The sequence below is a fragment of the Streptomyces sp. NPDC028928 genome, assembly GCF_055564915.1.
In genome coordinates, this window is sequence record NZ_JBVHVI010000015.1 from 157359 (window position 1) to 212949 (window position 55591).

55 protein-coding genes and 1 pseudogene (2 of these 56 only partly in view) are annotated in these 55591 nt (G+C 71.8%); 25 read left to right on the forward strand and 31 right to left on the reverse strand.

Annotated features, from left to right (window positions below):
• Nucleotides 1-39, reverse strand: the 5' end (the start) of a protein-coding gene (locus tag ACZ4U1_RS32155; protein WP_467907771.1) for a GlxA family transcriptional regulator. It extends 921 nt beyond the left edge of the window; 39 of the gene's 960 nt are visible here — the first part of the coding sequence; it begins with the start codon at nt 37-39; its stop codon lies off the left edge, out of view.
• 156 nt (nt 40-195) lie between these two features.
• Between ACZ4U1_RS32155 and ACZ4U1_RS32160 the strand changes: the two genes are divergently transcribed.
• Nucleotides 196-786, forward strand: coding sequence for an isochorismatase family protein (locus ACZ4U1_RS32160; protein WP_467907686.1), 591 nt, complete (start codon nt 196-198; stop codon nt 784-786).
• Here ACZ4U1_RS32160 and ACZ4U1_RS32165 read toward each other — a convergent pair.
• On the reverse strand, nt 747-980 hold the full coding sequence (locus tag ACZ4U1_RS32165; RefSeq protein WP_467907687.1) for a hypothetical protein: 234 nt from the start codon (nt 978-980) through the stop codon (nt 747-749). The genes ACZ4U1_RS32160 and ACZ4U1_RS32165 overlap by 40 nt on opposite strands.
• Nucleotides 981-994: 14 nt before the next feature.
• Nucleotides 995-2392 (reverse strand): hypothetical protein, encoded by a 1398-nt coding sequence (locus ACZ4U1_RS32170; protein WP_467907688.1) that lies wholly within the window; start codon nt 2390-2392, stop codon nt 995-997.
• 183 nt (nt 2393-2575) lie between these two features.
• Here ACZ4U1_RS32170 and ACZ4U1_RS32175 point away from each other — a divergent pair, with 183 nt between their 5' ends.
• Nucleotides 2576-3538 carry a hypothetical protein gene (locus ACZ4U1_RS32175; protein ID WP_467907689.1) on the forward strand — a complete coding sequence of 321 codons (963 nt, stop codon included), beginning with the start codon at nt 2576-2578 and terminating at the stop codon, nt 3536-3538.
• Nucleotides 3539-5400: 1862 nt separating this feature from the next.
• Here ACZ4U1_RS32175 and ACZ4U1_RS32180 read toward each other — a convergent pair.
• Together ACZ4U1_RS32180 and ACZ4U1_RS32185 are read right to left on the reverse strand one after the other, a co-directional pair.
• Entirely contained in the window at nt 5401-5871 is a 471-nt protein-coding gene (locus ACZ4U1_RS32180; RefSeq protein WP_086696542.1) for an NUDIX domain-containing protein, read from the reverse strand.
• Between the two features lie 2 nt (nt 5872-5873).
• Nucleotides 5874-6617: an XRE family transcriptional regulator gene (locus ACZ4U1_RS32185; RefSeq protein ID WP_467907690.1), complete on the reverse strand. Its 744-nt coding sequence runs from the start codon at nt 6615-6617 to the stop codon at nt 5874-5876.
• A gap of 119 nt (nt 6618-6736) precedes the next feature.
• Between ACZ4U1_RS32185 and ACZ4U1_RS32190 the strand changes: the two genes are divergently transcribed.
• The 4 genes and pseudogenes from ACZ4U1_RS32190 to ACZ4U1_RS32205 all read left to right on the forward strand — a co-directional run.
• Nucleotides 6737-6907 carry a hypothetical protein gene (locus tag ACZ4U1_RS32190; RefSeq protein ID WP_467907780.1) on the forward strand — a complete coding sequence of 57 codons (171 nt, stop codon included), beginning with the start codon at nt 6737-6739 and terminating at the stop codon, nt 6905-6907.
• 149 nt (nt 6908-7056) lie between these two features.
• On the forward strand, nt 7057-7500 hold the full coding sequence (locus ACZ4U1_RS32195) for a glycine-rich domain-containing protein (RefSeq protein ID WP_467907691.1): 444 nt from the start codon (nt 7057-7059) through the stop codon (nt 7498-7500).
• 70 nt (nt 7501-7570) lie between these two features.
• Nucleotides 7571-8407, forward strand: coding sequence for a protein kinase domain-containing protein (locus ACZ4U1_RS32200; RefSeq protein ID WP_467907692.1), 837 nt, complete (start codon nt 7571-7573; stop codon nt 8405-8407).
• Nucleotides 8408-8456: 49 nt separating this feature from the next.
• Nucleotides 8457-8794 (forward strand): annotated as a pseudogene (locus tag ACZ4U1_RS32205) (hypothetical protein); the annotation flags it as partial.
• 117 nt (nt 8795-8911) lie between these two features.
• Here the strand turns inward: ACZ4U1_RS32205 and glnA are convergent.
• Nucleotides 8912-10321: a type I glutamate--ammonia ligase gene (gene glnA / locus ACZ4U1_RS32210; protein WP_356159996.1), complete on the reverse strand. Its 1410-nt coding sequence runs from the start codon at nt 10319-10321 to the stop codon at nt 8912-8914.
• Nucleotides 10322-10531: 210 nt separating this feature from the next.
• On the opposite strand from glnA, the gene ACZ4U1_RS32215 reads away from it, so the two are divergent.
• Complete coding sequence (locus ACZ4U1_RS32215; protein WP_467907693.1) at nt 10532-10999, forward strand: RDD family protein; 468 nt, start codon at nt 10532-10534, stop codon at nt 10997-10999.
• A gap of 58 nt (nt 11000-11057) precedes the next feature.
• Here ACZ4U1_RS32215 and ACZ4U1_RS32220 read toward each other — a convergent pair whose 3' ends face one another.
• Nucleotides 11058-12716 carry an FAD-dependent oxidoreductase gene (locus ACZ4U1_RS32220; protein ID WP_467907694.1) on the reverse strand — a complete coding sequence of 553 codons (1659 nt, stop codon included), beginning with the start codon at nt 12714-12716 and terminating at the stop codon, nt 11058-11060.
• A 190-nt stretch (nt 12717-12906) separates the two neighbouring features.
• On the opposite strand from ACZ4U1_RS32220, the gene ACZ4U1_RS32225 reads away from it, so the two are divergent.
• The 7 genes from ACZ4U1_RS32225 to ACZ4U1_RS32255 are packed head-to-tail and all read left to right on the forward strand — an operon-like array spanning nt 12907 to nt 18077.
• Entirely contained in the window at nt 12907-14004 is a 1098-nt protein-coding gene (locus ACZ4U1_RS32225) for a SchA/CurD-like domain-containing protein (RefSeq protein ID WP_467907696.1), read from the forward strand.
• A gap of 59 nt (nt 14005-14063) precedes the next feature.
• Nucleotides 14064-14459, forward strand: coding sequence for a cupin domain-containing protein (locus ACZ4U1_RS32230; RefSeq protein WP_467907772.1), 396 nt, complete (start codon nt 14064-14066; stop codon nt 14457-14459).
• On the forward strand, nt 14456-15715 hold the full coding sequence (locus ACZ4U1_RS32235; RefSeq protein ID WP_467907697.1) for a beta-ketoacyl-[acyl-carrier-protein] synthase family protein: 1260 nt from the start codon (nt 14456-14458) through the stop codon (nt 15713-15715). The genes ACZ4U1_RS32230 and ACZ4U1_RS32235 overlap by 4 nt, the downstream gene beginning before the upstream one ends.
• Nucleotides 15716-15722: 7 nt before the next feature.
• A complete protein-coding gene (locus ACZ4U1_RS32240) occupies nt 15723-16967 on the forward strand; it encodes a beta-ketoacyl synthase N-terminal-like domain-containing protein (protein WP_467907698.1) in 1245 nt (414 codons plus the stop codon).
• A 20-nt stretch (nt 16968-16987) separates the two neighbouring features.
• A complete protein-coding gene (locus ACZ4U1_RS32245; RefSeq protein ID WP_189307155.1) occupies nt 16988-17242 on the forward strand; it encodes an acyl carrier protein in 255 nt (84 codons plus the stop codon).
• Between the two features lies 1 nt (nt 17243).
• Complete coding sequence (locus ACZ4U1_RS32250; RefSeq protein ID WP_467907699.1) at nt 17244-17723, forward strand: SRPBCC family protein; 480 nt, start codon at nt 17244-17246, stop codon at nt 17721-17723.
• Between the two features lie 21 nt (nt 17724-17744).
• Nucleotides 17745-18077 (forward strand): TcmI family type II polyketide cyclase, encoded by a 333-nt coding sequence (locus tag ACZ4U1_RS32255; RefSeq protein WP_467907700.1) that lies wholly within the window; start codon nt 17745-17747, stop codon nt 18075-18077.
• A 60-nt stretch (nt 18078-18137) separates the two neighbouring features.
• On the opposite strand, the gene ACZ4U1_RS32260 is transcribed toward ACZ4U1_RS32255, so the two are convergent.
• From ACZ4U1_RS32260 to lipB, 6 genes are all read right to left on the reverse strand, one after another.
• Nucleotides 18138-19202 (reverse strand): methyltransferase, encoded by a 1065-nt coding sequence (locus tag ACZ4U1_RS32260; protein ID WP_467907701.1) that lies wholly within the window; start codon nt 19200-19202, stop codon nt 18138-18140.
• Between the two features lie 43 nt (nt 19203-19245).
• The gene (locus ACZ4U1_RS32265; protein WP_467907702.1) at nt 19246-20358 is read right to left on the reverse strand and encodes a right-handed parallel beta-helix repeat-containing protein; all 1113 of its coding nucleotides are present in this window, start codon (nt 20356-20358) and stop codon (nt 19246-19248) included.
• A 66-nt stretch (nt 20359-20424) separates the two neighbouring features.
• On the reverse strand, nt 20425-21126 hold the full coding sequence (locus tag ACZ4U1_RS32270) for a DUF4191 domain-containing protein (RefSeq protein ID WP_467907703.1): 702 nt from the start codon (nt 21124-21126) through the stop codon (nt 20425-20427).
• A gap of 80 nt (nt 21127-21206) precedes the next feature.
• Complete coding sequence (locus tag ACZ4U1_RS32275; protein WP_467907704.1) at nt 21207-21404, reverse strand: SCO2195 family GlnR-regulated protein; 198 nt, start codon at nt 21402-21404, stop codon at nt 21207-21209.
• A 229-nt stretch (nt 21405-21633) separates the two neighbouring features.
• A complete protein-coding gene (lipA, locus tag ACZ4U1_RS32280; RefSeq protein WP_467907705.1) occupies nt 21634-22599 on the reverse strand; it encodes a lipoyl synthase in 966 nt (321 codons plus the stop codon).
• A gap of 114 nt (nt 22600-22713) precedes the next feature.
• Complete coding sequence (lipB, locus tag ACZ4U1_RS32285; RefSeq protein ID WP_467907706.1) at nt 22714-23511, reverse strand: lipoyl(octanoyl) transferase LipB; 798 nt, start codon at nt 23509-23511, stop codon at nt 22714-22716.
• Between the two features lie 240 nt (nt 23512-23751).
• On the opposite strand from lipB, the gene ACZ4U1_RS32290 reads away from it, so the two are divergent.
• Nucleotides 23752-25209: a regulator gene (locus ACZ4U1_RS32290; RefSeq protein WP_467907707.1), complete on the forward strand. Its 1458-nt coding sequence runs from the start codon at nt 23752-23754 to the stop codon at nt 25207-25209.
• Between the two features lie 10 nt (nt 25210-25219).
• Here ACZ4U1_RS32290 and ACZ4U1_RS32295 read toward each other — a convergent pair whose 3' ends face one another.
• Together ACZ4U1_RS32295 and ACZ4U1_RS32300 are read right to left on the reverse strand one after the other, a co-directional pair.
• Entirely contained in the window at nt 25220-26584 is a 1365-nt protein-coding gene (locus tag ACZ4U1_RS32295) for an NAD(P)/FAD-dependent oxidoreductase (protein WP_467907708.1), read from the reverse strand.
• 168 nt (nt 26585-26752) lie between these two features.
• Entirely contained in the window at nt 26753-27649 is an 897-nt protein-coding gene (locus ACZ4U1_RS32300) for a TIGR01777 family oxidoreductase (protein WP_467907709.1), read from the reverse strand.
• A 74-nt stretch (nt 27650-27723) separates the two neighbouring features.
• Between ACZ4U1_RS32300 and ACZ4U1_RS32305 the strand changes: the two genes are divergently transcribed.
• A complete protein-coding gene (locus ACZ4U1_RS32305; protein ID WP_467907710.1) occupies nt 27724-28221 on the forward strand; it encodes a GNAT family N-acetyltransferase in 498 nt (165 codons plus the stop codon).
• 25 nt (nt 28222-28246) lie between these two features.
• On the opposite strand, the gene ACZ4U1_RS32310 is transcribed toward ACZ4U1_RS32305, so the two are convergent.
• On the reverse strand, nt 28247-29431 hold the full coding sequence (locus ACZ4U1_RS32310) for a MarP family serine protease (RefSeq protein ID WP_467907711.1): 1185 nt from the start codon (nt 29429-29431) through the stop codon (nt 28247-28249).
• 665 nt (nt 29432-30096) lie between these two features.
• On the opposite strand from ACZ4U1_RS32310, the gene ACZ4U1_RS32315 reads away from it, so the two are divergent.
• Nucleotides 30097-30285, forward strand: a complete 189-nt coding sequence (locus tag ACZ4U1_RS32315; RefSeq protein WP_467907712.1) for a hypothetical protein — start codon at nt 30097-30099, stop codon at nt 30283-30285.
• On the opposite strand, the gene ACZ4U1_RS32320 is transcribed toward ACZ4U1_RS32315, so the two are convergent.
• The 8 genes from ACZ4U1_RS32320 to ACZ4U1_RS32355 form a co-directional block, all read right to left on the reverse strand.
• Complete coding sequence (locus ACZ4U1_RS32320) at nt 30275-30793, reverse strand: DUF4240 domain-containing protein (protein WP_467907773.1); 519 nt, start codon at nt 30791-30793, stop codon at nt 30275-30277. The genes ACZ4U1_RS32315 and ACZ4U1_RS32320 overlap by 11 nt on opposite strands.
• 55 nt (nt 30794-30848) lie before the next feature.
• The gene (locus ACZ4U1_RS32325) at nt 30849-31835 is read right to left on the reverse strand and encodes a helix-turn-helix transcriptional regulator (protein ID WP_467907713.1); all 987 of its coding nucleotides are present in this window, start codon (nt 31833-31835) and stop codon (nt 30849-30851) included.
• A gap of 58 nt (nt 31836-31893) precedes the next feature.
• Nucleotides 31894-34596, reverse strand: coding sequence for a pyruvate dehydrogenase (acetyl-transferring), homodimeric type (gene aceE, locus ACZ4U1_RS32330; protein WP_467907714.1), 2703 nt, complete (start codon nt 34594-34596; stop codon nt 31894-31896).
• 279 nt (nt 34597-34875) lie between these two features.
• Nucleotides 34876-35499, reverse strand: a complete 624-nt coding sequence (locus tag ACZ4U1_RS32335; protein ID WP_189307191.1) for a GntR family transcriptional regulator — start codon at nt 35497-35499, stop codon at nt 34876-34878.
• 211 nt (nt 35500-35710) lie between these two features.
• Entirely contained in the window at nt 35711-37531 is a 1821-nt protein-coding gene (gene sucB / locus ACZ4U1_RS32340; RefSeq protein WP_467907715.1) for a 2-oxoglutarate dehydrogenase, E2 component, dihydrolipoamide succinyltransferase, read from the reverse strand.
• A 61-nt stretch (nt 37532-37592) separates the two neighbouring features.
• Nucleotides 37593-38981 (reverse strand): dihydrolipoyl dehydrogenase, encoded by a 1389-nt coding sequence (lpdA, locus tag ACZ4U1_RS32345; protein ID WP_467907716.1) that lies wholly within the window; start codon nt 38979-38981, stop codon nt 37593-37595.
• Nucleotides 38982-39252: 271 nt separating this feature from the next.
• Nucleotides 39253-40806, reverse strand: a complete 1554-nt coding sequence (locus ACZ4U1_RS32350; RefSeq protein WP_467907717.1) for a leucyl aminopeptidase — start codon at nt 40804-40806, stop codon at nt 39253-39255.
• A gap of 297 nt (nt 40807-41103) precedes the next feature.
• Nucleotides 41104-41865 carry an adenosylcobinamide-GDP ribazoletransferase gene (locus ACZ4U1_RS32355; RefSeq protein WP_467907718.1) on the reverse strand — a complete coding sequence of 254 codons (762 nt, stop codon included), beginning with the start codon at nt 41863-41865 and terminating at the stop codon, nt 41104-41106.
• Between the two features lie 60 nt (nt 41866-41925).
• On the opposite strand from ACZ4U1_RS32355, the gene ACZ4U1_RS32360 reads away from it, so the two are divergent.
• Nucleotides 41926-42690: a hypothetical protein gene (locus ACZ4U1_RS32360; RefSeq protein WP_467907719.1), complete on the forward strand. Its 765-nt coding sequence runs from the start codon at nt 41926-41928 to the stop codon at nt 42688-42690.
• A 319-nt stretch (nt 42691-43009) separates the two neighbouring features.
• Here ACZ4U1_RS32360 and ACZ4U1_RS32365 read toward each other — a convergent pair whose 3' ends face one another.
• The 3 genes from ACZ4U1_RS32365 to cobT form a co-directional block, all read right to left on the reverse strand.
• Nucleotides 43010-43789 (reverse strand): hypothetical protein, encoded by a 780-nt coding sequence (locus ACZ4U1_RS32365; RefSeq protein WP_467907720.1) that lies wholly within the window; start codon nt 43787-43789, stop codon nt 43010-43012.
• 24 nt (nt 43790-43813) lie between these two features.
• Entirely contained in the window at nt 43814-45610 is a 1797-nt protein-coding gene (locus ACZ4U1_RS32370; RefSeq protein ID WP_467907721.1) for a phosphatidylglycerol lysyltransferase domain-containing protein, read from the reverse strand.
• A gap of 86 nt (nt 45611-45696) precedes the next feature.
• A complete protein-coding gene (gene cobT, locus ACZ4U1_RS32375; RefSeq protein ID WP_467907722.1) occupies nt 45697-46800 on the reverse strand; it encodes a nicotinate-nucleotide--dimethylbenzimidazole phosphoribosyltransferase in 1104 nt (367 codons plus the stop codon).
• A gap of 133 nt (nt 46801-46933) precedes the next feature.
• Between cobT and ACZ4U1_RS32380 the strand changes: the two genes are divergently transcribed.
• Entirely contained in the window at nt 46934-47917 is a 984-nt protein-coding gene (locus tag ACZ4U1_RS32380) for a class I SAM-dependent methyltransferase (protein ID WP_467907723.1), read from the forward strand.
• 7 nt (nt 47918-47924) lie between these two features.
• Here the strand turns inward: ACZ4U1_RS32380 and ACZ4U1_RS32385 are convergent, their stop codons facing one another.
• A complete protein-coding gene (locus tag ACZ4U1_RS32385) occupies nt 47925-49127 on the reverse strand; it encodes a bifunctional adenosylcobinamide kinase/adenosylcobinamide-phosphate guanylyltransferase (RefSeq protein ID WP_467907724.1) in 1203 nt (400 codons plus the stop codon).
• Between the two features lie 80 nt (nt 49128-49207).
• On the opposite strand from ACZ4U1_RS32385, the gene ACZ4U1_RS32390 reads away from it, so the two are divergent.
• Nucleotides 49208-49417 carry a hypothetical protein gene (locus tag ACZ4U1_RS32390; RefSeq protein ID WP_030340902.1) on the forward strand — a complete coding sequence of 70 codons (210 nt, stop codon included), beginning with the start codon at nt 49208-49210 and terminating at the stop codon, nt 49415-49417.
• Between the two features lie 36 nt (nt 49418-49453).
• Here ACZ4U1_RS32390 and ACZ4U1_RS32395 read toward each other — a convergent pair whose 3' ends face one another.
• The 3 genes from ACZ4U1_RS32395 to ACZ4U1_RS32405 form a co-directional block, all read right to left on the reverse strand.
• Nucleotides 49454-50533, reverse strand: a complete 1080-nt coding sequence (locus ACZ4U1_RS32395; RefSeq protein WP_467907725.1) for a S1C family serine protease — start codon at nt 50531-50533, stop codon at nt 49454-49456.
• A gap of 56 nt (nt 50534-50589) precedes the next feature.
• Nucleotides 50590-51291 carry a class I SAM-dependent methyltransferase gene (locus ACZ4U1_RS32400; protein WP_467907774.1) on the reverse strand — a complete coding sequence of 234 codons (702 nt, stop codon included), beginning with the start codon at nt 51289-51291 and terminating at the stop codon, nt 50590-50592.
• A gap of 83 nt (nt 51292-51374) precedes the next feature.
• Nucleotides 51375-52001, reverse strand: a complete 627-nt coding sequence (locus ACZ4U1_RS32405) for a DUF3043 domain-containing protein (protein ID WP_467907726.1) — start codon at nt 51999-52001, stop codon at nt 51375-51377.
• 242 nt (nt 52002-52243) lie between these two features.
• Between ACZ4U1_RS32405 and ACZ4U1_RS32410 the strand changes: the two genes are divergently transcribed.
• The 5 genes from ACZ4U1_RS32410 to ACZ4U1_RS32430 all read left to right on the forward strand — a co-directional run.
• Nucleotides 52244-53008: a PspA/IM30 family protein gene (locus tag ACZ4U1_RS32410; protein ID WP_467907775.1), complete on the forward strand. Its 765-nt coding sequence runs from the start codon at nt 52244-52246 to the stop codon at nt 53006-53008.
• Nucleotides 53009-53041: 33 nt separating this feature from the next.
• Nucleotides 53042-53320, forward strand: coding sequence for a PspA-associated protein PspAA (gene pspAA / locus ACZ4U1_RS32415; RefSeq protein ID WP_467907727.1), 279 nt, complete (start codon nt 53042-53044; stop codon nt 53318-53320).
• A 91-nt stretch (nt 53321-53411) separates the two neighbouring features.
• Nucleotides 53412-54629: a sensor histidine kinase gene (locus ACZ4U1_RS32420; RefSeq protein ID WP_467907728.1), complete on the forward strand. Its 1218-nt coding sequence runs from the start codon at nt 53412-53414 to the stop codon at nt 54627-54629.
• Nucleotides 54626-55306 carry a response regulator gene (locus ACZ4U1_RS32425; protein ID WP_467907729.1) on the forward strand — a complete coding sequence of 227 codons (681 nt, stop codon included), beginning with the start codon at nt 54626-54628 and terminating at the stop codon, nt 55304-55306. Before ACZ4U1_RS32420 ends, ACZ4U1_RS32425 begins: the two co-directional genes overlap by 4 nt.
• A gap of 159 nt (nt 55307-55465) precedes the next feature.
• Nucleotides 55466-55591 carry the beginning of an efflux RND transporter permease subunit gene (locus ACZ4U1_RS32430; protein WP_467907730.1) on the forward strand. 2976 nt of this gene lie beyond the right edge of the window, so only the first 126 of its 3102 coding nucleotides appear in the window; its start codon is at nt 55466-55468; its stop codon lies beyond the right edge, outside the window.

Here is a 55591-nt window from a genome sequence, read left to right on the forward strand (position 1 = left end):
CCCGGTGACGTCCAGCAGGTCCACGCCCTCGAACAGCATGACGACGACGAGCCGCCGCACCCCACCCACGATCGCTTCCCCCGCCACTCGCCCGATGTCCGGATCTGCAAGTTACCTGACATTGCCGCCACCCGGTCCCGGCTCCTAGCGTGATCGACGTACCCACGACACCCACCCGGAACGAAAGGGCGTGCCATGCCCACGATGACCCTGCGCGCACTGAACGGCTTCGACCAGACCCCGGCCTCGCTCGCCGACTCCACGCTGATCCTGGTCGACTACCAGAACACCTACACGCGGGGCGTCATGGAGCTGGAAGGCTGGGAGGCCGCCCTCGACGCCGCGGCCGAGCTGCTGGCCAGGGCGCGGGCGGCGGGCGCGCGGGTCGTCCACGTCGTCAACGACGGCGGCGAGGGCACCCCGTACGACATCCGCGCCGAGATCGGCCGCATCCACCCCCGCGTGGCCCCGGCCGACGGCGAGCCCGTCGTCGTCAAGACCGCCCCCGACGCCTTCCACGGCACCGACCTCGCCGACCACGTGGACGCCGCCGGCCACAAGGACGTGGTGATCGCCGGCTTCATGACCCACATGTGCGTCCTGTTCACCGCGCAGGGCGCCTTCCTCCGCGGCAACCGCCCCACCGTCGTCTCCGCGGCCTCCGCCACCCGCCCCCTGCACACCCCCAACACCGAGGTGACCGCCTCCCAGCTCCACCACAGCGCCCTCGCCACCATCGAGGACCTCTACGGCGTGGTCGTACCGTCGGCTTCCTCGCTGGGCTGACCGCGACTCCCCGAAGCACCCGGAGGCTCCGCGGTACCGCCGTCCCCGGCACCGCCGTCCAGCTCCTGCCGTACCCGACGCCAGGCCCGGATGATCCGCGGCAGCCTGCCGAGTAGGTCGTCGATCTGCGCGAGCACCAGGGTGGCGCACCCGAATGCGGCGAGGACGGCCAGAGTGATGTCGTCCCATCCCACAGCGGGCCCCGCCTTCACAGGTCGAGCAGGGCGTGGCCGGCCATCCAGTCCAGGGCGGCCACGCCCAGCCGGTCCGGCGCTTCGAGCAGCGCGGCCTCCAGATTCGGTAGATCGCTCAGGGCAGCGGGCGCGTCCGACCTGTCCAACCCTGTGAGCCTGGCCATGGCGGAGGTGACGACCTCGGGCCAGCCCGGCATACCGAAGTGGGTCAAGTCCGTGAGCGCTGCCGAGGCGGCTCGGTGCAGAACTCCCATCCGCCAGCCCTGCTCGCGCATGACCTTCGCCGTGTACCAGACCCGGTTGTCGACGTTCCGCACGAACTCCTCCGTGGGCCCGCCACTGCTCCGCAGGACGAAGTTCGAACCGCCCGCCCAGGGCAGGTCGAGGTCCGAGGCGACAGCCTGGAATGCGAGCAGAGCCTCGGGCCCGTCCTCCCGGGCGGCGAGTAGGGCTCTGCGGGCCCTGCGGAACAGATCGACGCCCTGCGCGAAGACCTCTCCGTCACTCGGTCCTCCGTCGGCTTGGCGGATCTCGTCGAGCGGCCCGTCCCGCCAGGCCACGGAGAGGAGCCCGACCGCCGCCGCGCTGACCAGGACCTCGGTGTCATCCGGGTCGATGCCGGCATGCGTCAGTACGGCGACGAGGTCCTCGCCGTCCAGGGTGGTCGCCGGTCGCTCGGGCGCGACCGAGGCGAGAACGGCTCTGTTGTCCTCCGGGCGCTCGATCGTGAAGCCGTGCTCCTCCAGCTCCTCGAAGATCGCGTCCGGCCCGCGGTCGATGTGGTCGATGTCATGGCGCCCGGAGCAGTTCTCGGGGCATTCAAGCTCGTCGCAGAGCTCCGGCTCCGGCGAAGCGGCCTGATTGATGAGATGGTAGGCGAGCCGGCCGGCGACGGCCTCTCGTGCCGAGGTCATCTCCAGGCCGAGCCGGAAGCCCTCGTCCCGCACGGCGTCGTCATCGGAGGCGAGGGATTCCGGGGGCTCGGGGGTGCGCTCGGTTGCCCAGTCGTACGCCGACTCCAGCGCCACGTGCAGCCAGGCGATCCGTGTCGGGTCCACGGTCCCCTCGTCGGCGAGCCGGGTGACGGCCTCTGCCGCCTCGCGCACCCCGGCGACGGTGGCAAGGTACCGCTCGCGTTTCGCCTCCCACACTGCCGCCGCGTTTCTGACCTGCTCGGCGTCACGGACCAGCCGGGTGTCACGGGACCGGCGCGCCAGCGCCACCAGCCGGGTCAGACAGGGGCGGCACCCGAACAGGCCGGACGTTGGGGTTGGGCCGAGCGGCACGGGCCCCCGGTCCACACCGAAGGGCTTGTTGCACAGACAACAGTCCAGAGCGCCCACCTGACGAGACGTGGGCATGGGGGGCAGGGCGGCCCGGATCGTGGCATGGGCGTAGCCAGGGATGTGCATGCGTGCGCAACTCCTCGGACGAAGGCGCTCCTTCGGCGCCTTGTCCATGCTCACCTCGCCGGTCGGCCGCGAGTCAGGGTTTGACGGTCCAGGCAGTCAACTTGACGAAAGCTGACTCGGCTCTGGCCTGCGGCTTCTACGGTGTTGGCGGAACGTGACACCCCTGCGCAGGGAGGAATTCAGTTGGCCCCATCCGCCGCCTCACCCGAGCCCACCCGTCCGCATCAGGAGTTGGTCGAAGCGCTGCAGGAGCTGCATCGCGCGGCGGGCAAGCCGAGCTTCCGGAAGGTGAGCATGCGCATCCGCGACCGGGACGACCTCCTGTCGGGCGCCAGCCACGAGAGTGTCCGTGCTGCCCTCAAGGGCACACGCGTGTCGCGTTGGGAGACCGTCCACGACATCGTCGTGACCCTTGCCGGGCTGTGCAGCCCGCCCCGGGACGAGGAGTCCGAAACAGCCAGATTCCTGCCGCTCTGGCGCGCCACCGACGAAGGCGAGTCGGGTGCCCTGAAGTCATTCCAGGAGCTCTTCCACGGAGGCTGGGGAGGTGAGGACGGCAAGTGGAACGCTGAGCTGGTCATGGGCGCGCTGCTCAACCCCTTCAACGCCGTTGAGATCCATCCGTCGCTCGCGGTTCCACACGAGCCGATGGTGTCGGAGGACGACTGGGTCCGGCTGATGGTGATGCACATAGAGCAGCAGGGAGCTGAGCACGCGATGCGTCTCCTGCTGCACATGCTCAAGGGCGACTATGTCGGAGCCGAGGAGGGTTCGCCGTTCGGCTACCGGAATCCCGACCGTGAGGCCATGGAGGCGTACGCGGCCTTCCGATACGGCTGCCAGGAGATTCTCCGCCGCCTCGCCCGCGAACCCAATCTCCTCGCGGAGTCGATCCGTGCGATGCGTGCCGACGAGACGATGGACCGGGACGACCGGGCCGAGATGCTGGAGAACGAGGCGGACCTGAGCCTCATGCGTGAGGTGATGATCGTGACTCCGGACACCTGGGAAGAGGTCTCGGAGGAGGCGCATCACATGGTCTTCGGCTACCTGATCAAGCAGATCAGCCCGGTGGCCCCGATGGGCCTCCCTGACGCCGAGCGGTTCCGGATCGTCTGGCGCGTACCGGAGCCCCCGGCGGGATGACGAAACGCAGCGGGGGCCGCCACCCCCGCGGATGGCGGCCCCCAAGGGCGCTCGACGGCGTCGATCACACGTCGAAGGAGTGATGACCTGGCTCGGTCACCTCGGCGGAGGGAAGACACCGTTGCTCTGACCAGCTCAGACGTCGTCGTGGTCCGGCGTCATTGGTACACGGGCACTACCCACCCGTCCCGCATCGACCCCACAACGGGACCGCCCGGCGCACGGTCTTCTCCTCAGTGAGAGTCGCTGCGATCAAGAGGACCGCTAGTTCCACGCGTGTCTTCGTTAGACATGCTGTGGTTTGCGACCGATCGCTCTCGCTGGTTGCTCCATCGGCCCCTGAGGAGGGGCACTGATGCAGCGAGGACAGCAGCGGCTGTACTTACCGGTGCCGCAAGGTACGGGTAGATGCAGACTGCCGGGATTACTCCGAGCGCCAGCATGATGGGCACGTAGATCGTCAATCGGGTACGACAGCCCTGTGTTCGCACGGCCCGACCGCGTAAGGTCATGACAGCACCTTCTTCCGCGCATGCTTGGGGATGGGTGTGACGAGCGGCCTCCCGATGGCGCGGGGGGCCGCTCCCTGCTTGCTGCTAGTTCGATGCGAGTGCGTCCAGTCCTGTCGTCGCCGCATCCTCGGTATGGCCTCGGCGTCAACCATCCGATCACGAGCGTCGCACCCACGACCCGAGCAGGGAAGTGCGCCTTATTGCAGTGGCCAATCCCCGTAGGGTGCGCAGGGCGTCCGCCCCGTTTCCCGAGCAGGTCAGGAGGCAGACAGGGGGTGGTTGGGCCACGGGAGGCCCGGGTTTGGAAAGTTGGCCGAAAAGAGCCGTCCGATCGGTGCATAACAGGTCGCGCCACCCGCCTTACATCGCAGGTTGGAACCAGTGCCGCGTGTCTAGCCGACATCTCGTCATGATCCACTCATTTTGGCCGACAGGCATTCACTGGGCTCCCACTGACCCCAAAGAGTCAGCCTGTCGTGGGCAGTCGCATTGGACGCGCGGCGCAGCTGCCGTCATGCCCGGAGCCTGTGAAGTGCGCCGCTGCCGGACCCCTTAGAGCCGCGCTGCACGGCAAGGCCACTTCGGGTACCGCCCGGCGCGTCGGCATCTTCACACGACCAGCAGGCGGCAAAGCGGCAGCTTTACGCGGGCTCCGTCCACTGTCTGTGACCTGCGAATTCCACGACAGCCAGCGCTGCCGGGGGACGCCTGGGGAAACTGAGTCGATGGGTGGGCGACCGCGGCTTTACAAGTGCGACTTCATTCCGGCGTGGTCGCAGTACACCGCGCGCACGAGAGCCCTAAGTGGCTACCAGTTGTCGCCGCTGTTCGTGGGCGTTGATGTCAACGTTGGATGTCAGCGACAGAGGTCCCGGACGGGGCAGACTCCAACGGATGGCCCGGCCTGTCGGCCCAGCCCCACCGGACATGCTGACCAGCACCCGCCCGAGCGTCGGCAAGCCCGCCGGCCGTCGTCCTCCCGCCCGGAGAGGACGAAGCCGCAGGACTGCATGGGCTGACCGCACTCAGGACATGCAGGGTTTGGCCGGTCATGCGAACACCGTAGCGGAGTGACCGCTGCGTCCCGAAGCAACTCGGAGGGTCCTGACCGTGGGCCGGTGTCCCTCTCACATACTGCGACGGTCTGAAGACGCATGGGAGCTATAACGACCATCTAGCCGATAGTTCGGAATGAAGGTCCTGCCGCAGTCGTGCCAGACAAAGGGGGTAGTTACAGTCAACAGCGGGGATGAGCGGGCGCATCCGTGCCCGTTACCCCAACCGATGAAGCCGCAGGTCACCGGCAAAACACACCCGCCTCTGCCCCAAAATCGGGTGTCGCCGGTTCGATCAGCCGAGGTAGGGCCGCTCACGGTGCTCCAAGAAGTGGCGGATGCGGAGGCGCTGCGTGTGGTGCATCGGCAGCTGATCGATCTCCTCCGGCTGGACGAACCGCAGCTCCGTGGACTCGTCCGAGATCGCGAGCCGGCCCCCGACCACACGGGCGGTGAAGCAGACGTTGAACTGCCTGCGCACCTCACCGTCCGAGTAGGCGATGATGTGGCGAGGGTCGGTGTACGTGCCCACGAGACCGGTGATCTCTACGTCCAAACCGGTTTCTTCCTTCACCTCGCGGACGGCCGTTCCTGGGAGTGAGTCGGTCATCTCCATACCGCCACCAGGTAGCGCCCACAGATCGTTATCCCTGCGGCGCTGAAGGAGTACGCGCCCTTCGTCGTCGGTGACCACGGCGGACGCGGCGACCACCAGGCTGTTCGGCTCCGGTGCCGCTGGGTCGTCGTAGTACTCGGTCCGTGCCATGGTCACCCTTCTCGAACCGGCGTAGCGGTTTCCCAGACCGCGTCGAAGCTGCTGGCGTAGGTGTCGAACATGCCGCCCTTTCCGCGGCGCCGGAGATGCCACACGGGAGCACCGTAGGCGTTCACGCCCCAGACATGGGCATTGACCAGTGCCTGGTCATCCGCACGATAGATCGAGTTGTAGAGCGTGGTGGCATGGGTCCGCACCTCGATGCCAGGTACCCCGGCAAGGGGGCGGTAGTGCATGAGGGCGAGTCGACAGCGGGACTCGATACCGTGGCCGAACCTCTCCTCCTCGCCGCGTTGTTGGACATTCACACTGTCCGGGTTGCCGATCGCGATACGGACCGCACACCCGTCGTCCGCTCGCTCTCGCAACAAGTGGTTGAGCCGCGGGTACGCCTCGTGCAGGAAGACGGCGGCGTACACCAGCACGTCGATCTGCTCGCGGGCCTGGGTCAGCATGTCCACGAAGGTGGACACGGGGATGTCCGCCCGCTGGTCGTAGAGGGCCACAAGTTCCGGACTGACAGCGCGGGCAGGACGTGCCTGCCGTAGCACGGGCCATAGAGCGTGCACGTCTTCTCCTAGTGTTTCCGCTGCCAGCATGGCCGTGGCTCGGCGCGGCGTACGACCCAGGTTGACCCATCTTTCAACGGACTTGGGGTCGACTTCGACCCTGTCCGCAAGGGCGGCGTACGTCCATCCGCCGGCCGCCATGGCAGCACGTAACCTCTCGTTCGGCATCCCAATCTCTCCTAACACCCGGGGACGGCACTAGGGACGTTCTACCTGACGCGGGACGTCCCGAAGTGGGGTTTGTCGGAGGTTCCGACGTCCTGATGAGCGGCAGGATGCTCGTCCGCATGGCGAGCAACCAGCAGACCAGACCAGGCATCGGTGAACTGGTGAAGGACACTGCCAGTGGACGGCCTGTGATGCGCGCCGTCGGCCGGTATGCCGGGGTCCTGTTCATCATCATGATCAGCGGATCGTGTGGCCTGGTGATCGGCATGGCTCTTAGTACCAGCCAGTAGACCGGCCACCCCGAACGGGTGCCACCTTCCCTGGCTCCCCCTTCCCCGTTCGGGGTCGGCCTTCCATCCCCCGGTCGCCATAGGCCGTGCCTCGGCGACCGATGCGGGCGCAAGTGCCAGAGCAACAGCGACACTCAAGGAGTATTCGCATGACGGCAACGGCCAACGACCAGAAGACCGGTCGCGCGGTGGCTGGTGAGGAACTGTTCGACAGCCTCACCCACTTCGTGATCGTCCACAACGGGCAGTCCCGCGAACGGGCCGAGCGGATCGCGGACCAGGCGGTGGCCTTCGTGGTCACCGCCGCGACCGTGACCGTCCCCATGGTCCCGTCCGACGACGTGGACCTCGGTCTGCACGCACTCATCCTGCACACGAAGGAGTACGCCGCGCTCTGCGACCGGTACGCGGACCGCTTCCTCCACCACAACCCCATGCCGGGCGGAGGGCCCCGTGACCCGAAGAAGGTCGCCGCGTCCGCACACGCGATGAAGGCGGCCGGGTTCATGGTCTTCGACGACCTCTGGACCGTGGACGGCACGAACCTCGCGCAGTGCGACGCGGACTGCGGCCGTCCGTACGGTCAGGCGTAGCGACACGACACCAGCGACGCGGCCGGCCTCGATGCGGGGTCGGCCGCGCGGCCCGGAAGGAGAACAGACGTTGTCCGGGACACCCCCTGAACTTCCGATCGTCGTGCTCGACGCACTGATGCCCAGGGCTCAGCGCCTGGTCGTCAATCGTCGGGGCTCGATGGTCTGGGAGGTCGACAGCCATCGGGGGCAGTACGCCGTGAAGGTTGGTTACCCGATTGAGGCCACGGCCGACTGGCCCGCCCAGCCCTGGACGGCACTCGCCCCCGCACGCGAAGGGACCGTGCTGTACCGACTCGGCCTCGATGACTTCGCGTACGGCGAATGGGAGCTGGGCACCTGGAACTTCCAGCCGTGGCACGAAGGGCCTGACCTGTACGAGCTGTGGAAGCCCTGTCGTGAGCCGGACTCTCGTACGGAACCTCATACCAGCGCGGCCCTCGGCTGCGTAGAGGCGCTGGCCGAGCTACATGGCAAGGGCTGGGCCCACGGCGACGTGCAGCCCGCACACTTCATCATCGGCCCGGATCGCACGCACCTCATCGACCTGGCCTTGGCGCGCGGCGGACACGTCCCCGAGGGGTACGACTTCCCGTTCCGCGGCTGCCTCGTCCACTACGAGGCGCCGGAGATCGCGCGCAGCGTGCTTGCGACCGGAGAGGCGGAGCCTACGCAGGAAGCCGACGTCTACGCGCTCGGCGCGTCCCTGCTCATTTCCGCCACGGGCTGGCGGGCCGTCGAGTACCCGGACGAAGCACCGCGTCCCGAGCAGAGACAAGCCGTCGCGAGTGGCAGGCGCCGGCCTGTGAAGGTGCATGGCGAGCTGGGCGAACTGATCGACGCCATGCTCAGCCCGGCGCCCGAGGACAGGCCCACGATCTACGAGGTCGGCAAAGCCCTGAGCTGAGCCGTAGACCCACAAGCAGAAGACCGGACCACCCCTCCGCCTGCACAGCATTCGGGGTGGCCCGGTCGCGGACTTTGGGCTCGCCGTGGACGAGGGGGGAGTGGTCCACGTCGTTCGGCAGGTCAAGCTGGTCGGCTCACACATGGTCTTCGCCCCACCCGAGAGGGCAAAGCTGCGTGACGTCCCGCTTCCCGATGTCGTGTCTCCCGTGGAAGACGCCCGACGGACCACCAGTAACGACGACGCTGCTTTTCTACCGAGTACCTCGGGCACTCGGACCCCGGCTTCACGCTGGGTACCTACACGCACCTGCTGCCGAATAGCCAGGATCGAGCCCGCAAAGCCATCGACCAGGCGTTCCGAGTGCGCCAGGACGACGCGGCCTGAGCAGGCCCCGAGACCCGGAGCCGAAATGCCGTCGGCCGGCTCTCCCGTGCTGGGAGAGCCGGCCGACGGCCACAGACGGTCCAGGGGAGCGGAAGCCCGCTCTGACCTGGGGCGATATCACACGTCGAAGTACAGCTCGAACTCGTGCGGGTGCGGGCGCAGCTGGAGCGGGGCGATCTCGTTGGTGCGCTTGAAGTCGATCCACGTCTCGATCAGGTCGGACGTGAACACGTCGCCCTGGAGGAGGAACTCGTGGTCGGCCTCGAGCGCGTCGAGGACGGCGTTGAGTGAGGTCGGGACCTGGGCGACGTTCGCGTGCTCCTCGGGAGCCAGCTCGTACAGGTCCTTGTCGATCGGCTCGGCCGGCTCGATCTTGTTCTTGATGCCGTCCAGGCCGGCGAGGAGCAGGGCCGAGAAGGCGAGGTACGGGTTGCCGGAGGAGTCGGGCGCGCGGAACTCGACGCGCTTGGCCTTCGGGTTCGAACCCGTGATCGGGATACGCATCGCGGCGGAGCGGTTGCGCTGCGAGTACACCAGGTTGATCGGCGCCTCGAAGCCCGGCACCAGACGGTGGTACGAGTTCACCGTCGGGTTGGTGAAGGCGAGCAGCGACGGAGCGTGCTTGAGGATGCCGCCGATGTAGTAACGGGCGGTGTCCGACAGGCCCGCGTAACCGGCCTCGTCGTAGAACAGCGGGTCGCCGTTGGACCAGAGGGACTGGTGGACGTGCATGCCCGAGCCGTTGTCACCGAAGATCGGCTTCGGCATGAAGGTCGCGGTCTTGCCGTTGCGCCAGGCGACGTTCTTCACGATGTACTTGAAGAGCTGCAGGTCGTCGGCGGCGGCGAGCAGGGTGTTGAACTTGTAGTTGATCTCCGCCTGGCCGGCGGTGCCCACCTCGTGGTGCTGGCGCTCGACCTTCAGGCCCTGCTTCTCCAGCTCCAGGGAGATCTCGGCGCGCAGGTCGGCGAAGTGGTCGACCGGCGGGACCGGGAAGTAACCGCCCTTGTAGCGGACCTTGTACCCACGGTTGTTCTCCAGGGCGCCGGTGTTCCAGGCACCCGCCTCGGAGTCGATGTGGTAGAAGGACTCGTTCGCCGAGGTGGCGAAGCGGACGGAGTCGAAGACGTAGAACTCGGCCTCGGGACCGAAGTACGCCGTGTCGGCGATGCCGGTCGACGCCAGGTACGCCTCGGCCTTCTTCGCCACGTTCCGCGGGTCACGGGAGTACTGCTCACCCGTGATCGGGTCGTGGATGAAGAAGTTGATGTTGAGGGTCTTGTCGCGGCGGAACGGGTCCACACGGGCGGTGGACAGGTCGGCACGCAGAGCCATGTCGGACTCGTGGATGGCCTGGAAACCACGGATCGACGATCCGTCGAAGGCCAGCTCCTCGTCCGGGTCGAACGCCTCAACGGGCACCGTGAAGTGCTGCATGACGCCCGGCAGGTCGCAGAACCGGACGTCGACGAACTTGACGTCCTCGTCCGCGATGAACTTCTTGGCCTCGTCGGCGTTCTGGAACATCCAGCTCCTCCTACTCCCGACCGTCCTCGCCGGGGTGGTAGATCGTTCGTGCGGCCAGTGCGGTGGCACACGCTGGTCTCGACCCTAGGGACGGGTGATTTCTCGGGCGTGACCCGTTTGTTTCGCAGAAGTTAACCGGCCACATGTCCACGGTAGCCCCGACGACCCCCTGCGCGTAGTGCCCGAAACCGGGCGCAGTACCGTTTACGCGTGGACAACAGGCAGGCAATCGGATCGTGGCTCTCCGGCCCCCGCGCGGCCATGGAAGAGGCGGGTGCCGACTTCGGATACCGGGGCGAGCAGCTCGGCCTCCCGGAGCACGGACCGAACTCGATCGCACGGCCCGGACGGCGGCTCGGCGCACTCGCCGTGGACTGGGCACTGTGCGTCCTGATCGCATACGGCCTGATCACACACGGCTACAGCCCCGCTACGAGCAACTGGGCGCTCGGCGTCTTCTTCGTCCTGAGCGCCCTGACCGTCGGCACGGTCGGCTTCACCCCCGGCAAGCGCCTCTTCGGCGTCCGGGTCGTGGCCCTGGAGACCGGCACGGTCAGCCCGGGGCGCGCCCTGCTGCGCACGGTCCTGCTGTGCCTCGCGATCCCCGCCCTGGTCTGGGACCGCGACGGCCGCGGCCTGCACGACCGGATCGCCAAGACGGTCGAAGTGCGGATCTGAGCCGGCTACGGATCCGAGTGCCTGATCCCGGTGGCCCACGCCACCGGGACCACCGCGTTCAGCCTCTCCGCAGCACCGCCGCCAGCACCTCCCGCAGTTCCGCCTCCGCATCCCCCACGGCCCCCGGTGCCCGCCACGCCACGAACCCGTCCGGCCGTACCAGCACCGCCCCGTCCGCCGTCGTACCGTGCACGGCCGCCCAGTCGGTGCCGCCTCCGGGGCCCTCGCCGTCGTAGGTCAGGTCGGCGTCCGGCCCCGTGCCGATCCGGTACGCCTCCAGGCGTACGCCGTCCGTGCCGGCGATGCTCCGGGCGGCGGCGTGCCAGGCCCGGCCCGCGGCCGAGCCCGCGTCGCAGAGCAGCACCAGGGACCGCTCGTACAGGTCGACCGTGGAGAGCCGGTCACCCGCCCGGCGCAGCCACAGGTGCGGGGCCCGGCTGCCCGGGTCCGCGGTCAGCCGCACCCCGTCGGGTACGACCGGATGGGCCGGGTCGGCGCCGAGGACCGCGCCTTCCAGATAGCGGTAGGCGAGGACCACCGGGAGGATGCCGCTGCGCGGACCGCCGCCGACGCCGGGCGTGGGGGCGAAGCCGGGGTGGGCGTGCTCCACCGAGCGGGCCGAGGCGCGGGCGCTGGTGGCCAGGGCGACGGGCCGGCGCTCGGTGTCGTAGGTGTCCAGCAGGCCGGGTCCGGCCCAGCCGTCGAGGACGGCGGCCAGCTTCCAGGCCAGGTTGTGCGCGTCCTGGATGCCGGTGTTGGAGCCGAAGGCGCCGGTCGGGGACATCTCGTGCGCGGAGTCGCCGGCGAGCAGGACCCGGCCGGCCGCGTACCGCTCGGCGACGCGTTCCGCGGCGCGCCAGGACGCCTTGCCGGTGATCTCGATGTCGAGGTCGGGGACGCCGACGGCCAGCCGGATGTGCCGCTGGAGCCGTTCCTCGGTGAACTCCTCCAGCGTCTCGCCGTGCTCCGGGTGCCAGGGGGCGTGGAAGACCCAGTGCTCCTTGTTGTCGACGGGCAGCAGGGCGCCGTCGGCCTCGGGGTTGGTGAGGTAGCAGCAGATGAAGCGCCGGTCGCCGACCGTGTCGGCGAGCAGCTTGGACCGGAAGGTGACGCTCACGTTGGCGAAGAGGTCGCCGGGCCCGCTCTGCCCGATGCCGAGCCGGCGCCGCACGGGGCTGCGCGGACCGTCGCACGCGACCAGGTAGTCCGCGCGGACGGTGTACATCGTGTCGCTGTCGCGGTCCCGGACGAACGCCGTCACCCCTTCGGGGTCCTGCTCGAACCCCTCCATCTCGTGGAAGTAGCGCAGGTCTCCGCCGAGCGCACGGGCCCCCTTCAGCAGCACCGGCTCCAGGTCGTTCTGGCTGCACAGACACCAGGTGGTGGGGCTGAACTTCGCCAGTCCGCCGCCCGGGTCGATCTCCTTGAACAGCCATTCGCCGGCGTCGCCGGCCAGGGTCGGGGTCTGGAGGATGCCGTGGTTGTCCGCGAGCAGCGAGGCCGCCGCCTTGATGTCCGGCTCGATGCCGGCCACCCGGTACAGCTCCATCGTCCGCAGGTTGTTGCCGCGGCCACGCGGGTGGATCGAGGTGCCGGAGTGCCGCTCGACGAGCATGTGCGGTACGCCGAGACGGCCCAGGAACAGGGACAGGGACAGGCCCACCAGAGAGCCGCCCACGACGAGGACGGGCACCTGGTGATCGGCTTTCTGCTGCATCGAGGCTCCAGAGGCAGGGTCGGGATGTGAGGCGCGTTGCTCTTTCTGTGCCCTCTGGGACGGCTTTCGCGTGCTCAATCACCCACGTGGTTCACGCGAGTCGCGCACACCGCGGGAAGCGGCACAGGATCAAGAAGCGCTGACGTCGCGTCATCGGCCGCCGGCGTTCGCCTCTGCCCCCGTGAAGGAGATGCGCAGCATGACCACCACCACGTCGGAAAAGATTTCGGCCCCGTCGACGCGTCAGGTGTCGAAACGGGTCTCCCAGTCCGTGTTCGACGGCTCCCGTCTCCGGGTCGTCCTGCTCGTGGACGTCCACGACGGCGCCCAGCAGCAGTTCCTTGAGGCCTACGAGCAACTGTGCAACCAGGTGGCCCAGGTGCCCGGCCATGTCAGCGACCAGCTGTGCCAGTCGATCGAGAACCCCTCCCAATGGCTCATCACCAGTGAGTGGGAGAGCGCCCCGCCGTTCCTCACCTGGGTGAACAGCGAGGAACACGTCCGGATGGTGGAACCGCTGCACAGCTGCGTCCGGGACACCCGGTCGCTGCGCTTCCACGTCGTGCGGGAGACCGGCGGCGAGGAGGCCGCCGCCTCCGGGGCGCGGCGCCGGCTCCAGGCGTCGCCGCGGATCGGTGACGGAGTGATCCGGCACGCGCTGACCTTCACGGTCAAGCCGGGCAGCGAGGAGCAGGTCAAGCGGATCCTCGCCGACTACGCCTCGCCCCGGGCGAAGGTCGACGAGACCACCCGGCTGTGCCGGACCTCCCTGTTCATGCACGGCAACCGGGTCGTGCGGGCCATCGAGGTGCGCGGCGACCTGCTCGCGGCGCTGCGGCACGTCGCCCGCCAGCCCGAGGTGCGGGCCGTCGAGGAGGCCATCAACCCCTACCTGGAGCAGGAGCGGGACCTGAACGACCAGGAGTCCGCGCGGGTGTTCTTCACCCGGGCGGCGCTGCCGGCCGTGCACCACGTCACCGCGGACGAACTCACCGAGGGCGAGCGCAGGGCGCTGTACTACCCGGCCCGCCCGGGCAGCGGGATGCGGCTGGCGGAGCTGATCGCCCAGCAGGACGAGGCGGCGGCGGAGGACCCGGACAGCCCGGTCCTGCGCAGCACGATCTTCCAGCGCGACGACGTCGTCGTACGGCTGATCGACGTACGCCCCGGCCCCGCCGCGCGGGCCGTGCTGCCGGAGCCCGGGCGGCAGGCCGCGCTGAGCGGACTGCTGGACGGCGAGCCCGTCGGCATGGACCTCGTCACCGACCGCCGCTCGCCGGACGCCTGACCCGGCAGGCTCAGTACACCCAACGGAGGAACGCCGTGATCAAACCCCTTCCGAAGATCGTGGACCTCAGCGAGGTCGAGCCCAACACCCGGCGCGGCGGCGATCTGCGCGCCATGCTCACCCCGGCGACGGTGGGCTCCACCAGCGGTTTCATGGGTGTGGCCATCGTGCAGCCCGGCGACCGCATCGCGGAGCACTACCACCCCTACTCCGAGGAGTTCGTGTACGTCGTCTGCGGCCAGATGGAGGTCGACCTGGACGGCGAGCCGCACCCGCTGCGGCCCGAGCAGGGGCTGATGATCCCCATCAACATGCGGCACCGGTTCCGCAACGTCGGCAACGTGGAGGCGCGGATCGTCTTCCACCTGGGCCCGCTGGCCCCCCGGCCGGCCCTCGGCCATGTCGACACGGAGGAGACGCCCGTCGCCGCCGAGCGGGAACAGGTCCGCTCATGAACCGGCGCGTGGCGGTCACCGGCATAGGCGTCGTCGCCCCCGGCGGGATCGGCGTACCGGCGTTCTGGGAGCTGCTCGCCGAAGGCCGTACCGCGACGCGGGGCATCACGTTCTTCGACCCGACCGGGCTGAGGTCCCGGATCGCCGCCGAGTGCGATTTCGACCCCGCCGCCCACGGCCTGGACGCCGAGCAGGTCGAGCGGGCGGACCGGTACATACAGTTCGCCCTGGTCGCCGGCGAGGAAGCGGTCCGGGACTCCGGTCTCGACCTCGGCCGGGAGGACCCCTGGCGGGTCGGTGTCTCCCTGGGCACCGCCGTCGGCGGCACCACCCGGCTGGAGCACGACTACGTCCTGGTCAGCCACCGAGGGCAGCGCTGGGACGTCGACCACACCGAGGCGGAGCCGCAGCTGCACCGGGCGTTCTCGCCGAGCACCGTGGCCTCCGCGGTGGCGGAACGTTTCGGCGCCCAGGGTCCGGTGCAGACCGTGTCCACCGGCTGCACCTCCGGACTGGACGCCGTCGGCTACGCCTTCCACACCGTCCAGGAAGGCCGGGCCGACATATGCATCGCGGGGGCGTCGGACTCCCCGATCTCCCCGATCACCATGGCCTGCTTCGACGCGATCAAGGCCACGTCCCCGAACAACGACGACCCCGCGCACGCCTCCCGGCCCTTCGACAACAACCGTGACGGCTTCGTCATGGGCGAGGGCGGCGCGGTGCTCGTCCTGGAGGAACTGGAGCACGCCCGGGCCCGCGGTGCCCACGTGTACTGCGTGTTCGGCGGCTACGCCACCTTCGGCAACGCCTACCACATGACCGGCCTGACCAAGGAGGGCCTGGAGATGGCGCGGGCCATAGACACCGCCCTGAACCAGGCGCGGCTCGACCCCACGGCGATCGACTACGTCAACGCGCACGGCTCCGGCACCCGGCAGAACGACCGCCACGAGACGGCGGCCGTGAAGCGGGCGCTCGGCCACCACGCCTACGACACCCCGATGAGCTCCATCAAGTCCATGGTGGGGCACTCCCTCGGGGCGATCGGCGCCATCGAACTGGTCGCCTGTGTGCTGGCCCTCGCCAAGCAGGTCGTCCCGCCGACCGCGAACTACGAGATCCCCGACCCCGAGTGCGACCTGGACTACGTCCCGCGCGTCGCCCGCGAACGGAAGCTGACCAGCGTGCTGTCCGTGGGCAGCGGGTTCGGCGGCTTCCAGTCCGCGGTGATCCTGACCCGGCCGAGGGAGTGAGGACACGATGAGCGAACCGCAGGACCGGCAGGCGGCCATCACCGGCATCGGTGTGGTCGCGCCCAACGGCACCACCACCGGCACCTTCTGGAAGGCCACCCAGGAGGGCCTCAGCGTCCTCGACCGGGTCACCCGCGAGGGCTGCGAGCACCTTCCCCTCAAGGTGGCCGGTGAGGTCCGCGCCTTCGACCCGGCCGCGACGATCGAGGAACGCTTCCTCGTCCAGACCGACCGGTTCACGCACTACGCCATGGCCGCGGCCGACTTCGCGCTGGACGACGCCCGGCTCGGGCCGGGCAGCGTGCCCGACGCGCCCTACTCCATCGGCGTGGTCACCGCGGCCGGATCCGGCGGCGGTGAGTTCGGCCAGCGCGAACTGCAGCAACTGTGGGGCAAGGGCAGCCGGTTCGTCGGGCCGTACCAGTCCATCGCCTGGTTCTACGCCGCGAGCACCGGCCAGGTGTCCATCCGCCGCGGCTTCAAGGGACCCTGCTCGGTCGTCGCCTCCGACGAGGCCGGCGGCCTGGACGCCCTCGCCCACGCGGCCCGGGCGGTACGGCGCGGCACCGACGTGATCGTGGCCGGCTCCACCGAGGCGCCGCTCGCGCCGTACTCGATGGTCTGCCAGCTCGGCTACGAGGAACTGAGCCGCGAGACGGACCCGTCCCGGGCCTACCGCCCGTTCACGGACGGGGCCTGCGGGTTCGTGCCCGCCGAGGGCGGCGGGATGCTCGTGGTGGAGGCGGCCGCTACCGCCCGGACCCGCGGTGCCCGCATCCGGGCCTTCGTCGCGGGCCACGGGGCCACCTTCACCGGCGCGTCCCGCTGGGCGGAGTCCCGGGCGGGTCTCGCCCACGCCGTCCGGCAGGCCCTGCGGGAGGCCGACTGCGCTCCCGAGGAGATCGACGTCGTCTTCGCCGACGCCCTGGGCGTCCCGGAGGCCGACCGGGCCGAGGCGCTGGCCCTCGCCGACGCCCTCGGCGAGCACGGCACCCGGGTCCCGGTCACCGCGCCCAAGACCGGGATCGGCCGGGGGTACTGCGCGGCCCCCGTGCTGGACACCGCGGCGGCCGTGCTCGCGATGGAACACGGACTGATCCCGCCGACGCCGAACGTCTTCGACGTCTGCCACGACCTCGACCTCGTCACCGGCCGCGCCCGCGCCGCCGAACTGCGGACGGCGCTGGTCCTCAGCCGCGGACTCATGGGGTCGAACTCGGCGCTGGTGCTGCGCCGCGGCACCACGCAGTGAGAAGGAGAAGGAGGAAGCACATGCCCGAGATCACCGTCGAAGAACTCGCCGCGCTGATGAAGAAGGCCGCCGGGGTCACCGTCAGCCCGGATCAGCTCAAGGAGAAGCCCGACACCGGGTTCGACGTCCTCGGCGTCGACTCGCTCGGCCTGCTCGGCATCGTCGGCGAGCTGGAGAACACGCACGGCACCCCGATGCCGGTCGACGCGGAGCGCTGCAAGACACCCCAGCAGTTCCTCAACCTCGTCAACAGCACCCTGATGGCAGGAGCCTGACATGGCAGGACACACCCAGAACGAGATCACCATCGCCGCCCCGCTTGACCTGGTCTGGGACATGACCAACGACCTGGAGCGCTGGCCCCAGCTGTTCAGCGAGTACGCGTCGGTGGAGATCCTCAAGCGGGAGGGCGAGAAGACGACCTTCCGGCTCACCATGCACCCGGACGACAACGGCACCGTCTGGAGCTGGGTCTCCGAGCGCGAACCGGACCGCGCCTCCCGCACCGTCAAGGCGCGCCGGGTGGAGACCGGGCCCTTCGCCTACATGAACATCCACTGGCGGTACGAGGAGGTCCCCGCCGGCACCCGGATGGTCTGGACCCAGGACTTCGAGATGAAGCCGGACGCGCCCGTCGACGACGACTGGATGACCGACAACATCAACAGCAACTCCAAGATCCAGATGGAGCTGATCCGGGAGAAGATCGAGAAGGCGGCATCCGGTCACCGGCCCGCCACGGCCATCGCCGACTGAGCCGGACGACAGGAGACGACCGTGCACCAGGCCCTGATCGTCGCCCGCATGGCCCCGGGCTCCGCTCCCGACATCGCCAAGGTGTTCGCGGAGTCCGACCGGGGAGAGCTGCCGCACCTCGTCGGCGTCGTCCGGCGCAGCCTCTTCCAGTTCGGCGATGTGTACATGCACCTCATCGAGTCCGACCGGGAGCCCGGACCGGCCATCGCCAAGATCACTTCCCACCCCGAGTTCAGGGAGGTCAGCGAGCGGCTTTCGGCGTACGTCAGCGCGTACGACCCGGAGACCTGGCGGTCCCCGAAGGACGCCATGGCCGAGCGCTTCTACCTCTGGGAGCGCGACGCCGGCGTCTGATCCTCCGGCCGGACCACCGGTGCCGGGCCCGCGTCCGACGCGGACCCGGCACCGGTGTGCTCACGCGGGGACGATGCAGTCGAACGCGTGCAGGAACGGGTTGACCGGCTGGATCTCCCCGACCGCCAGGCCCGCCGCCCGGAGCCGGCCGACCATGCTGTCGGTGGTGTGCTTGGCCCCGCCGACGTTCAGGAGCAGCAGCAGGTCCATGGCGGTGCTGAACCGCATCGAGGGGGTGTCGTCCACCAGGTTCTCGATGACGATGACCCGGGTGCCGGGGCCGCCTGCCTCGACGACGTTGCGCAGCAGCCGGGCCGTGCTCTCGTCGTCCCACTCCAGGATGTTCTTGATGATGTAGACGTCGGCCTCGACCGGGACCGCCTCCCGGACGTCACCGGGCACGATCCGCACCCGGTCGGCGAGGTCGCCGCCCTCGCGCAGCCGCGGCAGGGCGTTCTCCACCACCCGGGGCAGGTCGAGCAGGCTGCCCTGCATCGCCGGGTACTTGTCCAGCAGGCAGGCCACCACATGCCCCTGGCCGCCGCCGATGTCCGCGACCGAGCGGCTGCCGGACAGGTCCAGCAGGGCCGCCACCTCCCGCGCCGACTGCTCGCTGGAGCGGGTCATCGCGCGGTTGAAGACGTCCGCGGACTCGGGGGCGTCCTCGTTGAGGTAGGCGAAGAACTCCTTGCCGTACAGGTCCTCCACGACGTTCCGGCCGGTGCGGACCGCCTGGTCCAGCAGCGGCCAGGCGTCCCAGGTCCACGGCTCGGTGCACCACATGGCGATGGCCCGCAGGCTGTTCGGGTCGTCCTCGCGCAGCAGCCGGGACATCTCGGTGTGGGCGAACGTTCCGTCGGGCCGCTCGGCGAAGACGCCGTAGCAGGACAGGGCGCGCAGCAGCCGGCGCAGCGGCCCCGGCTCGGTGTGCACCGCGGCCGCCAGGGTCTCCACGGTCATGGGGGCGTCGCCGAGTGCGTCGGCGACGCCCAGCCGGGCCGCGGCGCGGACCGCGGCGGCGCAGGCCGCCCCGAACGCCAGCTCGCGCAGCCGCATCGACGGGGGAGGGGAGGGGGGTGCCCCCGGCTCCGGGGGAGCCGAAGTCGCGCGGGATGGTGCGGTCATGTGCCGCCTTCCTTCCTTGCGTGGGTCGGGTACGGCCGTCCGGTCAGCACAGGCCCGCGGGCCTGGAGGCCCGGCAGGAGTTCCCGGTGAAGGCGTTGCCGCTCTTGGTGGTCTCCTGGTTGACGAGGTCCGCCGGGGAGTTGTCCGCCAGCCGGTTGCCGGTGATCCGGTTCTTCTCGCTGGTGGCGCCCACGAAGCTCTTGAACAGGACGATGCCGCCGGACAGCGGGGACTTGCCCGAGTGACCGGTGACCCGGTTCCGCGTCACCAGGGCCTTCTCGGTACCGGTCAGCACGATGCCGGAGCCCTTCAGATAGGGCAGCCGGGCGGTCTTCGGGCAGTACTTGTTGTTCTGCACGACCAGGTTGTCGCTGACGGTGAGGGCGCCGGCCCGCGGCTTGTTCTCGTCGCCGACGACGAACACGCCCGCGCAGTTGCCGGTGACGTAGTTCCGCGTGACGGCGAGGTTGCGCAGGCGGCGGACGGTGATGCCGATCCGGTTGTCCTGCAGCCGGTTGTGGTCGACCACCGCGCCCTTGCTGTCCGTGGCGCCCTGCTCGGCCTTGACGTTGTTGGCGAGGAACAGCCCGGCGTCCCCGTTGCCCAGGGCCGTGTTGTTCCGGAACAGCCCGCGGGTGGAGTGCTCCTGGGCGATGCCCCACTGGCCGTTGTGCTCGGCGATCACGCGCTTCACGGTCAGCCGGTCGGTGCCCATGGAGAACAGGCCGCTCCTGGCGAAACCGGTCACCTTCAGATCGGAGACGGTGACGCCCTCGAGGGGCTTGTTCTTGCCCCCGACCACACAGATGCCGTTGCCGTCCGAAAGGCAGGTGATGGCGGCCTTCTTGCCGGTTTTCCCACCGGACTTCTTGCCGTGCGGGGCGGGCTTGGTCTTCTTCTTGGGGGGCTGGATCACGGTGCCGGGGCCCGCGCCGCGCAGGGTGAGGCCTGCCGTCTTCACCGTGACGCTCTCACGGTAGGTGCCGGCGAGCACGAACACGGTGTCGCCGGCCTTGGCGGCGTTGACCGCCTTCTGGATCGACTCACCCGGATGCACCACGAGGGTCCGGTGGGCGGCCGACGCCGGGGTGGTGCCGGTGAACGCGCCGACGAGAGCCGTGGTGCATGCCAGGTACGCAATGTGTCGTTTTGTCACATTCCGAAGGCTAGGAGCGCATGACCCGATTACCGGGCGGATACTCCGTTGGGCGGCGTGTCAGGGTCAGCGCCCCCGCGGACCGCCCTTGGGAAGCTTCATCCCCTTCGGCATGGGGCCCTTCGGCAACGGCATGTTGCTCATCAGGTCACCCATGGCCCGCAGCCGGTCGTTGGTCGCCGTCACCTGGGGACCGGTGAGCACGCGCGGCAGCTTCAGCATGGTCGTGCGGAGCTTCTTCAGCTCGACCTGGCCCTCACCGGTGCCGACGATCACATCGTGCACCGGCACGTCCGCGACGATGCGGTTCATCTTCTTCTTCTCGGCGGCCAGCAGGCTCTTCACCCGGTTCGGGTTGCCCTCGGCGACCAGCACGATGCCGGCCTTGCCGACGGCCCGGTGCACCACGTCCTGGCTGCGGTTCATCGCCACCGCCGGCGTCGTCGTCCAGCCCCGGCCGATGTTGTCCAGCACGGCCGCCGCGGCGCCGGGCTGGCCCTCCATCTGGCCGAAGGCGGCCCGCTCGGCCCGGCGGCCGAACACGATCGCCGTCGCCAGCAGGGCGATCAGCAGGCCGAAGATGCCCAGGTAGACCGGGTGGCCGATCAGAAAGCCGATCGCGAGGAAGACACCGAGGGTGCCGATGCCGACGGCCGCGAGTACAAGACCGATCTTCTTGTCGGCCTTGCGGGTCATCTTGTACGTGAGGGCGATCTGCTTCAGTCGCCCTGCGTTCGCGGCGTCCGCCGCGGTTTCCTTCCTCGCCATGCCACGAAGTCTACGTGCCCCCGGGAGCGCGGACGACGGCAGTGCCCGGCGGGGGAGCCGGGGGCGGCGGCGCGGAGGCGTCAGGAGCGGCCGGCGGCCTGCTCCAGGACGCGCTCGGCCTCGACGCGGTCCTTGGCACGGCGGCGGTCCTCCAGGACGGAGGTCCAGGCGTTGCGGCGGGCGGTGCGCTGACCGCCGCTCATGAGCAGGGACTCCACGGCGCGGAGGGCGTCGGTGAAGGACGGGATGGCGGTGGCACGTACGGGTGCGGCCTGCATGAGCGAGGTCCCCCCTCGGAGCAGTGGCGATACGGGGCGTGATACCAGGGTCACTGATTGGTGTTACCAGGGCGTGACCCGCCGGTCAAACGCCCGTGAAGCCTTGATGGGGCGCGTCCGAACGACGACGCGGCCCTGGCGCCGCCCTCATCAGCGAGGACGGCCAGGACCGCGTCGACTCGGCCATTACTGGCCAGTAATTGCTTGTGCGCGAATTCACACGCTCGGCTCACACCGCCTGGGTGGCGACGAACGCACCACGCTTCTCGACGGCCATCTGGTACAGCCGCCCGGCGCGGTAGGAAGACCGCACCAGCGGCCCGGACATCACACCGGAGAAGCCGATCTGCTCGGCCTCCTCCTTCAGCTCCACGAACTCGTGCGGCTTCACCCAGCGCTCCACCGGGTGGTGCCGCACGGAGGGGCGCAGGTATTGGGTGATGGTGACCAGCTCGCAGCCCGCGTCGTGCAGCTGCTTCAGCGCCTCGCTGACCTCCTCGCGGGTCTCGCCCATGCCGAGGATCAGGTTCGACTTGGTGACCAGGCCGTAGTCGCGGGCCTCGGTGATGACCTTCAGGGAGCGCTCGTAGCGGAAGCCGGGGCGGATCCGCTTGAAGATCCGGGGGACCGTCTCGACGTTGTGCGCGAAGACCTCGGGGCGGGAGGCGAAGACCTCCGCCAGCTGCTCGGGGACCGCGTTGAAGTCGGGGGCCAGCAGCTCGACCTTGGTCCGGCCGCCCTCGCGGGCGGCCGTCTGCTGGTGGATCTGGCGCACGGTCTCGGCGTACAGCCAGGCGCCGCCGTCCTCCAGGTCGTCGCGGGCGACGCCGGTGATGGTGGCGTAGTTCAGGTCCATGGTGACCACGGACTCGCCGACGCGGCGCGGCTCGTCGCGGTCGAGCGCCTCGGGCTTGCCGGTGTCGATCTGGCAGAAGTCACAGCGCCGGGTGCACTGGTCGCCGCCGATGAGGAAGGTCGCCTCGCGGTCCTCCCAGCACTCGTAGATGTTCGGGCAGCCGGCTTCCTGGCACACCGTGTGCAGGCCCTCGCTCTTCACGAGGTTCTGCATCTTCGAGTACTCGGGGCCCATTTTCGCCCGGGTCTTGATCCACTCGGGCTTGCGCTCGATGGGGGTCTGGCTGTTGCGGACCTCCAGGCGCAGCATCTTGCGTCCGTCGGGTGAGACTGCGGACACGTCGGCTCCCTGTGACTTCGATTCTTCGGCGTACACCAGGGTACGCCCGTACTGTTAGCGCCCTGCCGCAGAGGCCAACCCCGCTGTCGCAGGGCGCATTCCCCCCGCGGACGATCAGGCGGACGCCGTCTCGATCACCCGCGGCTTCAGCTCGGCGTTCTCCAGGATGTCCTTCAGGTGCTTCTCGATCACCGGCAGGACCTCCTCGATGGTGACGTCCCGGCCCAGCTCGCCCGCGAGGGAGGCGACGCCCGCGTCCCGGATGCCGCACGGGATGATCCGGTCGAACCACTTCATGTCGGGGTGCACGTTGAACGAGAAGCCGTGCATGGTGACGCCCTTGGCCACCCGGATGCCGATCTGGGCGATCTTGCGGTCCTCGCGGCGCTGGCCCGCGTTGGAGGGGGCGTACTCGGGGCCGTTCAGCCGGGGGTCGAACTCCTCGTCCTGCAGCCGCGGGTCGAAGTCCAGCGAGAGCCCGCCGAGCTTCGGCCGCTGCTCGACCGGGTCGCCGAGCACCCACACCCCGCTGCGCCCCTCGACCCGGGTGGTCTCCAGGCCGAACTCGGCGCAGGTGCGGATGATCGCCTCCTCCAGCCGCCGTACGTGCGCGACCACGTCCACCGGACGGGGGAGCTTCTGGATCGGGTAGCCCACGAGCTGGCCCGGGCCGTGCCAGGTGATCTTGCCGCCGCGGTCCACGTCGATGACGGGGGTGCCGTCCAGCGGGCGCTCGCTGTCCTCGGTGCGCCGGCCCGCCGTGTAGACCGGGGGGTGCTCCAGCAGGATCACGGTGTCCGGGACCTCGTCGGCGAACCGGGCCGCGTGCACCCGGCGCTGCTCGTCCCAGGCCCGCTGGTAATCGACGGCATCCGCTCCGAATCCCATGCGGACGAACCGCAACTCACTCACGGCAAGCGCCTCCCTCGGCGACGGGTGTGTCAGGCATGTGTCGCGCCCACGCCACTGTACGTCCGACCGGAGTACGTCAGCCCTGCGGGCGTTCCTCACACGATCGGATGAATGGGCGGCGAAGTATGCGACCGTCTGCTCACTCTCCGCTACATTCGCGCCGTTCGTGAGGCCATAAGGGCTGCTCAAAGGCAATCCGGGCACGTCGACAGGCCCGGAAGGCAGGAGACCGCACCGCAGATGACGGACCGACCCGCGCAGCGCACCCCCAACCGCCAGCTCGCCGCGCTCATCGCAGAAGCGGGGTTCTCCAACGCGGGTCTGGCCCGTCGCGTCGACCAGCTCGGCCTGGAGCACGGGCTGGATCTCAGATACGACAAGACATCGGTCACCCGCTGGCTGCGCGGACAGCAGCCGCGCGGCACGACCCCGGCCCTCATCGCCGAGGTGTTCACCCGCCGGCTCGGGCGCCGGCTCACCGCGCAGGACCTCGGCCTGGACGCCTGCGCGCCGGTGTACGCCGGGCTGGAGTTCGCGGCCACCCCGGAGGAGGCCGTCGACATCGTCAGCGGGCTGTGGCGCAAGGACTCCGGCAGCCACGCCGAGCTGCGCAAGATCGCCTTCACCCCGGCCGGGCTCGTGGTGCCCAGCCGGGACTGGCTGATCGGCAAGGCCGACGACCGGGTGGCCCGCGAACCGGCACCCCGGGTGCCACCGCAGGGCCGGCCCGGCGCGGCCAAGCCCCAGCCGCTGGTGCCACCCCGGGTGCGCGGGCAGGCCGAGCGGGCCGCCGGGCACAAGGTCACCGGCGGTGACATCGCCGCACTGCACTCGGTCGGCGAGCTGTTCCGCACCCTCGACGACCGCTTCGGCGGCGGCCACGCCCGCCAGGCACTGGTGCGCTATCTGGAGCACGAGTGCGAGCCGATGCTCCGCGGCTCCTACGACGAGCAGACCGGCCGCCGGCTGTTCGGCGCCGCCGCCGACCTGACCCGGCTCGCGGGCTGGACCTCGTACGACATCGCCGCGCACGGCCTCGCCCAGCGTTACTTCGTCCAGGCGCTGCGGCTCGCCCAGGCGGCCGGCGACCGGGCCTACGGCTCCTACGTCCTGGTCACCATGAGCCGCCAGGCCGTCTACCTCGGCCACGGCAGGGAGGCCGTGCAACTGGCGCGGGTCGCCCAGCAGGGCGTCGGCACGGGCGCCGTCCCGGTCGTCCAGGCGCTGCTGCACGCGTCCGAGGCGCGGGCGCACGCCGTCCTGGGCGAGGTGAGGGCGTGCACCGCGGCGCTGGTGCGGGCCGAGCGCGCCCTGGAGGCGGCCCGGCCCGGGGACGAGGTGCCGTACTGGGCCGTGTTCTTCGACGAGGCACAGCTCGCCGACGAGTTCGGCCACTGCCACCGGGACCTTCAGCAGTTCCGGGCCGCCGCGCAGCACGCCGAGCGCTCGCTGCAGCTGCGGGCGCCGACCTATGCCCGCAGCCGGTTGTTCTGCCGGATCGTCCTCGCCACGGCCCGGCTCGGCCTCGGCGAACTCGACCAGGCGTGCGCGCTGGCGGCGGAGGCGGCGGGGCAGGCCGCGGAGATGCGGTCCGCTCGTGCGGTGGAGTACGTGAAGGATTTCGAGCGGCGGCTGGAGCCCTATCGGGACGCGCCGCCTGTGCGGGGGTATCGGGAGAAGGTCGCGGCGTTGGGGTAGACGAAACCCCCTAGGCCGCCCTCGGCATCGAGGGGGCCGGGTCCGCGCTGTGCATCGAGCCCGACGCGCCCAGGTCCGCCAGGACGGCCGACGCCGCCCTGTGGGCCGAGTGGAGGGCGCCCTGGACCGTGCTGGTGTCGCGGTGGTCGCCGCAGACGTAGAGGCCGGCCAGGAGGCGTACCGGGCGGCGCAGGTCGTGCGGGGGGCGCATGGCCGGGACCGCCTCGGGGGTGTGGTGGACGGCCAGCGTCTCCCAGCGGCGCGTGGAGGTGCCGTAGAGGCGGGAGAGGTGGATGCGGACCGCCGTGTCCACCTCTTCCGGCGGGGTGCCCAGCACCGTGGAGGAGATCAGGGCGCGGCCGGCCGGTGCCCGGCTCGGATCCACGTTGCTGATGACCGCCGTGTGCGCGACCGGTCCGCCCCGGTCGGCGTCCAGCAGCAGCGAGGTACCCGTGGAGAAGACCGCCGCCGGGTCGTCGGTGGTGTGGTGGACGACCGTCACCGGGTGGAAGTCCGGCACCCTCAGACCCGGCAGCAGCTCGGCCGCGGCCCGCGCGTCCGTCGCCAGCAGCACCGCCCGGCAGCGGATCTCGCCGTGCTCGGCGGTGGCCACCGAGGTCGTGGACACCGAGGTGACCCGCACCCCGGTGTGCACCGTGCCCGGCGGCAGCGCCCGGGCCAGCAGCTCCGGCAATACCTCCGCGCCGCCCTCCGGCACGCACAGCCGGCCGCTCGCGAAGGCGCGCAGCGCCAGGTCGGCGCACCTGCTGGAGGTGGTCAGCTCCGGGTCGCACAGCAGCGCGGCGAGCAGCGGGCGCAGGAAGCCGTCGACGGTGCGGGCCGGCACCCCGCGCTGGGCGAGCGCCTGGGCGGCCGGCATCTCGGGGCGGGCCAGGATGCGTTCGGCGGGGGTCGCCGCGATCCGGCCGAGCGCGGCGCCCAGCCGGGCCTGGTCCACCGCGCCGCCCACCGGCGCGGTGGGCGTGGCCGCCGTGCCCCTGGGGGCGCCGGCGAGGGCGCGCACCACATGGAGTGCGCCCCGTGCGCCCCGCGCGCTCCCGCCGGCCGCCGGCGCGCCCGCGCGCTGGGTGCGGCCGTCGCGGTGCAGCAGGACGCCCGGCGCGAAGCGGCGCAGGGTCAGGGCGTCCAGGCCGGGGGAGAAGCGGAGTTCGGGATAGGACGTGGACAGCAGCTGCCCGATGCGGTCGAGCCGGAAGCCGTCGACCTTCTCGGTCGACATACGGCCCCCGACGTACGGGGCGGCCTCCAGGACCGCGGTGGTGATTCCTGCGCTGGTCAGTCGATGGGCCGCCGAGAGACCGGCGATTCCGGCTCCCACGATGACGACGTCCACCTGGTACGCGGGCTCAAGCACGAGGCCCCTCCTGTGGTTGCGCGGCCGGTGGAGACGTCATGCCCCCAACAGGCGCCACGGATACCCGAGTTCGGGTCGAGGTTAGGGCCGTGATCGGTCAGGAACAGTCGCGCATCAACAGGGCACGGTCGCATGGAGGTCGCATACGGTCACTTCCGTTCGCCGGTGTCACCCCGCCGCGCGGATCGCCTCGTCGATACCGGGGAACGCGAACCGGAATCCCGACTCCAGCAGCCGCCTGGGCACCACCCGCTGGCTGCCCAGTACATCCCCGGCCATCTCCCCGAGCACCGCCCGCAACACCGGAGCGGGCACCGCGAACACCGTCGGCCGGTGCAGCACCCGGCCCATCGCCGCCGTGATCTCACGGTTGGTCAGCGGCTGAGGAGCCGTCAGATTGACGGGGCCCGAGAGGCCGTCGTGGTCGATGAGATGGCGGAGCGCGGCGACCTCGTCGTGCAGCGCGATGTACGACCAGTACTGCCGCCCGTCGCCCAGCCGCCCCCCGAGCCCCGCCCGGAACAGCGGGAACAGCCGCCCCCAGGCCCCGCCGCCCCGGGCCACCACCAGGCCCGTGCGCGCGAGAACCGTCCGCACCCCCGCCTCCTCGGCGGGTGCCGCCGCCTCCTCCCACTCCACGCACAGCCCGGCCAGGAAGCCGTCCCCCGGCGGCGCGTCCTCGTCCACCACCCGGTCGCCGGTGTCGCCGTAGACGCCGATCGCGCTGCCGTTCACGAACACCCGCGGCGGCCGCGGCAGCGTGGCCACCGCCTCGGCCAGCGCGGCCGTGCCCAGCACCCGGCTGTCCCGCAGGACGCGCTTGTACCGAGGGGTCCAGCGCCGGTCGCCCACCCCGGCCCCCGCCAGATTGACCACCGCGTCACACCCGGTCAGCCCGGCCGCGTCGACGTGACCCCGCTCCGGGTCCCAGCGGACCTCGTCCGCGCCCCGGGGTGCCCGGCGCACCAGCCGTACCACCTCGTGCCCGTCCGCGGTCAGGGACCGGACCAGGGCGCTGCCGATGAGACCGGACGCGCCGGCCACCGCGATGCGTGAACGTTCCATGGCCCCAGCATGACCGTACGGCCCGTCGGAAACCCGTTGGGGGCGCCGGGACCGCGCGCCGTAGGGTGACCGTCATGCCGGAGCCGTACATACGCATCGCCCAGGCCGCCGACGAGGACGAACTGGCCGTCCTCGACCGGGCCACCTGGTCCACCCTGCACGCCGTGGCACCCCGCCCGCAGCCGCCGTACCCGCCGTTCTTCGACGAGCGGCACCGGCCGGAGGAGTTCCTCGTCGCCGAGGCCGGTGGGCGCATCCTCGGCTACATCCGCCTCACCCACCCCACCCCGCTCCCCTCCAACGCGCACGTCCTGGCCGTCCAGGGGTTCGCCGTCGCCGACGAGGCCCGCGGGCGGGGCGTCGGACGCGCGCTGATCCGGGCCGCCGTCACCGAGGCGCGCCGCCGCGGGGCGCGCCGCCTCACCCTGCGCGTGCTCGGGCACAACACCCCCGCCCGCACCCTGTACGCGTCCGAGGGGTTCACCGTCGAGGGCGTGCTGCCGGGGGAGTTCCTCATCGACGGCCGGTACGTGGACGACGTGTGCATGGGCCGCAGTCTGCAGGCCGACTGACCGCCGGGAAGCGACGGCGAACCGACTAGGAATCGACCAGCTCGCCCGTGTCCACCCGGGCCGTCGCCGTGGCCGCGCGCCGGGCGTCGCCGGCCACCTCGGCCGCCGTCAGCGCGTACCCCGTCTCGGAGTCCGAGGTGGACCGGGCGAAGACCATCCCGAACACCCGGCCCTCCGTGGTCAGCAGCGGGCCGCCGGAGTTGCCCGGCCGGACCGTGGAACGGACCGAGTAGATCTCCCGGGTGACCGTCCGGTCGTTGTAGATGTTCTGGCCGGTCGCCCGCACCCGGCTCCCCACCGTCGCCGCCTGCAGGTCCAGCGCCCCGTCCTGCGGATAACCCGCCACCACCGCCGCGTCCCCGCGCGCGGCGCTCGGGTCGAACCGCAGCACCGGCGCCCGCAGCCCCGGCACGTACAGCACCGCCACGTCCCGGTCCGGGTCGAAGAGCACCACCCGCGCCGGGTACGACGGCCCGACCCCGCCGACCCGCACGCCCGGGTCGTCGATGCCGGCCACCACGTGCGCGTTGGTCATCACCCGCTGCGGCGCGTACACGAACCCGCTGCCCTCGCGGCCCTCCGCGCCCGCGGTGCCCTCGATCTTCACCGAGCTGGATCTGGCCGCGCGCGCCGCCGCCGGGGTGACACTGTCCCCGGTCGGCCGGGGCACCCGGGCCGTCGACTCGTTCTCGAACGGGTTGAACACCTGCGGGAAGCCCGCCTCGGCCAGCGCGGACGTGGCCCGCGAGAACCACGCGGGCGTGGTCTGCGGCATCGCCTGCTGCACCGCGCCGAGCAGCGTCGAGTTCCGTATCGCCGTCGTCAGGGGCTGCGACGGGGCCGCGCTCAGCACGCTCGCCGCCACCCACGCCACGACCAGCACCGCGACCGAGTTCGCCGCCGCGCCCCCCAGCCCGTCCGCCACTCTGAGCGGACCGCGGTCCAGCTCTCCGCGCAGCCGCAGCGCCAGCCGGCCCGCCAGCTCGTGCCCCACCACCGCCGGCAGCAGCACCGTCACCACCGCGAGCACCGTCGCCGCCGCCGTACCCCGCTCCACCTGGCCCGTCACCCACGGCAGCAGCCACACGCCGACCGCCGCACCGCCCACGAACCCGGCCAGCGAGACACAGCCGGCCACCAGCCCGCGCCGGTATCCGGAGACCGCGTAGACGACGATCAGCAGCACAAGCAGCAGGTCCAGCAGGTCCACGGAGCCGCCTTTCTCTCGGACCCCTCAGTACGGACGGGATCGGTCCGCTGATCAGCACGCGCCCTCGGGCGGCCACCGGGCGGCAGAACCGGTCACGTACGTGTGTACCACCAGAAACGACCCGGACCAGGACGATGGTTCCACCAGCCGGCACAGCACACATCGCGGGCGGGGCACGGCGACCCGAGAGTGGGATCACGCGTGTCGTCCGAAGAGCCCCGCAGGCCCGGCAGGGCGCCGCGCCTCGGTGCGGTCCGCCGTTGCCCCGCTCCGCCTGGCTGGACCGCGCCGGCGCCGGCCCGTCACCGGCGCCCACACCCAGGGCTTCGAGCACCGCACCACCGGCATCGCCGGCATCGCCGCCTCGGCACCTTCGCAGCGGCCTCAGCCGTCACAGGACGGGGGCCACCGCCACCCTGCCCGCTCTGGCCGGCCACAACGACGGCTTCCCGGCCACCTGGCCCGGCGCCGCCCTCACCGCCCGCCTCCCGGCGATCCGGGAACGGGCCGCGGCTCTGCAAGGGCCGCACGATCGACCTCGGCCGGACGCCCAGCCGGACCCCGCCGGCCGTCCACAGCCACGCCACAGGCAATGCGCAGGCCGTGCTCAGTCCCGCGTCCTACGGTCGGGTTCGAGACAGCAGCCGACCGGAGGCGGGGACAGGATGAGCAGGACGAACAGCCGTCGTGGCGCGGGCGCGCCTGAGTACGCCGGACGGAGCCGGACCGGCCGCGGGCCCTGGGCGGTGGTGTGCGCGGCACTGGCCGTCGTCCTCGGCCCGGCCGCGGTCACCGCCTCCGCCCTCCACCAGGCCAACGCGGCCCCGATGCGCCACCCCGGCGTCAGCTCTTGAACCGCTCCCACAGCCGGGGATACCGCTCGGCGAGCACCCGGTCGTCCTCCAGGTCCAGGGGTGTGCCCTCCGGCTCGGCGGGCGCCGGGGCGATGCCCAGATCGGGGGCGACGGTGCCGGTCAGCTGCTCGTACGCCTCGTCCGCCGCGTAGCCCAGCTCCTCACCGTCGCCGTCGATCTCCTCGTCGAACTCGCCCAGCAGCTCGGCCAGCGCGTCCGGCTCGTGCAGGGCCCCCTCGAAGACCTCCCGGCCCTGCCCGATCAGCCAGCACCGGAAGAAGTCGAACGCGTCGTCGCTGCACCCGTCCAGCAGCAGCCAGGCGGCACCCCACAGGTCCCAGCGGTAGGCGCGGTTGTAGCGGGCCTCGAAGTGACGGGCGAAGTCCAGGACCAGCTCGGGGTCCAGCTGGAGCAGCCGGTCCAGGAGCACGTCGGCCTGCTCCTCGGGGTCACCCCCGGCGGCCTCCCGGCTGGAGTCGATCAGCTCCCAGAACTCCGTCTCGTCCATCACGGAACCAGCATCGGGCCTCGGCCGGTGGGCCGCACGCGGAGTCCGGGGGATCTCACCGGCCCTCCGTACGGCGGTACAGCGCGGCGATCCGGGCCGCGTCCGCCGCGAACCGCTCCCGCAGCCCCTCCGGAGCCAGCACCTCCGCCTCCGCCCCCAGCGCCGTCAGCTGGCTGTGCGCGACCTCCTCCGACTCCACGGGCAGCGTCACCGTCACCCACCCCTCGGCATCCGGCTCGCCCGGACTTCGCAGCGCCTCCCGCGCGCCGAGCGGATCCACGGCGTACGGCAGCCGGCGCACGCCGTCGGGGGAGAGCCGTACGACCACCTCCGCCCGCAGGATCGACCGGGCGAACCGCTCCGCCTGCTCCGCCCAGAAGCCGGGCAGGTCGAACTCCGGGTCGCGGTCGAAGCGTTCCCCGAGGGGGTCGACGGCGCTGAACCGGTCGATCCGGTACGTCCGGAAGACGCTCGCCCCGGCCACCCGCGCGCACAGGTACCAGACCCCCGCCTTCAGCACGAGCCCGTACGGCTCCAGCGCCCGCTCCACCTCGTCCTCCCCGCGCCGGTAGCGGGCGGTGACACAGCGGTCGTCCCACACCGCCTCGGCGAGCACCGGCAGCAGCACCGGCGTCTCCGGCTCCCGGAACCAGGCGGGCGCGTCCAGGTGGAACCGCTGCGCGGCCGTGTCCGGGGCGTCCCGCAGCGAGGGCAGCAGCGCGGCCGAGACCTTCAGCCGGGCGGCCGAGGCCGCGTCCTGAAGCCCCATCTCCCTGAGCGCCCCCGGCACCCCGCTCAGGAACAGCGCCTCGGCCTCGCTCCGGGCCAGCCCGGTCAGCCGCGTCCGGTACCCCCCGACCAGCCGGTACCCGCCGACCCGCCCCCGCTCCGCGTACACCGGCACCCCCGCCTCCGACAGCGCCTGCGCGTCCCGGGTCACGGTCCGCTCCGACACCTCCAGCTCCCGCGCCAGCTCGGCCGCGGTCATGGCGGGCTTGGACTGGAGCAGCAGGACCATCTTGATCAGACGAGCGGCGCGCATGCGCCCATCATGCAAGAGGCCCCCGCCGAAGCGGGGGCCTCCTCACCTGAGCCGGTCCTTACAGCCCGTACTTCGCCCGGGCCTCCTTGACCGCCGTCGCCTTCACCTCGCCGCGGCGGGCCAGCTGGGCCAGGGCCGCCACGACGATCGACGGCGCGTCCACGCCGAAGTGGCGGCGGGCGGCCTCACGGGTGTCCGACAGACCGAAGCCGTCGGCGCCCAGCGAGGACCAGTCCTGCTCGACCCACTGCGCGATCTGGTCCGGGACCTGGCGCATGTAGTCGGACACCGCCAGCACCGGGCCCTCGGCGCCCTGGAGCGCCTGGCGGACGTACGGCACCCGCTCCTCGCCGCGCAGCAGGGCCGCGTCGGCCTCCATGGCGTCCCGGCGCAGCTCGGACCAGGAGGTCGCGGACCACACGTCGGCGGCCACCCCCCACTCCTCGGCGAGCAGCTTCTGGGCTTCGAGGGCCCAGTGGATCGCCGTACCGGAGCCCAGCAGCTGGATGCGCGGGGCGTTCGCCGGGGCGGACACGCCCGCCGACTCCGCCGTGTTGAAGCGGTACAGACCCTTGACGATGCCCTCGTCGATGCCGAGACCCTGCGGCTTCGCCGGCTGCGGCAGCGGCTCGTTGTAGACCGTCAGGTAGTAGAAGACGTTCTGGTCCTCGCCCGGCTTGGCCTCGCCGTACATCCGGCGCAGACCCTCACGGACGATCACCGCGATCTCGTAGGCGAACGCGGGGTCGTACGTCAGCGCGGCCGGGTTGGTCGCGGCGATGACCGGGGAGTGGCCGTCGGCGTGCTGGAGGCCCTCGCCCGTCAGGGTCGTACGGCCCGCCGTCGCGCCGATGAGGAAGCCGCGGCCGAGCTGGTCGCCGAGCTGCCACATCTGGTCGGCGGTGCGCTGCCAGCCGAACATCGAGTAGAAGATGTAGAACGGGATCATCGCCTCGCCGTGCGTCGCGTACGCGGTGGACGCGGCGATGAAGTCGGCCATCGAACCGGCCTCGGTGATCCCCTCGTTGAGGATCTGGCCGTTCTTGGCCTCCTTGTAGTACATCAGCTGGTCGCGGTCGACCGGCTCGTACGTCTGGCCCTTCGGCGAGTAGATGCCGAGGGACGGGAAGAGGCTCTCCATGCCGAAGGTGCGCGCCTCGTCGGGGACGATCGGCACCCAGCGCTTGCCCGTCTCCTTGTCGCGGACCAGGTCCTTGACCAGGCGGACGAAGGCCATGGTGGTGGCCACGTTCTGGGAGCCGGAGCCCTTGTCGAAGGAGGCGAAGGCCTTCTCGGCCGGGGCCGGCAGCGGGGCCAGCGCGTGCGTACGGCGGGCCGGGGCCGGACCGCCGAGGGCCGCGCGGCGCTCCTGGAGGTAGCGGACCTCGGGGGAGTCGGCGCCCGGGTGGCCGTAGGGCACCACGCCGTCGACGAAGTCGCTGTCCTTGATCGGCAGCTCCAGCAGGTCCCGCATCGTCTTGAACTCGTCCACCGTCAGCTTCTTCATCTGGTGGTTGGCGTTCTTCGACGCGAAGCCCTCGCCGAGGGTGTGGCCCTTGACCGTCTGGGCCAGGATCACGGTCGGCGCGCCCTTGTGCTCGACGGCGGCCTTGTACGCGGCGTAGACCTTGCGGGCCTCGTGACCACCGCGGGACAGGTGGAAGCACTCGAGGATCTTGTCGTCGCTCAGCAGCTTCGCCATCTCGGCGAGCGCCGGGTCCTTGCCGAAGAAGTCCTCGCGGATGTAGGCGGCGTTGCGGGTCTGGTACGTCTGGATCTGCGCGTCCGGTACCTCGCGCAGCCGGCGTACCAGCGCGCCCGTGGTGTCGAGCGCGAACAGCTCGTCCCAGGCCGTGCCCCACAGCGTCTTGACGACGTTCCAGCCGGCGCCGCGGAACTGGGCCTCCAGCTCCTGCACGATCTTGAAGTTGGCGCGGACCGGGCCGTCGAGGCGCTGCAGGTTGCAGTTGATGACGAAGGTGAGGTTGTCCAGCTCCTCACGCGCGGCCAGCGCGAGCGCCGCCGTCGACTCCGGCTCGTCCATCTCGCCGTCGCCGAGGAAGGCCCAGACGTGGGACGCCGAGACGTCCTTGATGCCGCGGTTGGTGAGGTAGCGGTTGAAGCGCGCCTGGTAGATCGCGGAGAGCGGGCCGAGGCCCATCGACACCGTCGGGAACTCCCACAGCCAGGGCAGCCGGCGCGGGTGCGGGTACGACGGCAGGCCGTTGCCGCCGGCCTCCTGGCGGAAGTTGTCGAGGTGCGCCTCGTTCAGGCGGCCGTCGAGGAAGGCGCGGGCGTAGATGCCGGGGGAGGCGTGGCCCTGGATGTAGAGCTGGTCGCCCGAGCCGTCGGCCTCCTTGCCCTTGAAGAAGTGGTTGAAGCCGGTCTCGTACAGCCAGGCCGCCGAGGCGAAGGTGGCGATGTGGCCGCCGACGCCGTACTTGCTGCCCCGGGTCACCATGGCGGCCGCGTTCCAGCGGTTCCACGCCGTGATCCGGGCCTCCATCTCCGGGTCGCCGGGCATGCCCGGCTCGGCGGAGGTGGGGATGGTGTTGACGTAGTCGGTCTCGAGGAGCTTCGGCAGCGCGATGCCGCCCGCCTCGGCGCGCTCCAGCGTGCGGCGCATCAGGTACGCGGCGCGGTGCGGCCCGGCCTCCCTGGCGACGGCGTCCAGGGAGGCCTGCCACTCGGCGGTCTCCTCCGGGTCGCGGTCCGGGAGCTGGTCGAGCGCGCTCGGCTGGATGGCGTTGGGGTCGGTCATGTCGCCGCCTTCCTCAGTCGAAGGGGGTTCCCTCATCGGTAAGGGTTCGGGGGTGCCCTTGGTCTTTGGCAGGACAGGGCAGGGACTTCGGTGGAAGTCCGTCGGCGACTGTAACTCCCTGATCGATGATCGATCAAAGGGTTGAGGGCGAAAACCTCTTGATTTGGAGAAAGTAGGCACGCGGTGCCTTCGGCCATGGCACCGGGTGACGCGAAACCACCTTGTTTTCGCAGGTGGGGAGGCGTTTGAGCGCGGGCGTGCTCGCCTGAACCAGGCGCGTCAGGCGCGGGGCGCGCAGCCCAGCACGTGCGCCTTCACCAGCTCCGCGATCCGCGGATCCCGGCGCTTGAACGCCTGCACCAGCTCCTCGTGCTCCTCCGCGTACGACTGCTGCACCGTGCCCAGCCAGCGGATCGACAGCGCCGTGAAGACCTCGATGCCGAGCCCTTCCCACGTGTGCAGCAGCACCGAGTTGTGCGCCGCGCGGACCAGTTCCCGGTGGAAGCCGACCGTGTGACGCACCTGGGCCGTGCCGTCCGCCTCCCGGTCGGCCTCGTACAGGGCCAGGACGTGCGGCTCCAGCGCCGAGCAGTCCTCCGCGAGGCGCTCCGCCGCCAGCTCCGCCGCGATGGCCTCGAGACCGGCCCGGACCGGGTAGCTCTCCTCCAGGTCGGCGGCGGTGAGATTGCGGACGCGCACGCCCTTGTTGGGGGCCGACTCGATCAGGCGGAGCGACTCCAGCTCGCGCAGGGCCTCGCGGACCGGGGTCTGGCTGACCTCCAGTTCGGTGGCGATCCGGCGCTCCACGATGCGCTCGCCCGGCTGCCAGCGCCCGCTGACGATTCCCTCCACGATGTGCTCGCGGATCTGCTCGCGCAGCGAGTGGACGACGGGCGCGGTCATGAGGGCTCCTTAGGGAGGGCTGACGTTTAGACAATAAGGCCGGTTCGCTCCGCGGGTAGGGCGCGTGGCGGCGCTTTGGTGCAGGTGAGACGAGGCTTACACGCTCCGTGTGCCGACAAACACGAACACCCCGCCCGGAGAAGTTCCGGACGGGGTGCCGTAGAGGACGGACTCAGGGCCCGGCGCTGCTTCGCCGAGATCCCCGCTCCCGTCAGAGGCCCAGCTCGACCTCGAACTCGCCCGCCTCCAGGATCGCCTTGACCGCCGTCAGGTAACGGGCCGCGTCGGCGCCGTCGACCAGGCGGTGGTCGTAGGAGAGGGTCAGGTAGGTCATGTCGCGGACGCCGATGACCGTGCCCTCCTCGGTCTCGATGACCGCCGGACGCTTGACCGTGGCACCGATACCGAGGATCGCGACCTGGCCCGGCGGCACGATGATCGTGTCGAACAGGGCACCGCGCGAACCGGTGTTGGAGATGGTGAAGGTCGCACCGGACAGCTCGTCCGGGGTGATCTTGCTGGCCCGGACCTTGCCCGCCAGCTCCGCCGTGGCCTTGGCGATGCCCGCGATGTTGAGGTCGCCGGCGTTCTTGATGACCGGGGTCATCAGGCCCTTCTCGGAGTCCACCGCGATACCGATGTTCTCGGTGTCGAAGTAGGTGATGGTCCCCTCGGCCTCGTTGATCTTGGCGTTGATGACCGGGTGGGCCTTCAGCGCCTGCGCGGCGGCCTTGACGAAGAACGGCATCGGGGAGAGCTTGACGCCCTCGCGGGCCGCGAAGGAGTCCTTCGCCCGGCCGCGCAGCTTCATCAGGCGGGTGACGTCGACCTCGACGACCGACGACAGCTGGGCCTGCTCGTGCAGCGCCTTGACCATGTTGTCGCCGATGACCTTGCGGATGCGGGGCATCTTGACGGTCTGGCCGCGGAGGGGGGAGACCTCCAGCGCCGGGGCCTTCTTGGCGGCGGCCGGAGCGGCAGCGGCGGGAGCCGGAGCGGCGGCGGCCTTCGCGGCCTCGGCGGCGGCGATGACGTCCTGCTTGCGGATGCGGCCGCCGACGCCAGTGCCCTTGACGGTGGCCAGGTCGACGCCGTTCTCGGCGGCGAGCTTGCGCACCAGCGGGGTGACGTACGCGCCCTCGTCCGTCGCCTGGGTGGCGGTCGGGGAGGTCGGCGCGGTGGCCGGGGTGACCGGAGCCGGGGCGGGCGCCGGAGCGGGCGCCGGGGCGGCCGGGGCAGCGGCGGCGGGCGCCGGAGCCGGGGCCGGGGCGGCGGGGGCCGGAGCCGGGGCGGCGGGCGCCGGGGCGGGCGCCGGGGCGGGCGCCGGAGCCGGTGCAGGGGCCGGGGCGGCGGCGGGGGCCGGGGCGGCCGGAGCCGGAGCGGCGGCCGGAGCGGCACCCGGGGCGCCGATGACGGCGAGCTTGGCGCCGACCTCGGCGGTCTCGTCCTCGCCGACCACGATCTCCAGCAGCACGCCGGAGGCGGGCGCCGGGATCTCGGTGTCGACCTTGTCCGTGGAGACCTCGAGCAGCGGCTCGTCGGCCTCGACGGAGTCGCCGACCGACTTCAGCCAGCGGGTGACGGTGCCCTCGGTGACGGACTCACCGAGCGCGGGCAGGACCACGTCCGTGCCCTCGGCGCCACCGGCCGGAGCGGCCTCGGCGGCGGGGGCCGGAGCGGGGGCGGCCGGGGCCTCGGCGACCGGGGCCGGGGCGGGCTCGGCGGCCGGGGCGGGAGCCTCGGCGGCGGGGGCCTCGGCGGCGGCGGGGGCGGGGGCGGCGGCCGGGGCACCCGTGCCGTCGTCGATCAGGGCCAGCTCGGCGCCGACCTCGACCGTCTCGTCCTCGGCGACCTTGATGGAGGCCAGCACGCCCGAGGCGGGGGCCGGGATCTCGGTGTCGACCTTGTCGGTCGAGACCTCGAGCAGCGGCTCGTCGGCCTCGACGCGTTCGCCCTCGGCCTTCAGCCAGCGGGTGACAGTGCCCTCGGTGACGCTCTCACCGAGCGCCGGAAGGGTTACGGAAACCGCCATGGTTTCGGTTGCTCCTAACGAATTGCGGAAGTCTGTGTCGTCGCGCCCGTTGACCGAAGGCTCAGTCGTGGGAGTGCAGCGGCTTGCCGGCCAGGGCCAGGTGGGCCTCGCCGAGCGCCTCGTTCTGCGTCGGGTGGGCGTGGATGAGCTGGGCGACCTCGGCCGGCAGCGCCTCCCAGTTGTAGATCAGCTGGGCCTCGCCGACCTGCTCACCCATGCGGTCGCCGACCATGTGGACGCCGACCACGGCACCGTCCTTGACCTGGACGAGCTTGATCTCGCCCGCGGTCTTGAGGATCTTGCTCTTGCCGTTGCCCGCCAGGTTGTACTTCAGAGCGACGACCTTGTCCGCGCCGTAGATCTCCTTGGCCTTGGCCTCGGTGATACCGACGGAGGCGACCTCCGGGTGGCAGTACGTCACCCGCGGGACACCGTCGTAGTCGATCGGAACGACCTTCAGACCGGCCAGACGCTCCGCCACCAGGATGCCCTCGGCGAAGCCGACGTGCGCGAGCTGGAGCGTCGGGACGAGGTCACCGACGGCGGAGATGGTCGGGACGTTCGTGCGCATGTACTCGTCGACGAGGACGTAACCGCGGTCCATGGCGACCCCGGCCTCCTCGTAGCCCAGGCCCTGCGAGACCGGGCCGCGGCCGACGGCGACGAGCAGGACCTCGGCCTCGAACTCCTTGCCGTCGGCGAGGGTGACCTTCACGCCGTCCTGCGTGTACTCGGCCTTCTGGAAGAAGGTGCCCAGGTTGAACTTGATCCCGCGCTTGCGGAACGCGCGCTCCAGGAGCTTCGAGGAGTTCTCGTCCTCGACCGGGACGAGGTGCTTCAGGCCCTCGATGATCGTGACGTCGGAGCCGAAGGACTTCCACGCCGAGGCGAACTCGACGCCGATGACACCGCCGCCCAGGATGATCGCGGACTTCGGCACGCGGTCCAGGACGAGGGCGTGGTCAGAGGAGATGATGCGGTCGCCGTCGATCTCCAGGCCCGGCAGCGACTTCGGCACGGAGCCGGTCGCCAGCAGGATGTGGCGGCCCTGGATGCGCTGGCCGTTCACGTCCACGGAGGTGGGGGAGGACAGACGCCCCTCACCCTCGATGTACGTCACCTTCCGGGACGCGATGAGCCCCTGCAGACCCTTGTACAGGCCCGAGATCACGTCGTCCTTGTACTTGTGGACGGCCGGCACGTCGATGCCCTCGAAGGTGGCCTTCACACCGAACTGCTCGCTCTCGCGGGCCTGGTCGGCGATCTCGCCCGCGTGCAGCAGGGCCTTGGTGGGGATGCAGCCCCGGTGCAGGCAGGTGCCGCCGACCTTGTCCTTCTCGATCAGGGCGACGTCCAGGCCCAGCTGCGCCCCGCGCAGGGCCGCGGCGTAACCACCGCTACCACCGCCGAGGATCACTAGGTCGAAAACGGTGCTGGCGTCGTTCGCCACGTCACGTCCTCCATGCATGTGCGCCGTGCGCCGGTCTCCGATGACCGGCAGGCGGCTGGTGTCCGGCCGCTTGATGCTTCGGCCCTTCGGTGGGGGCCCTGTCCTGCCGGGCTCCATCTTTGCACTTGTCGGACGAGATCGAGACGCCGGGCCGGTGTGTGAGACGTCCCACGTTCGAGCGCCCCGAAGGGGGCGCGGGGAACTGCGCGACCAGCTCCCCGCGCTCCGGATGCCGCGATACGGCGTCGCGGCCCGAGTCAGCGGGCGGCCGTCAGCCCAGGTCACCCTCGGCGGTCAGCTCCGCGAGACGGACCAGCGTGCGCACGGCGGTACCGGTGCCGCCCTTCGGCGTGTACCCGAAGGGACCGCCCTCGTTGAACGCCGGGCCGGCGATGTCGAGGTGGGCCCAGGTGATCCCCTCGCCCACGAACTCGCGCAGGAACAGGCCGGCGACCAGCCCGCCGCCCCACCGCTCGCCCATGTTCGCGATGTCGGCCACGGACGAGTCCATGCCCTTGCGCAGGTGCTCCGGCAGCGGCATCGGCCAGGCCGGCTCGCCGACCTCCTCCGCCGCCTCGTACACCGCGGAGCGGAACGCGTCGTCGTTGGCCATGACCCCGAAGGTCCGGCTGCCCAGCGCCAGCATCATCGCGCCGGTCAGCGTGGCCACGTCCACGATCGCGTCCGGGTTCTCCTGCGAGGCGGCCCACAGCGCGTCGGCGAGCACCAGCCGGCCCTCGGCGTCGGTGTTGAGCACCTCCACCGTCTTGCCGCTGTACATGCGCAGCACGTCACCCGGGCGCACGGCGGAGCCGGACGGCATGTTCTCGGCCAGCGCCAGCCAGCCGGTGACGTTGACCTCCAGGCCGAGCCGCGCCGCGGCGACGACGGCGGCGAACACGGCGGCGGCACCGCTCATGTCGCACTTCATCGTCTCGTTGTGCCCGGCCGGCTTCAGCGAGATGCCGCCCGAGTCGTAGGTGATGCCCTTGCCGACGAAGGCCAGGTGCTTCTCCGCCTTCGGGTGCCGGTACGACAGCTTCACCAGGCGCGGGGTGGCCGCCGAACCGCCGCCGACGCCGAGGATGCCGCCGTAGCCGCCCTTGGCCAGGGCCTTCTCGTCGAGCACCTGCACCTTGAGGCCGTGCTCCTTGGCCGCGGCCTGCGCGATGCCGGCGAAGGCCGCGGGGTCGAGGTCGTTCGGCGGCATGTTGATCAGGTCGCGGGCGCGGTTCAGCTCCTCGCAGACCGCGACCGCGCGGGCGAGCGCGCCCTTGTGGGCGGCGTCGCGCGGCTTGCCGCCGAGCAGCGCGGCCTCGGCCAGCGGCGCCTTGCCGTTCTTGGCCTTGGCGTTCTTGGCGTCCTGGGCGCCGCCCTTGTAGGTGTCGAAGGAGTAGGCGCCGAGCAGGATGCCCTCGCTGATCGCGCCGATGGCGCCGGGGCCGTCGACGGGCAGCGCGAACGCGGCCTTCTTCGCCCCGGTCAGCGCCCGGGCGGCCACGCCGGCGGCCTTGCGCAGCGCCTCGGCGTCGTAGCCGTCCTCGCCGTCCTCGCCGTTCTTGTCGCCGGGCTCCTCGCCGAGGCCCACCGCCACCACGAGCGGGGCCTTGAAGCCGGCCGGTGCGGGCAGCTTCGTCAGCTCGCCCTCGGCACCCGAGGCGCCGAGGGTCTCCAGGACGCCGGCCAGCTTGCCGTCGTACGCCTTGTCCACGGCCTCGGCGCCGGGCGCGACGACGGGCCCCTGGGCGCCCTTGGCGACACCGATCACGATCGCGTCGGCCCGCAGGCCGGGCGCCGCGGCGGTGCTGAGAGTCAGAGCAGTCACGGTGGTGAATTCTCGCTTCCGATGTGAAGTTGCTGTGGCCGATGGGGGGTGGGTCGACCGGGCCCGAGAGCCGACCCTAGGTCCAGGCCTGGGGACAGGTGGCAACCGGGGCCTTCACCCTGTCGGCGAACACCCGGGACGAGACTACGCGCGTGTGTGCGTTCGCTCATTCCTTCGGGTGTTCACCCGCGTGTGGCGTGCTGTCCACGTCCACCCCCTGCGCTCGCATGATGTCCACTGATTCTCCGCGGAACCACCGCCGCGGAGCGGAGTGCCGCGGCGCCGGCGGCCCCGGCGCTAGCGACCGAGAGCCAGCACCACGAGGGAAACGGTCGCGGCGGTCTCCCCGACCGCCCCGAACACATCTCCGGTCACCCCGCCGAACCTGCGCACGCACACCCGCAGCAACACCTCGGCCCCACCCACCCCCGCGGCCACCGCGGCAGCGGCACGCACACCGGCCGCTCCGGCCACCGCCACCACCCCGGCCGCGACACAGAGCGCGGCAGCCATCGGCACCACCCCGGCCACCGCCGCCCCCAGCCCCTCCGGACGGGCGGCCGGCACCCCCGCGCGGGCGGTCAGGGTGAGCGCCAGCCGGGCCGTGACCGCCGACGCCACGGCCGCCACGGCACCCCGGGTCCAGGAGCCGCCGTAGAGCTGCGCCAGCACGGCCACCTGGGCCAGCAGCACCAGGACGAGGGTCAGCACACCGAACGGCCCGATGTCCGACTGCTTCATGATCCGCAGCGCGTCCTCGGCGGGCTTGCCGCTGCCCAGCCCGTCGGCGGTGTCGGCGAGCCCGTCGAGGTGCAGCCCCCGGGTCAGCGCGGCCGGTACGGCGACCGAGGCGACGGCGGCGAGCAGCGGGCCCGCGCCGAGGCGGAGCAGCAGCAGGCCGAGCCCGGCGGCGCAGCCGCCGACGACCAGCCCGGCCACCGGGGCGCACAGCATGCCGCCGCGGGCGGCCTGCCGGTCCCAGCGGTGCACCCGTACGGGCAGCACGGTGAGCGTGCCGAAGGCGAAGCGGAGACCGTCGAGGGGAGAGGACTTGAGCACCGGCGCAGGGTACCGGGCGGCCGGAGGGCCACCGACCGGAGCCGGGGCTACAGTGCGCACATGGGGCACTGGTGGGTGCGGAACATCGTCGAGCCGGGCAAACTCCCGCTGCTGCTCGCCCTCGCCGCCTTCGTGCTGACCTTCGTCGTCACCCGGGTCGTCACCCGTCTGATCCGGGCCGGCAAGGGGCCGTTCGGCAACGTCAAGGCGGGCGGGCTGCACATCCACCATGTCGTCCCCGGCGTCGTCCTCACCGTCGTCGGAGGCTTCGGCGCGGTCGCCAGCGACCGGCACGGCGCCGGAGCGGCCGTCTCCGCCGTGCTGTTCGGCATGGGCGCCGGCCTGGTCCTGGACGAGTTCGCGCTGGTCCTGCACCTGGACGACGTCTACTGGACCGAGGAGGGCCGCAAGAGCGTCGAGGCGGTCGTGCTCACCGCCGCCCTCGTCGGCCTGCTGCTCGCCGGGTTCTCCCCGTTCGGCGTCAACGACCTCTCCCAGGAGGAGCTGCAGGACCGCGGCAGCGCCCTCGCCACCATCGCCGGCAACTTCCTCTTCTCGCTCGTCGCCCTGGGCAAGGGCAAGGCCCGCACCGCGCTGTTCGGAGTGATCGTGCCGCTGGTGGCGCTCGTCGGCGCGGTCCGGCTCGCCCGCCCCGGCTCCCCGTGGGCCCGCCGCTTCTACGGCCGCCGCCCCCGCGCCCGCGCCCGGGCCGCCCTGCGCGCCTACCGGCACGACCGCCGCTGGTCCCGGCCGCGTCGTCTTCTCCAGGACTGGATCGGCGGCAAACCCGACCCCCGCCCGGCACGCCTACCCGGCGACCGCTGACGACCGCCGCCCGGCCTGCCGGCACGATCGCCGCTGGCCCGGCCGGGTCGTGTTCTTGGGGACTGGATGGGCGGCAAATCCGACCCGCGCCGGGCGCGCCTGCCCGGCGACCGCTGACGGCCGCCGCCCGGCCTGCCGGCACGATCGTCGCTGGGCCGGGCCGGGTCGTGTTCTTGGGGACTGGATGGGCGGCAAACCCGATCCCCGCCGGGCGCGCCTGCCCGGCGACCGCTGACGGGTGCCGCCCCCGCGCCCGCGCCCCGGCCGCCCTGCGCGCCTGCCGGTATGACCGTCGCTGGTCCCGGTCGCGTCGTGTCCTTCAGGACTGGAGCGGCGGCAAACCCGATCCCCGCCCGGCGCGCCTGCCCGGCGGGCGTTGACGGCGGGTGTGGGCCGGTGGGTTCCGGTCGTGCTGCCGTAGTGCCGCCAGCAGGCACAGCAGCCCCACCGCCATCAGCGCGGCCAGGTGCTCCTTGCCGGCCAGGTTCTCCTTCAGCAGCACCTCGACGACCATGGCCAGCGTCACCGCGCCCGCCGTCACATAGGCGCCGTACCGCCAGCTCACGAAGACCGCGAGTCCCACCACGGCCGCCGAGGGGCCGGTGTCGACCACCTGACCGTCGGTCCACGGCAGCCCGAACGGGGCGTGCGCGCCGAGGGTGATGCCCAGGCGGGCGTACAGGGTTCCGGCGAGCGTGGCGACGTACGCGATGGTCAGCGTCCGCCACCGGCCCAGGCACAGCTCGGCGATCCCGAACACCAGCAGGATCTGCGCCAGCGCCCCCCACACCGGCAGGTCCAGCGCGGGCACGAACAGCGACAGTGGGGTGCGCAGCAGGGCCGCCCACAGCGGGTCCTCGGCCCGTACGGCACCCAGGTCCTGCACGAGCTGATAACCCCACGGCTGGTTCTGCACGTACTGCAGGAACGCCGTCAGACCCACCGCGGCGAGGGTCATCGGTACGGCCGCCGGACCCCGCTTCCGCAGGGGCTCGCGCACGGCGGCGTACAGCGGCCCCCACTCGGCCCTCGCCCAGCGGGCGAGCGCCCTCACCGCGCGTCCCTCATCGAACGTGCCCCCGTCGAGCGTTCCGGCCATCGAGCGTCCCCCGTCGAGCGTGTCTCATCGATGCGTGTCCAGGTGCCTGCGGTGCAGCCACTTGGGCAGTCCCGGCGCCTCCAGAAAGCCCTCCGCGCGGGCCGAGGCAAGGCCGATGCGCGGCAGGTCCGCGCTCTTCTCGAAGAGCAGGAACCGCGGCTCCCAGATGGGCCGGTACTTGGCGTTGGCGCGGTACAGCGACTCGATCTGCCACCAGCGCGAGAAGAAGCTGAGCAGCGACCGCCACAGCCTCAGCACCGGTCCGGCACCGAGGCGCGCGCCACGTTCGAAGACGGAGCGGAACATCGCGAAGTTGAGTGAGACCTGCGTGACCCCGATCTCGTCGGCCCGCCGCAGCAGCTCGATGACCATGAACTCCATCAGCCCGTTCTCGGAGTCCCGGTCCCGCCGCATGAGGTCCAGGGACAGCCCGTGCGGCCCCCACGGCACGAAGGAGAGCAGCGCGCGCAGCCGCCCCTCGGCGTCCGTGCACTCCAGCATCACGCACCGGCCGTCGCCGGGGTCCCCGAGGCGGCCCAGGGCCATGCTGAAGCCGCGCTCGGTGGCGCCGTCCCGCCAGTCGTCGGCGCGCTCGACCAGGAAGGCCATCTGGTCCGCAGGGATGTCCGCGTGCCGCCGGATGCGCACCTGGTACCCGGCCCGCTGCACCCGGTTGTAGGCCTGCCGGACGGTGCGCATGGCCCGGCCCTCCAGCGTGAACTCGGCGACCTCCACGACCGCCTCGTCCCCGAGTTCCAGCGCGTCCAGACCGTGCCGGGCGTAGACCGTCCCGGCCTCCTCGCCCGCCCCCATCACCGCCGGGATCCAGCCGTGCGCCCGCGCCTGGGCGAGCCACGGCACGATCGCCCCCGGCCACGCCTCGGGGTCCCCGATGGGATCCCCGGACGCCAGGCTCACCCCGCCGACCACCCGGTACGCCACGGCCGCCTTCCCGGTCGGCGACCACACGACGCTCTTCTCCCGGCGCAGCGCGAAGTAGCCGAGCGAGTCCCGGTCGCCGTGCCGCTCCAGCAGCTCGCGCAGCCGCTTCTCGTCGTCCTCGGTGAGCGGGTCGACGGCCCGCCGGGAACGGAAGGCGGCGTAGAGGACGGCGAGGACGAGGGCCGTACTGAGCACGTTGATCGCCACGTTCGCCCAGTTCGGCGGGTCGATCCCGGGGAAGTGGGACTCCTCGGCCGCCACGGACACCAGCCGCAGGGTGCCGTAGTGCCAGCGCTCCCAGAACGTCGAACGGGCCGCGTCCGGCGCCTGGTCGGTGACCGTCACCAGCAGCCCGGCCAGCAGGCTCGCCGCCAGTCCGCCGCCGACGGCCACCATGGCCGCGAGCCGGGGGTTGGACCGGTCGCCCTTGGCGTAGAACTCCCGCCGGCCGGCGAGCAGCGCGCCCACGAAGGCGGCGGTCAGTGCCAGGGAGACCCAGTTCTGCGGGTAGCGCCGGATCTCCGGGAACGCCATGGCGACCGCGAACAGCACCAGGAAGAGCCCGCTCACCACCAGGTTGAGGATCCACGCGGCCCGCTTCCGGCGCCGCATGGTGATCGCCAGGAACGCGGTGAACACCCCGGAGGCGAAGCCGGCCGTCAGCAGGTACGGCGTGAAGAAGTCGTCCTGGTTGTGCCGGCGCACGTCCTGGCCGAGCGAGACCCACACCGCGCTCAGGAAGTTGATGAAGGCGACGGTCCGCAGATACCAGACGGCGAACGCGGCGGCCCTCCGGGAAACCCCGGTGGACCGCCGCACCCGCTCACCCGGCCGCGCCGCCTCGACTCGCTGCTCCACGGCAATTCGGGCATCTCCCATGGGGCAGGATCATATGGGCGCGGCTGTGACGAACCGCACTTTTCACCCCGGCGAGGACCGCCACCCCTCTTTTCCGCCGCGACCGGCTACGCGGTCTCCTCCGCGGTCTCCTGCGTGGCCTCCTCCGCGGTCTCCTCCTCGGCGTCCGGCTTCTCGGGCAGCTCCGCGGCCAGCGCGGCCGCGGCCCTGACCAGCGGCAGCGCCAGCAGCGCGCCCACGCCCTCGCCGACCTTCACGCCCTGCTCCAGCAGCGGCTCCAGCGCCATCCGGTCCAGCGCCTTCGCCTGCCCCGGCTCCCCGCTGTCGTGCCCGGCCAGCCACCAGTCCGGCGCCCGGAACGCGACCCGCTGGGCGACCAGCGCACACGCGGCGGCCACGACCCCGTCGAGGATCACCGGCAGCTTCCGCACCGCGCACTGGAGCAGGAACCCGGTCGTCGCCGCGAGGTCCGCCCCGCCCACCGTCGCCAGCAGCTGCAGCTGGTCCCCGAGCACCGGCCGGGCCCGGCGCAGCGCGTCCCGGATCGCCGCGCACTTGCGCATCCACGCCAGGTCGTCGATCGCGACCCCGCCCCGCCCGGTCACCACCGAGGCGTCGGTCCCGCACAGCGCGGCGATCAGCACCGCAGCCGGCGTGGTCCCGCCCACGCTGACATCGCCCAGCACCACGAGATCGGTGCCCGAGTCGGCCTCCTCGTCGGCGACCGCGACACCCGCGAGCAGCGCGGCCTCGGCCTCGTCCAGGGTGAGCGCGTCCTCGACGTCGATACGGCCGCTGCCCCGCCGTACCCGGTGCCGTGTCACCTCCTTCGGGAGGGCGTCCGGCTCGCAGTCCAGGCCCATGTCCACGACCCGTACCGGCACCTCCAGCCGGCGCGCGAGCACGGACACCGGGCTCGCACCCTCCAGCACCGCCCGCACCAGCTGCTCCGCCCCGCCCGCGGGCCGCGCCGAGACGCCCAGCTCGGCGACGCCGTGGTCACCGGCGAACAGCACCACCCGGGGCCGCTCGACCGGCCGCACGGGTACGGTGCCCCGCGCGGCGGCCAGCCACTCGCCCAGCTCGTCCAGGCGGCCCAGCGCTCCCGGCGGCACGATCTGGCGCTCACGCCGGGTCTCGGCGTCACGACGTACGCCGCCGTCCGGGCGCTCGATCAGATCGGTGAAGTCGTCCAGATTAAGGCTGCTCATTCGCCGAACAGTACCGCCAGCGAACGACGGCTCCCGCGCCACGTCGTCACCACACCCCCGCGACGTCATTGCACCCGGGAACGTGATCCCATACGTTCCGGTTTGCCGCGGAATGTCGCACAGGGAGCCGCCCATGCCGACCTCGCCCCTCACCCCGCAGTTCACCACCGCCCACGACCCCTTCCAGGAGCCGCGCCGCGAGGACTGCCCCTGGTGCGGCTCACCCAACCTGCGCACCCGGGTGCGCGCGCCCGACCCGCTGCGGCACCGGTCGGGCGCGTTCGCCCTCGACAGGTGCCGGGACTGCGGCCACGGCTTCCAGAACCCGCGGCTCACCGCCGAGGGACTCGCCTTCTTCCACCGGGACTTCTACGAAAGACACCTGGAGGAGTTCGCCGCCCGCGTCCTGTCCGACCGGGCGGTCCGGCGCCGGCACCGCGCCACCGCCTGGCGGCTGTCGGAGCTGCGCGAACCGGAGAGCTGGCTGGACGTCGGCACCGGGCACGCCCGCTTCCCCGAGGCGGCGAAGGAGTTCTTCCCGTACACCAGCTTCGACGGGCTGGACCCGACGGCCCGGGTGGAGCAGGCGCTGCTGGAGGGGCGGGTGGAGGAGGCGCACCGCGGCTATCTCTCGACACCGGGGATGGCGGCCCGGCTGCGCGCCCGCTACGACGTCGTCACCATGTTCCACCACCTGCAGCACGCGCCCGACCCGCGCGCCGAACTCCGCGCCGCGCTGACCGTGCTGCGGTCCGGCGGCCACCTGGTCGTCGAAGTCCCGGACCCGCGCTGCCTGTTCGCCACACTGCTGGGCAAACGGTGGCTTCCCTACGGCCAGCCGCGCCACCTGCACCTGGTCCCTCTGGCCAACCTCCGCACCGAGCTGGAGTCCCTGGGCTGCACGATCCTCGTCACCGACCGCAGGACCCCCCACATCCCCTACGACCTCGCGGCGGCCGTCGCCCTGTCCCTGGCCCACGTCCACCCTGTGGTCCAACTGGCGGCGTCACCCGTGATGGACGTGGCCGCGGCCCTGGACCACGCGCTGGCCCCCTTCTTCCGCCGCACCCGCTTCTCGAACGCGTACCGGGTGGTGGCGCGGAAGGACGCGCGCTAGCCGTGCGTCACCCCCGCAGCACCAGCGCCTGCCCCGCCACCACCAACAGCACCTGCTCGCACTCCGCCCCGAACGCCGCGTTCAGCCGCCCCAGTTCGTCCCGGTACCGCCGGCCGGAGGCAGTCGCGGGGACGATCCCGGAGCCGACCTCGTTGGACACCGCCACCACCGTCCGGCGAGTGGCCCGCACCGCGGACGTCAGCTCCCGCACCCGCTCCCGCAGGGCCTTCTCGCCCCCGCCCGCCCACTCCGCGTCGTCCCACGCCCCGACGGAGTCCATCACGTCCGTCAGCCACAGCGACAGACAGTCGATCAGCAGCGGCGGCCCGTCCTCCGCCAGCAGCGGCACCAGGTCCGTCGTCTCCGCCGTACGCCACGACCCCGGCCGCCGCTCCCGGTGCGCGGCCACCCGCGCCGCCCACTCGGTGTCCCCGCCCCGCGTGCCGCCCGTCGCCACGTACAGCACGTCCGGGAAGGCCTCCAGCCGCCGCTCCGCCTCCACCGACTTCCCCGAGCGCGCCCCGCCCAGCACCAGCGTCCGGCGCGGCACGTCCGGCACCTCCTCGTACGCCCCCACCACCAGCGTCGTACCGTCCGGCACCGCCCGCGCCCCGACCGCCGCGAGCCGGCGCCGCAACTCCGGGCCGGGCGGCACGTCGTGGTCGAGGTGGACGGCGATGACGTCCGTCGTGGGGCCGACCGAGCCGACCGCGCGCAGCCGGGCGAGCGCGTCCGGGCGGCCCACGACGTCCGCGAGGAGCATGTCGTACGACTCCGCCGTCGCCTCCGCCAGACCGGCCGGCGCCCCGCCCGGCGGCAGATACAGCAGCCGCTGCCCGTCCGGCCCGGTCACCGCGTACCCGGTGCCGCCCGCGTCCATCGCCACGGCCCGCACCCGATGCCCCGTCAGCAGCGCCAACTCCCGCCCGTCCGGCACCCGCCCGGGCTGCGGCAGCCCGGCCGGCACCTCCACCGCCGGGCCGTCGTGCGGATGCGACAGCAGCACCTGCCGTACCCCGCCCAGCGAACACCCGGCGCGCGCCGCCGCGAAGGCCGCGCCCGGCGTCAGGTCGAGCAGCAGCGCGCCGTCGACCAGCACCGCGGTCGCGGCCCGTGCGTCCGGCCCGAGCGCGGTCGCACAGGCGGCACAGGAACAGTCGGGTCGAGGCAGTCCCGCGGGGGCACCGGTACCGAGGAGAGTGATGTCCACGGACCGATTTTCGCCTGTCCCCGCAGGTCTTGCGCTTCCGGCTAGGCTGCCGGGCAGGTGTTGGATCAAAGGAGGCCCACATGACGGCATGGACGTGGCGGTTCGAGAAGGCCGACGGGACGGAGGTCCAGCCGGCGGTGCAGCCCGAGGAGTTCACCACGCAGGGCGACGCCGAGTCCTGGATCGGCGAGCACTGGAAGGCGCTGCTGGAGGGCGGGGCCGACCAGGTACGGCTGTTCGAGGAGACCACCGAGATCTACGGGCCGATGAGCCTGCAGGCCGACGCCTGACCCGGCGTCGGGCGGGGTGAGGAGGGGCCGCCCTCCTCACTGCTCGCCCAGCGTCACCTCGACCGTCTTCTCGGTGCCGTTGCGCTGGAACGTCACCGACGTCCGCCGGCCCGGCCTGTCCACCGCCAGTGCCTCGGCGAGCGAGGTGATGGTGGTGATGGACTGGTCACCCAGCGCGGTGATGATGTCCCCGGGGCGCAGGCCCGCCTTGTCGGCCGCGCCGCCGGCGCGCACGGTGACCACCGCCACCCCGATCGGCTGGTACTGGTCGTTCAGGAAGGTCCGCCCGGTGATGTCGAGGGCGGCCCGCCCGGAGTCGACGACCTTGCCCTCCTTGATGATCTGGTCGGCGACCGTCTTCACCATCGACGCCGGGATCGCGAACCCGATGCCGGGCGCCGTACTGCCCCCGAGGCTCGGGTCGGCCGCCGCGAGCGTCGGGATGCCGATCACCTGGCCGTCCAGGTTCACCAGGGCGCCGCCGCTGTTGCCGGGGTTGATCGCGGCCGACGTCTGCACCATGTTCGCGATGGTCGCGCCCGTACCGCCGTCCGTGTCACCCTCGCTGACGGTCCGTCCGGTCGCCGAGACGATGCCCTGGGTCACGCTGGACGACAGCCCCAGCGGCGATCCCATGGCCAGCACGATCTGCCCGACCTGCACCTTCTCGGAGTCCCCGATCACCGCCGGCTTCAGCCCGTCCGGCACCCGGTCCAGCCGGATCACGGCGAGATCCTGCTCGGGGTAGGAGAAGACCAGGCTCGCGGTGAGCGGCTCCTCGTCGTTGGCCGTGGTCACCTGGAAGGTCTTCTCCGAGCCGACGACGTGCGCGTTGGTGACGATGTGTCCCCTGTCGTCGTACACCACCCCCGAGCCCAGGTCCCGGCTCGCCTGGATCTGCACGACCGACGGCAAAACCTCCCTGATGACCCGCTGGTACTGGTCCTGCAGGTCGGTCGCGGCCATCGGCACGGCCGCCCGGGCGCTCGCCGGAGCGTCCTGCCCGGCGGGGGTGAGGGGTGTGGTGCAGGCGGCGGCGAGGACCGCGCAGCACGCCAGCACGGCCCTGCGGGCGGCAGTCCGGAGGGCCTGCGCACGGGTACGGGAAGCGTCCATGCCCCGAGTCTCACCGCAGGCTGATCACCCGGCCCCCGCTGTTGCCCCGAACGGGCTCAGCCGCGTACCCCGCACAGATGCAGCAGCGCCGCCACCCCGCGGTACGGGTCCGTGCGCCCGGCCCGTTCCTCCACCGCGAGCAGCGTCTCGAGGTCCTCGGGGACCGCCGCGTCGTCCGCCGCCGTGTCCGTGAAGACCCGGACGCCGTACCAGGCGTGCAGCGGGGCGGCGATGCCGTCGAGCGTGGCGGTGAGGGAGGTCAGGCGGTCGGCGCGGACGGACACGCCCAGACGGTTGCGGTAGGCGGTGGTGTCGAAGGCGGCCAGGGCACCCGCCCAGTCACCGCCGAGACCCGGGCGCATGGCGAGCGCGTCGCCGTTGCGCACCAGCAGGGAGAGGAGACCGCCCGGGGCCAGCATCCGGGCCAGGCCCGCCACCAGCGGGTCGGGCTCCTCGACGTACATCAGGACGGCGTGGCACAGCACCACGTCGAAGCTGCCCGGCAGGAAGTGCACACCGGTGTCCCGCCCGTCGCCCTCCACCAGCCGGACCCGCTCCCGGATGCCCTCCGGCTCCCGGGCCACGGCCTCCCGGGCGGCGGCGATCATCGTCGGATCGCGCTCGACCCCGGTCACCTGGTGGCCGAGCCGGGCCAGCCGCAGCGCCTGCGCGCCCCGGCCCATCCCCACGTCGAGCACCCGCAGCCGCTGCCCGACCGGGAACCGCCCGGCTATCTGCTCGTCGAGCTGCCGCGCCACCAGCTCCTGGCTCACGACGTCCCGCAGGCCGCCCAGCCGGTTGGGCCGGGCACCGGCCGCGTCCCCGGTGAAAGCGTCAGCGCTCAGGGCCGCTCTCCGCGCTTCACCTGCGGCTTCGGCAGCCGGAGCCGGCGCATCTGCAGGGACCGCATCAGCGCGTAGGCGACCGCGCCGCGCGTGTTCTCGTCCGGGAAGCGCTCCTTGAGCCGCTTCTTCAGCCGGAAACCGCTGACCGCCGCGTCCAGCACGATCAGCACGATCACGATCAGCCACAGCAGCAGCGCGAGGCTCTGGATCGAGGGCACCCGCACCACGCTCAGCACCAGGATGACCACGGCGAGCGGCAGGAAGAACTCCGCCACGTTGAACCGCGAGTCCACCCAGTCCCGGGCGAACTTGCGGACCGGGCCCTTGTCCCGGGCGGGCAGATAGCGCTCGTCACCGGTCGCCAGCGCCTGGCGCTGCCGCTCCAGGGCCTGGCGCCGCTCCTCGCGCTGGCGCTTCGCGGCCTCCTTGCGGTTGGTGGGCGTGTGGGCCACGCTGCGCCGCTGGGACTGGGCCTCACTGCGCTTGGGCGTGGGCCGGCCCTTCGGGGCCTGCGGGTCACGGGGCTGCTTGGAGAGGGTCACCTGCGCCTTGTCGGCGGGGGCCTTCTCTTCTTTGGCACGGCTACGGAACACAAAACCCAAGGGTAAGGGCTGTACCGGCATGGACCCCAGCCCGGCGGGGAACGATCCGGCAACGCCGGACGTCTGTACAGGGTGGATCACCTACTCCTCACGCCGGAGCGGAGCGGCCCGCAGTCGTCCTCGGGGATGAGCGCATCACCCCGCGAACAGTGCGGTAATGGAAGCAGGGCCCGTACTGTGGGTCCTGTCGCAGGATCTGTGAGCTGGAGTCCGTCAGAAGGGGGCGCGCGAAGCCCATGAGCGGTGTCATGAAGCGTATGGGGATGATCTTCCGCGCGAAGGCGAACAAGGCCCTTGACCGGGCCGAGGACCCGCGCGAGACCCTCGATTACTCCTACCAGAAGCAGCTGGAGCTGCTGCAGAAGGTGCGGCGCGGCGTCGCCGACGTGGCGACCAGCCGCAAGCGCCTGGAGCTCCAGCTGGGCCAGCTCCAGCAGCAGTCCGCCAAGCTGGAGGACCAGGGCCGCAAGGCGCTCGCGCTCGGCCGCGAGGACCTGGCCCGCGAGGCGCTGTCCCGCAAGGCCGCGCTCCAGCAGCAGGTGACGGACCTGGAGACCCAGCACGCCACCCTCCAGGGCGAGGAGGAGAAGCTCACCCTGGCGGCCCAGCGCCTCCAGGCCAAGGTGGACGCCTTCCGTACGAAGAAGGAGACCATCAAGGCCACCTACACCGCCGCCCAGGCCCAGACCCGCATCGGCGAGGCCTTCTCCGGCATCTCCGAGGAGATGGGCGACGTCGGCCTCGCCATCCAGCGTGCCGAGGACAAGACCGCCCAGATGCAGGCCCGGGCCGGCGCCATCGACGAGCTGCTGGCCTCCGGCGCCCTGGACGACCAGTCCGGCATGCACAAGGACGACATCCAGGCCGAGCTGGACCGGCTCTCCGGTGGTACGGATGTAGAGCTGGAACTGCAGCGCATGAAGGCCGAGCTGGCCGGGGGCTCCTCGCAGCAGGCCCTCGAGGGCGGCACCGGTCAGGGGCAGTCCCAGCAGCAGCCGCAGGACACCCCGCGCTTCGACAAGCAGTAGCCCGGCGCCGGGGCCCGAGCCGAGGAGGCCGACGTGATCGTACGGATCATGGGGGAGGGCCAGGTGAGGCTGGACGACAGCCACCTCGCCGAGCTGAACAAGCTGGACGACGAACTGCTGGCGGAGATGGAGGGCGGCGACGACGAGGGCTTCCGCCGTACGCTCACCGCGCTCCTGGACGCCGTCCACCGCCTCGGCACGCCGTTGCCGGACGACTCCCTGGAACCCTCGGAACTGATCCTGCCGTCCCCGGACGCGACGCTGGAGGACGTACGGGCACTTCTCAGCGACGAAGGGCTGATCCCGGGCTGAGGGGACGCCGTGTGCCGCCGTGGCCGCGGCCCTGCTGACCAGTACCGCGGCCCTGCTGACCAGTACCGGCAGGAGCCGTACTGTTCCTCGGGTGAGCACTCTCGAACGCGCCCGGTGCCGTCTCAAGGCGCACCCCCTCGCGCTGGACGCGGCCCTCGCCGCGGGCGTGCTGGCCTGCATGGTCGTCGGTTCCTTCGCCGTGCCCCGGCGGGAACACGGCGTCGTCTGGGAGCTGCGCACCCCTGACGCCCTCAGCCTGCTCCTCCTCCTGGCCGGAGCGGCGGCGCTCGTCTTCCGCCGCCGCACCCCCCGTACCGTCCTCGCCGTCACCGGCACCGTCTCCCTCGTGGAGTGCGTCACCGGCGACCCGCGCGCCCCGGTCGCGATGTCCGCCGTCGTCGCCCTGTACACCGTCGCCGCGACCACCGACCGCCCCACCACCTGGCGTCTGGGCCTGCTCACCATGACCGTGCTCACGGCCGCCGCGATGCTCGCCGGCCCGCTGCCCTGGTACGCCCAGGAGAACCTGGGCGTGCTCGCCTGGACCGGCATCGGTGCCACCGCGGGCGACGCGGTCCGCAGCCGCCGCGCGGTCGTCCAGGCCATCCGGGACCGCGCGGAACGCGCCGAACGCACCCGCGAGGAGGAGGCCCGCCGCCGGGTCGCCGAGGAGCGGCTGCGGATCGCCCGCGATCTGCACGACGTCGTCGCCCACCACATCGCCCTCGTCAACGTGCAGGCCGGCGTCGCCGCCCATGTCATGGACAAGCGGCCCGACCAGGCCAAGGAGGCCCTCGCGCACGTCCGCGAGGCCAGCCGCAGCGCGCTCGACGAACTCCGCGCCACCGTCGGCCTGCTCCGCCAGTCCGGCGACCCGGAGGCCCCCACCGAACCCGCCCCGGGCCTGAGCCGCCTGGAGGAGCTGGCCGACACCTTCCGCAGCGCGGGCCTGCCGGTGTCCGTGGCCCGCGCCGACCAGGGCACCGAACTGCCCGCCGCCGTCGACCTGGCCGCCTACCGGATCGTCCAGGAGGCCCTGACCAACGTGCAGAAGCACGCCGGGCCCGAGGCCGAGGCCGAGGTGAGCGTCGTACGCGTCGGACCGAACGTGGAGGTCACCGTGCTGGACGACGGCTCCGCGGCGCCCGGCGCGCCCGCGGCCGGCGGCGGGCACGGGCTGCTCGGCATGCGCGAGCGGGTCACCGCCCTCGGCGGCACCCTGACCACCGGACCCCGCTACGGCGGCGGCTTCCGCGTGCATGCGATCCTGCCGGTCAAGACGACGACGGCCCAGGGGGAGCCCGTATGACCATCCGTGTCCTGCTCGCGGACGACCAGGCACTGCTGCGCAGCGCGTTCCGGGTGCTGGTCGACTCCGAGCCCGACATGGAGGTGGTGGGGGAGGCCTCCGACGGTGCGGAGGCGGTCCGGCTGGCGAAGGAGCACGGCCCGGACGTCGTCCTCATGGACATCCGGATGCCCGGCACCGACGGCCTCGCCGCGACCCGGCTGATCAGCGCCGACCCGTCCCTCGCCCAGGTCCGTGTGGTCATCCTGACCACGTTCGAGGTGGACGACTACGTCGTCCAGGCACTGCGCGCCGGCGCCTCCGGCTTCCTCGGCAAGGGCAGCGAACCGGTGGAGCTGCTGAACGCGATCAGGGTCGCGGCGGGCGGTGAGGCACTGCTGTCCCCGGCCGCCACCAAGGGGCTGATCGCCCGCTTCCTCGCCCGGGGCGACGACGGCGACGGCCCCGACCCGGCCCGTGCCGAGCGGCTCGGCGCGCTCACCGGCCGGGAGCGGGAGGTTCTCGTCCAGGTCGCCGGCGGCCACTCCAACGACGAGATCGCCGAGCGTCTGGAGGTCAGCCCCCTCACGGTGAAGACGCACGTCAACCGGGCCATGGCCAAGCTGGGCGCACGGGACCGGGCGCAGCTCGTCGTGATCGCGTACGAGTCGGGGCTGGTACGCCCGAGGATGGAGTGACCTCCACCCGCGTGTACTGCGCGGGGAGTAGGGGCCGGGTAGGGGAACGGGACCTGGGACCTACGGAACGGCCCCCGGGGATGGATCAGGGTGGTGGGGTGGGCGCTCACCCGCGTCCCCTCGCCGCTTCTGCCGCTCACAGAAGAGAGACCCTGATCCATGTCCTGGCTGTCCAGGTTCAGCCTCGCGCAACGGGCCCTCGTCGGGCTCGTATCCCTCGTCGCGCTCGCCTTCGGGCTGATCGCGATACCCCAGATCAAACAGCAGCTGCTGCCCACCATCGAA

What these genes read in the sequence shown, in the direction of transcription:
- glnA (WP_356159996.1), bottom strand. Translation starts at nt 10,321, where the DNA reads ATGTTCCAGAACGCCGACGAGGCCAAGAAGTTCATCGCGGACGAGGAC.
- ACZ4U1_RS32335 (WP_189307191.1), bottom strand. Translation starts at nt 35,499, where the DNA reads ATGACCGCGCCCGTCGTCCACTCGCTGCGCGAGCAGATCCGCGAGCAC.
- ACZ4U1_RS32195 (WP_467907691.1), top strand. Translation starts at nt 7,057, where the DNA reads ATGACGGCAACGGCCAACGACCAGAAGACCGGTCGCGCGGTGGCTGGT.
- ACZ4U1_RS32390 (WP_030340902.1), top strand. Translation starts at nt 49,208, where the DNA reads ATGACGGCATGGACGTGGCGGTTCGAGAAGGCCGACGGGACGGAGGTC.
- ACZ4U1_RS32305 (WP_467907710.1), top strand. Translation starts at nt 27,724, where the DNA reads ATGCCGGAGCCGTACATACGCATCGCCCAGGCCGCCGACGAGGACGAA.
- ACZ4U1_RS32365 (WP_467907720.1), bottom strand. Translation starts at nt 43,789, where the DNA reads ATGGCCGGAACGCTCGACGGGGGCACGTTCGATGAGGGACGCGCGGTG.
- ACZ4U1_RS32260 (WP_467907701.1), bottom strand. Translation starts at nt 19,202, where the DNA reads ATGACCGCACCATCCCGCGCGACTTCGGCTCCCCCGGAGCCGGGGGCA.
- ACZ4U1_RS32190 (WP_467907780.1), top strand. Translation starts at nt 6,737, where the DNA reads ATGGCGAGCAACCAGCAGACCAGACCAGGCATCGGTGAACTGGTGAAG.
- ACZ4U1_RS32220 (WP_467907694.1), bottom strand. Translation starts at nt 12,716, where the DNA reads ATGCAGCAGAAAGCCGATCACCAGGTGCCCGTCCTCGTCGTGGGCGGC.
- ACZ4U1_RS32275 (WP_467907704.1), bottom strand. Translation starts at nt 21,404, where the DNA reads ATGCAGGCCGCACCCGTACGTGCCACCGCCATCCCGTCCTTCACCGAC.
- ACZ4U1_RS32395 (WP_467907725.1), bottom strand. Translation starts at nt 50,533, where the DNA reads ATGGACGCTTCCCGTACCCGTGCGCAGGCCCTCCGGACTGCCGCCCGC.
- ACZ4U1_RS32225 (WP_467907696.1), top strand. Translation starts at nt 12,907, where the DNA reads ATGCGCAGCATGACCACCACCACGTCGGAAAAGATTTCGGCCCCGTCG.
- ACZ4U1_RS32425 (WP_467907729.1), top strand. Translation starts at nt 54,626, where the DNA reads ATGACCATCCGTGTCCTGCTCGCGGACGACCAGGCACTGCTGCGCAGC.
- ACZ4U1_RS32410 (WP_467907775.1), top strand. Translation starts at nt 52,244, where the DNA reads ATGATCTTCCGCGCGAAGGCGAACAAGGCCCTTGACCGGGCCGAGGAC.
- ACZ4U1_RS32405 (WP_467907726.1), bottom strand. Translation starts at nt 52,001, where the DNA reads ATGCCGGTACAGCCCTTACCCTTGGGTTTTGTGTTCCGTAGCCGTGCC.
- ACZ4U1_RS32170 (WP_467907688.1), bottom strand. Translation starts at nt 2,392, where the DNA reads ATGCACATCCCTGGCTACGCCCATGCCACGATCCGGGCCGCCCTGCCC.
- sucB (WP_467907715.1), bottom strand. Translation starts at nt 37,531, where the DNA reads ATGGCGGTTTCCGTAACCCTTCCGGCGCTCGGTGAGAGCGTCACCGAG.
- ACZ4U1_RS32300 (WP_467907709.1), bottom strand. Translation starts at nt 27,649, where the DNA reads ATGGAACGTTCACGCATCGCGGTGGCCGGCGCGTCCGGTCTCATCGGC.
- aceE (WP_467907714.1), bottom strand. Translation starts at nt 34,596, where the DNA reads ATGACCGACCCCAACGCCATCCAGCCGAGCGCGCTCGACCAGCTCCCG.
- ACZ4U1_RS32160 (WP_467907686.1), top strand. Translation starts at nt 196, where the DNA reads ATGCCCACGATGACCCTGCGCGCACTGAACGGCTTCGACCAGACCCCG.
- ACZ4U1_RS32240 (WP_467907698.1), top strand. Translation starts at nt 15,723, where the DNA reads ATGAGCGAACCGCAGGACCGGCAGGCGGCCATCACCGGCATCGGTGTG.
- ACZ4U1_RS32180 (WP_086696542.1), bottom strand. Translation starts at nt 5,871, where the DNA reads ATGGCACGGACCGAGTACTACGACGACCCAGCGGCACCGGAGCCGAAC.
- ACZ4U1_RS32185 (WP_467907690.1), bottom strand. Translation starts at nt 6,617, where the DNA reads ATGCCGAACGAGAGGTTACGTGCTGCCATGGCGGCCGGCGGATGGACG.
- ACZ4U1_RS32370 (WP_467907721.1), bottom strand. Translation starts at nt 45,610, where the DNA reads ATGGGAGATGCCCGAATTGCCGTGGAGCAGCGAGTCGAGGCGGCGCGG.
- ACZ4U1_RS32325 (WP_467907713.1), bottom strand. Translation starts at nt 31,835, where the DNA reads ATGCGCGCCGCTCGTCTGATCAAGATGGTCCTGCTGCTCCAGTCCAAG.
- ACZ4U1_RS32235 (WP_467907697.1), top strand. Translation starts at nt 14,456, where the DNA reads ATGAACCGGCGCGTGGCGGTCACCGGCATAGGCGTCGTCGCCCCCGGC.
- ACZ4U1_RS32320 (WP_467907773.1), bottom strand. Translation starts at nt 30,793, where the DNA reads ATGGACGAGACGGAGTTCTGGGAGCTGATCGACTCCAGCCGGGAGGCC.
- ACZ4U1_RS32250 (WP_467907699.1), top strand. Translation starts at nt 17,244, where the DNA reads ATGGCAGGACACACCCAGAACGAGATCACCATCGCCGCCCCGCTTGAC.
- ACZ4U1_RS32360 (WP_467907719.1), top strand. Translation starts at nt 41,926, where the DNA reads ATGGGGCACTGGTGGGTGCGGAACATCGTCGAGCCGGGCAAACTCCCG.
- ACZ4U1_RS32380 (WP_467907723.1), top strand. Translation starts at nt 46,934, where the DNA reads ATGCCGACCTCGCCCCTCACCCCGCAGTTCACCACCGCCCACGACCCC.
- cobT (WP_467907722.1), bottom strand. Translation starts at nt 46,800, where the DNA reads ATGAGCAGCCTTAATCTGGACGACTTCACCGATCTGATCGAGCGCCCG.
- ACZ4U1_RS32315 (WP_467907712.1), top strand. Translation starts at nt 30,097, where the DNA reads ATGAGCAGGACGAACAGCCGTCGTGGCGCGGGCGCGCCTGAGTACGCC.
- ACZ4U1_RS32290 (WP_467907707.1), top strand. Translation starts at nt 23,752, where the DNA reads ATGACGGACCGACCCGCGCAGCGCACCCCCAACCGCCAGCTCGCCGCG.
- ACZ4U1_RS32270 (WP_467907703.1), bottom strand. Translation starts at nt 21,126, where the DNA reads ATGGCGAGGAAGGAAACCGCGGCGGACGCCGCGAACGCAGGGCGACTG.
- ACZ4U1_RS32245 (WP_189307155.1), top strand. Translation starts at nt 16,988, where the DNA reads ATGCCCGAGATCACCGTCGAAGAACTCGCCGCGCTGATGAAGAAGGCC.